Annotated in this window: 47 protein-coding genes (1 of these 47 only partly in view); 27 read left to right on the top strand and 20 right to left on the bottom strand. The window is 36.6% G+C overall.

What is annotated here, in order from left to right:
* Positions 1 to 211 precede the first annotated feature (211 nt).
* The 8 genes from INT04_RS06625 to fhuB all read left to right on the top strand — a co-directional run bounded on the left by INT04_RS06625 (position 212) and on the right by fhuB (position 12,524).
* Positions 212 to 1,810, top strand: coding sequence for an ABC-F family ATPase (locus tag INT04_RS06625; protein WP_193015365.1), 1,599 nt, complete (start codon positions 212 to 214; stop codon positions 1,808 to 1,810).
* A gap of 249 nt (positions 1,811 to 2,059) precedes the next feature.
* Positions 2,060 to 4,300, top strand: a complete 2,241-nt coding sequence (locus tag INT04_RS06620; RefSeq protein WP_193015364.1) for a TonB-dependent siderophore receptor — start codon at positions 2,060 to 2,062, stop codon at positions 4,298 to 4,300.
* Positions 4,301 to 4,309: 9 nt separating this feature from the next.
* Positions 4,310 to 5,479, top strand: a complete 1,170-nt coding sequence (locus tag INT04_RS06615; RefSeq protein WP_193015363.1) for an ABC transporter substrate-binding protein — start codon at positions 4,310 to 4,312, stop codon at positions 5,477 to 5,479.
* 2 nt (positions 5,480 to 5,481) lie between these two features.
* On the top strand, positions 5,482 to 6,603 hold the full coding sequence (locus INT04_RS06610) for an SUMF1/EgtB/PvdO family nonheme iron enzyme (protein WP_193015362.1): 1,122 nt from the start codon (positions 5,482 to 5,484) through the stop codon (positions 6,601 to 6,603).
* A gap of 111 nt (positions 6,604 to 6,714) precedes the next feature.
* Positions 6,715 to 8,799 carry a TonB-dependent siderophore receptor gene (locus INT04_RS06605; protein WP_193015361.1) on the top strand — a complete coding sequence of 695 codons (2,085 nt, stop codon included), beginning with the start codon at positions 6,715 to 6,717 and terminating at the stop codon, positions 8,797 to 8,799.
* A gap of 74 nt (positions 8,800 to 8,873) precedes the next feature.
* Complete coding sequence (locus INT04_RS06600) at positions 8,874 to 9,656, top strand: ABC transporter ATP-binding protein (RefSeq protein ID WP_193015360.1); 783 nt, start codon at positions 8,874 to 8,876, stop codon at positions 9,654 to 9,656.
* Positions 9,647 to 10,567 carry an iron-siderophore ABC transporter substrate-binding protein gene (locus tag INT04_RS06595; protein ID WP_193015359.1) on the top strand — a complete coding sequence of 307 codons (921 nt, stop codon included), beginning with the start codon at positions 9,647 to 9,649 and terminating at the stop codon, positions 10,565 to 10,567. Before INT04_RS06600 ends, INT04_RS06595 begins: the two co-directional genes overlap by 10 nt.
* Complete coding sequence (gene fhuB / locus INT04_RS06590; protein ID WP_193015358.1) at positions 10,557 to 12,524, top strand: Fe(3+)-hydroxamate ABC transporter permease FhuB; 1,968 nt, start codon at positions 10,557 to 10,559, stop codon at positions 12,522 to 12,524. Before INT04_RS06595 ends, fhuB begins: the two co-directional genes overlap by 11 nt.
* Before the next feature lie 66 nt (positions 12,525 to 12,590).
* Here fhuB and INT04_RS06585 read toward each other — a convergent pair whose 3' ends face one another.
* Positions 12,591 to 13,808, bottom strand: a complete 1,218-nt coding sequence (locus INT04_RS06585; RefSeq protein ID WP_193015357.1) for an MFS transporter — start codon at positions 13,806 to 13,808, stop codon at positions 12,591 to 12,593.
* A 139-nt stretch (positions 13,809 to 13,947) separates the two neighbouring features.
* Here INT04_RS06585 and INT04_RS06580 point away from each other — a divergent pair, with 139 nt between their 5' ends.
* Positions 13,948 to 14,538: a TetR/AcrR family transcriptional regulator gene (locus INT04_RS06580; RefSeq protein WP_193015356.1), complete on the top strand. Its 591-nt coding sequence runs from the start codon at positions 13,948 to 13,950 to the stop codon at positions 14,536 to 14,538.
* Positions 14,539 to 14,542: 4 nt separating this feature from the next.
* On the opposite strand, the gene INT04_RS06575 is transcribed toward INT04_RS06580, so the two are convergent.
* Positions 14,543 to 15,475 carry a LysR family transcriptional regulator gene (locus INT04_RS06575; RefSeq protein WP_319021305.1) on the bottom strand — a complete coding sequence of 311 codons (933 nt, stop codon included), beginning with the start codon at positions 15,473 to 15,475 and terminating at the stop codon, positions 14,543 to 14,545.
* Positions 15,476 to 15,574: 99 nt separating this feature from the next.
* On the opposite strand from INT04_RS06575, the gene INT04_RS06570 reads away from it, so the two are divergent.
* The gene (locus INT04_RS06570) at positions 15,575 to 16,771 is read left to right on the top strand and encodes an MFS transporter (RefSeq protein ID WP_193015355.1); all 1,197 of its coding nucleotides are present in this window, start codon (positions 15,575 to 15,577) and stop codon (positions 16,769 to 16,771) included.
* 129 nt (positions 16,772 to 16,900) lie between these two features.
* Here the strand turns inward: INT04_RS06570 and INT04_RS06565 are convergent, their stop codons facing one another.
* The gene (locus INT04_RS06565; protein WP_193015354.1) at positions 16,901 to 17,497 is read right to left on the bottom strand and encodes a TetR/AcrR family transcriptional regulator; all 597 of its coding nucleotides are present in this window, start codon (positions 17,495 to 17,497) and stop codon (positions 16,901 to 16,903) included.
* A gap of 153 nt (positions 17,498 to 17,650) precedes the next feature.
* On the opposite strand from INT04_RS06565, the gene INT04_RS06560 reads away from it, so the two are divergent.
* Positions 17,651 to 19,153, top strand: coding sequence for an MFS transporter (locus INT04_RS06560; protein ID WP_193015353.1), 1,503 nt, complete (start codon positions 17,651 to 17,653; stop codon positions 19,151 to 19,153).
* A 3-nt stretch (positions 19,154 to 19,156) separates the two neighbouring features.
* Here INT04_RS06560 and INT04_RS06555 read toward each other — a convergent pair whose 3' ends face one another.
* Complete coding sequence (locus INT04_RS06555) at positions 19,157 to 20,044, bottom strand: LysR family transcriptional regulator (RefSeq protein WP_193015352.1); 888 nt, start codon at positions 20,042 to 20,044, stop codon at positions 19,157 to 19,159.
* A gap of 76 nt (positions 20,045 to 20,120) precedes the next feature.
* On the bottom strand, positions 20,121 to 21,083 hold the full coding sequence (gene accA / locus INT04_RS06550) for an acetyl-CoA carboxylase carboxyl transferase subunit alpha (RefSeq protein ID WP_193015351.1): 963 nt from the start codon (positions 21,081 to 21,083) through the stop codon (positions 20,121 to 20,123).
* Between the two features lie 301 nt (positions 21,084 to 21,384).
* Between accA and ydeE the strand changes: the two genes are divergently transcribed.
* Positions 21,385 to 22,575 (top strand): efflux MFS transporter YdeE, encoded by a 1,191-nt coding sequence (gene ydeE, locus INT04_RS06545; RefSeq protein ID WP_193015350.1) that lies wholly within the window; start codon positions 21,385 to 21,387, stop codon positions 22,573 to 22,575.
* Positions 22,576 to 22,653: 78 nt separating this feature from the next.
* Here ydeE and nifJ read toward each other — a convergent pair whose 3' ends face one another.
* The 3 genes from nifJ to INT04_RS06530 all read right to left on the bottom strand — a co-directional run bounded on the left by nifJ (position 22,654) and on the right by INT04_RS06530 (position 27,911).
* Positions 22,654 to 26,151: a pyruvate:ferredoxin (flavodoxin) oxidoreductase gene (gene nifJ / locus INT04_RS06540; protein WP_226894013.1), complete on the bottom strand. Its 3,498-nt coding sequence runs from the start codon at positions 26,149 to 26,151 to the stop codon at positions 22,654 to 22,656.
* A gap of 245 nt (positions 26,152 to 26,396) precedes the next feature.
* The gene (locus tag INT04_RS06535; protein WP_193015348.1) at positions 26,397 to 26,933 is read right to left on the bottom strand and encodes a metallophosphoesterase; all 537 of its coding nucleotides are present in this window, start codon (positions 26,931 to 26,933) and stop codon (positions 26,397 to 26,399) included.
* A gap of 132 nt (positions 26,934 to 27,065) precedes the next feature.
* Positions 27,066 to 27,911 carry a helix-turn-helix domain-containing protein gene (locus tag INT04_RS06530; protein WP_193015347.1) on the bottom strand — a complete coding sequence of 282 codons (846 nt, stop codon included), beginning with the start codon at positions 27,909 to 27,911 and terminating at the stop codon, positions 27,066 to 27,068.
* Positions 27,912 to 28,133: 222 nt separating this feature from the next.
* Between INT04_RS06530 and INT04_RS06525 the strand changes: the two genes are divergently transcribed.
* A complete protein-coding gene (locus INT04_RS06525; RefSeq protein ID WP_193015346.1) occupies positions 28,134 to 28,691 on the top strand; it encodes a GNAT family N-acetyltransferase in 558 nt (185 codons plus the stop codon).
* 66 nt (positions 28,692 to 28,757) lie between these two features.
* Here the strand turns inward: INT04_RS06525 and INT04_RS06520 are convergent, their stop codons facing one another.
* The 4 genes from INT04_RS06520 to INT04_RS06505 all read right to left on the bottom strand — a co-directional run bounded on the left by INT04_RS06520 (position 28,758) and on the right by INT04_RS06505 (position 32,460).
* Positions 28,758 to 30,041 (bottom strand): cystathionine gamma-synthase family protein, encoded by a 1,284-nt coding sequence (locus INT04_RS06520; protein WP_193015345.1) that lies wholly within the window; start codon positions 30,039 to 30,041, stop codon positions 28,758 to 28,760.
* A 282-nt stretch (positions 30,042 to 30,323) separates the two neighbouring features.
* Complete coding sequence (locus tag INT04_RS06515; protein WP_193015344.1) at positions 30,324 to 31,124, bottom strand: MetQ/NlpA family lipoprotein; 801 nt, start codon at positions 31,122 to 31,124, stop codon at positions 30,324 to 30,326.
* Between the two features lie 218 nt (positions 31,125 to 31,342).
* Positions 31,343 to 31,876, bottom strand: coding sequence for a carbapenem self-resistance protein CarG family protein (locus tag INT04_RS06510; protein ID WP_193015343.1), 534 nt, complete (start codon positions 31,874 to 31,876; stop codon positions 31,343 to 31,345).
* Positions 31,877 to 32,082: 206 nt separating this feature from the next.
* Positions 32,083 to 32,460, bottom strand: coding sequence for a lysozyme inhibitor LprI family protein (locus INT04_RS06505; protein ID WP_226894006.1), 378 nt, complete (start codon positions 32,458 to 32,460; stop codon positions 32,083 to 32,085).
* A 553-nt stretch (positions 32,461 to 33,013) separates the two neighbouring features.
* On the opposite strand from INT04_RS06505, the gene INT04_RS06500 reads away from it, so the two are divergent.
* Entirely contained in the window at positions 33,014 to 34,102 is a 1,089-nt protein-coding gene (locus INT04_RS06500) for an alpha/beta hydrolase family protein (RefSeq protein ID WP_193015341.1), read from the top strand.
* Positions 34,103 to 34,155: 53 nt separating this feature from the next.
* Here the strand turns inward: INT04_RS06500 and INT04_RS06495 are convergent, their stop codons facing one another.
* The gene (locus tag INT04_RS06495; protein ID WP_226894005.1) at positions 34,156 to 35,538 is read right to left on the bottom strand and encodes a PLP-dependent aminotransferase family protein; all 1,383 of its coding nucleotides are present in this window, start codon (positions 35,536 to 35,538) and stop codon (positions 34,156 to 34,158) included.
* A gap of 134 nt (positions 35,539 to 35,672) precedes the next feature.
* On the opposite strand from INT04_RS06495, the gene INT04_RS06490 reads away from it, so the two are divergent.
* Positions 35,673 to 36,548, top strand: coding sequence for a DMT family transporter (locus INT04_RS06490; protein ID WP_226894004.1), 876 nt, complete (start codon positions 35,673 to 35,675; stop codon positions 36,546 to 36,548).
* A 64-nt stretch (positions 36,549 to 36,612) separates the two neighbouring features.
* On the opposite strand, the gene INT04_RS06485 is transcribed toward INT04_RS06490, so the two are convergent.
* Together INT04_RS06485 and ddlA are read right to left on the bottom strand one after the other, a co-directional pair.
* A complete protein-coding gene (locus INT04_RS06485) occupies positions 36,613 to 36,999 on the bottom strand; it encodes a VOC family protein (RefSeq protein WP_193015339.1) in 387 nt (128 codons plus the stop codon).
* 25 nt (positions 37,000 to 37,024) lie between these two features.
* Complete coding sequence (ddlA, locus tag INT04_RS06480) at positions 37,025 to 38,125, bottom strand: D-alanine--D-alanine ligase (RefSeq protein ID WP_193015338.1); 1,101 nt, start codon at positions 38,123 to 38,125, stop codon at positions 37,025 to 37,027.
* 202 nt (positions 38,126 to 38,327) lie between these two features.
* On the opposite strand from ddlA, the gene INT04_RS06475 reads away from it, so the two are divergent.
* From INT04_RS06475 to INT04_RS06465, 3 genes are all read left to right on the top strand, one after another.
* A complete protein-coding gene (locus INT04_RS06475; protein WP_193015337.1) occupies positions 38,328 to 38,753 on the top strand; it encodes a MerR family transcriptional regulator in 426 nt (141 codons plus the stop codon).
* A 138-nt stretch (positions 38,754 to 38,891) separates the two neighbouring features.
* A complete protein-coding gene (locus INT04_RS06470; RefSeq protein WP_193015336.1) occupies positions 38,892 to 40,067 on the top strand; it encodes an MFS transporter in 1,176 nt (391 codons plus the stop codon).
* Positions 40,068 to 40,430: 363 nt separating this feature from the next.
* Positions 40,431 to 42,179, top strand: coding sequence for an ABC-F family ATP-binding cassette domain-containing protein (locus tag INT04_RS06465; protein ID WP_193015335.1), 1,749 nt, complete (start codon positions 40,431 to 40,433; stop codon positions 42,177 to 42,179).
* A gap of 59 nt (positions 42,180 to 42,238) precedes the next feature.
* Here INT04_RS06465 and yqfB read toward each other — a convergent pair whose 3' ends face one another.
* A complete protein-coding gene (gene yqfB / locus INT04_RS06460; protein ID WP_193015334.1) occupies positions 42,239 to 42,559 on the bottom strand; it encodes a N(4)-acetylcytidine aminohydrolase in 321 nt (106 codons plus the stop codon).
* A 374-nt stretch (positions 42,560 to 42,933) separates the two neighbouring features.
* On the opposite strand from yqfB, the gene INT04_RS06455 reads away from it, so the two are divergent.
* On the top strand, positions 42,934 to 43,956 hold the full coding sequence (locus INT04_RS06455) for a methyltransferase (protein WP_226894003.1): 1,023 nt from the start codon (positions 42,934 to 42,936) through the stop codon (positions 43,954 to 43,956).
* Positions 43,957 to 44,029: 73 nt separating this feature from the next.
* Here the strand turns inward: INT04_RS06455 and leuE are convergent, their stop codons facing one another.
* Positions 44,030 to 44,677, bottom strand: coding sequence for a leucine efflux protein LeuE (gene leuE, locus INT04_RS06450; RefSeq protein WP_193015333.1), 648 nt, complete (start codon positions 44,675 to 44,677; stop codon positions 44,030 to 44,032).
* A 548-nt stretch (positions 44,678 to 45,225) separates the two neighbouring features.
* Here leuE and INT04_RS06445 point away from each other — a divergent pair.
* Entirely contained in the window at positions 45,226 to 46,338 is a 1,113-nt protein-coding gene (locus INT04_RS06445) for an NAD(P)/FAD-dependent oxidoreductase (RefSeq protein ID WP_193015332.1), read from the top strand.
* A gap of 9 nt (positions 46,339 to 46,347) precedes the next feature.
* Positions 46,348 to 47,115 (top strand): GNAT family N-acetyltransferase, encoded by a 768-nt coding sequence (locus INT04_RS06440; RefSeq protein ID WP_193015331.1) that lies wholly within the window; start codon positions 46,348 to 46,350, stop codon positions 47,113 to 47,115.
* 53 nt (positions 47,116 to 47,168) lie between these two features.
* Here the strand turns inward: INT04_RS06440 and INT04_RS06435 are convergent, their stop codons facing one another.
* The gene (locus tag INT04_RS06435; protein ID WP_193015330.1) at positions 47,169 to 47,765 is read right to left on the bottom strand and encodes a sugar O-acetyltransferase; all 597 of its coding nucleotides are present in this window, start codon (positions 47,763 to 47,765) and stop codon (positions 47,169 to 47,171) included.
* A 79-nt stretch (positions 47,766 to 47,844) separates the two neighbouring features.
* Entirely contained in the window at positions 47,845 to 48,603 is a 759-nt protein-coding gene (locus INT04_RS06430; protein ID WP_193015329.1) for a DJ-1/PfpI family protein, read from the bottom strand.
* Positions 48,604 to 48,688: 85 nt separating this feature from the next.
* Here INT04_RS06430 and INT04_RS06425 point away from each other — a divergent pair, with 85 nt between their 5' ends.
* A complete protein-coding gene (locus tag INT04_RS06425; RefSeq protein WP_193015328.1) occupies positions 48,689 to 49,300 on the top strand; it encodes a TetR/AcrR family transcriptional regulator in 612 nt (203 codons plus the stop codon).
* A gap of 77 nt (positions 49,301 to 49,377) precedes the next feature.
* Here INT04_RS06425 and INT04_RS06420 read toward each other — a convergent pair whose 3' ends face one another.
* The gene (locus INT04_RS06420) at positions 49,378 to 50,103 is read right to left on the bottom strand and encodes a sulfite exporter TauE/SafE family protein (RefSeq protein WP_193015327.1); all 726 of its coding nucleotides are present in this window, start codon (positions 50,101 to 50,103) and stop codon (positions 49,378 to 49,380) included.
* 130 nt (positions 50,104 to 50,233) lie between these two features.
* Between INT04_RS06420 and INT04_RS06415 the strand changes: the two genes are divergently transcribed.
* The 5 genes from INT04_RS06415 to glgA all read left to right on the top strand — a co-directional run.
* Entirely contained in the window at positions 50,234 to 51,115 is an 882-nt protein-coding gene (locus INT04_RS06415) for a LysR substrate-binding domain-containing protein (RefSeq protein WP_193015326.1), read from the top strand.
* 365 nt (positions 51,116 to 51,480) lie between these two features.
* Positions 51,481 to 53,664 carry a 1,4-alpha-glucan branching protein GlgB gene (gene glgB / locus INT04_RS06410; RefSeq protein ID WP_193015325.1) on the top strand — a complete coding sequence of 728 codons (2,184 nt, stop codon included), beginning with the start codon at positions 51,481 to 51,483 and terminating at the stop codon, positions 53,662 to 53,664.
* A 1-nt stretch (position 53,665) separates the two neighbouring features.
* Positions 53,666 to 55,735 carry a glycogen debranching protein GlgX gene (gene glgX, locus INT04_RS06405; RefSeq protein WP_193015324.1) on the top strand — a complete coding sequence of 690 codons (2,070 nt, stop codon included), beginning with the start codon at positions 53,666 to 53,668 and terminating at the stop codon, positions 55,733 to 55,735.
* 21 nt (positions 55,736 to 55,756) lie between these two features.
* Positions 55,757 to 57,106: a glucose-1-phosphate adenylyltransferase gene (gene glgC, locus INT04_RS06400; RefSeq protein WP_193015323.1), complete on the top strand. Its 1,350-nt coding sequence runs from the start codon at positions 55,757 to 55,759 to the stop codon at positions 57,104 to 57,106.
* Positions 57,103 to 57,671, top strand: the beginning of a protein-coding gene (gene glgA / locus INT04_RS06395; protein WP_193015322.1) for a glycogen synthase GlgA. The gene runs 865 nt beyond the window's last position; the window shows 569 of its 1,434 coding nt (coding positions 1-569); its start codon is at positions 57,103 to 57,105; the stop codon falls past the right edge of the window. Before glgC ends, glgA begins: the two co-directional genes overlap by 4 nt.

Raw genomic sequence — 57,671 nt, 5'->3', positions numbered from 1 at the left:
AAGTTAAGATCACCCTTAAGAGATAGCGTATTTACGTTATCTCTTTTTTTGCTACTTTAGTTATAGACAATCACTTACAATATGAGCTGTTTTTCTCTTACCGCAAAAATTCCTTAACAGACATTCGTCACTTTACTGTCTTAATGGGGGTAACTTGTGGCATAATGCGGCCCCATTACCTTTTGTCATTCACTAATAATGAGTATTCGTCTTGTTAATCAGCAATAATATCACTATGCAGTTTGGCTCAAAGCCACTGTTTGAAAACATTTCTGTCAAATTTGGTGGCGGAAACCGCTATGGTTTAATCGGTGCTAACGGCAGCGGTAAATCAACCTTTATGAAAATTCTTGGTGGCGATTTAGTGCCAAGTAGCGGTAACGTATTTCTCGATCCTAATGAACGCCTTGGTAAGCTAAAGCAAGACCAATTTGCTTATGAAGAATTTACTGTGCTTGATACAGTGATTATGGGTCACACCGAACTTTGGGAAGTTAAGCAAGAGCGTGAGCGCATTTATAACTTGCCAGAAATGAGTGAAGAAGACGGTTTACGTGTTGCCGATCTTGAAGTGAAATTTGGCGAGATGGACGGTTATACCGTTGAATCACGCGCTGGCGAATTATTATTAAACGTAGGTATTCCATTAGAACAACATAATGGCCCTATGAGTGAAGTCGCACCCGGTTGGAAATTACGTGTGCTATTGGCACAAGCGCTGTTCGCTGATCCTGATATTTTGTTACTGGATGAACCTACGAATAACTTGGATATTGATACCATTCGTTGGCTTGAACAAACGCTAAATGAACGTAACAGTACTATGATTATTATTTCCCATGACCGTCACTTCCTGAATATGGTCTGTACGCACATGGCTGACCTGGATTATGGCGCATTAGCCGTTCATCCGGGTAACTACGATGAATATATGTTTGCGGCGACTCAAGCCCGTGAACGCTTATTTGCGGATAATGCGAAGAAAAAAGCACAGATTAACGAATTACAATCTTTCGTTAGCCGTTTCAGCGCGAATGCTTCAAAATCTCGTCAGGCAACTTCTCGTGCAAAACAAATTGAAAAAATTCAATTAACAGAGATTAAAGCGTCAAGCCGTCAAAACCCATTTATTCGTTTTGATCAAGAGAAAAAATTATTCCGAAATGCACTTGAAGTAGAAAATATCGCTAAAGGCTATGAGGGCAATACTCCTCTATTTAAAGATGTCAATCTCATGCTTGAAGTAGGCGAAAAAGTAGCCATTTTAGGTAATAACGGTGTAGGTAAATCAACACTGATTAAAACACTTGTAGGTGAGTTAACACCAGATTCAGGTCGTTTAAAATGGTCTGAAAACGCAAATATTGGCTATTATGCACAAGATCACGCGGGTGATTTTGAAGTAGATATGACGGTATTTGATTGGATGAGCTTATGGATGAAACCCGGTGATGACGAGCAATCAGTACGCAGTATTTTAGGTCGTTTACTGTTTTCTCAAGATGATCTGAAAAAATCAGTCCAAGTATTATCAGGCGGTGAAAAAGGCAGAATGTTATTTGGTAAGCTAATGATGCAAAAACCAAATATTTTGATTATGGATGAGCCAACTAACCACTTAGATATGGAATCGATTGAATCACTGAATATGGCATTAGAACTTTATCAAGGTACCTTGGTTTTTGTTTCTCATGACCGTGAATTCGTTAGCTCATTAGCAAACCGTATTATTGAAATTACACCTGAAAAAGTGACTAATATCCAAGGAACTTATGATGAGTTCCTTGCGAAAAAAGGTGTTACGCTTTAATTTCACAGCAGAATTAAAGTAATAAGCAAACACAGGCTTGATAACTCTTTATCAGGCCTTTTTTATTGTATTGATTAATAAAATAATTATTGTCATATTTTATTTAAAAAGAGCACAATATCTGCTAAATAAGAGATCCTTTCATCACTCTCCCCCTGTTTTATTTTACTCATGACTTCATTCAAATTTTACGGCAATACAAATAAAAATGATTATCATTTTTATTGACTGAGAGTCGGTCATTGGTGTATGTTACCGACCACGAGTCAATCATGGTTTGTTTTTATTTTTGGGATCATTATGTTGCTATTACCTCAGACAAAACATTATCCAAATAAGCAATTAAAAAATTATTGGATATGTGGCTATTCTCTTGTTTTACCTAGCTTAATTTCTCTAAGTATTGCTTCCCCTGCTTTTGCAGCAGAAAATATTGAGAAGATTGTTGTGACGTCAGATCCACATTCTCAAACTGATGCTCAGCCTTATGGATATATCGCAAAAAAACAGACAACAGCCACCAAAAGTGATGCCACTTTATTAGAAGCACCACAAATGGTTTCAGTTGTTAATCGTGCTCAATTAGATAATTTACCAGCAGAATCTATTAGTCAGGCATTACGTTATAGCTCAGGTGTGGTGAGCGAAAAATTTGGTGCATTTGGCAGTGGTATTGATTATTCCAAAATGCGTGGTTTTGATGCTGACTACTATTTAGATGGCCTAAGGATGTTAGGAAATAGCGGTATTTGGGCGCCCCAAGTTGATAGTTGGAGTTTAGAGAATTTAGAAGTCGTGCATGGCCCTGCATCTGCTTTATATGGTCAAGGGGGCGCAGGCGGTGTGATTAACATGACATCACGACGTCCTTCTGCACAAGCTCAGCATCAAGTACAGTTACAAGCGGGTAATAATAAAAATCATGGGATCAAATTTGATACTACATCAGCTATCAATGAGGATGAAACATGGTTATACCGCGTTTCTGGATTAGCGCTTGAACAAGAATCGCAAATTCCCTCTTCTCGTCAAACGCGTTTTCTGATTTCGCCAGCAGTAACATGGAAACCTAATGACGCATTAAGTTGGACCGTGTTAGGGCAATATCAAAAAGAACCTCGTCTGGGTTATTACAATACGTTACCTGCTCAGGCTTTAGGCTTATTGCCAAATCCTAATGGTAAGGTTGATCCGAATCGAAATTATAATAATCAAAGCCATGATAATTCGCATCGTAAACAGCAATCATTAACGTCATTGTTTGAATATGAACTGACTCCTCAGTGGCAATTTAAACAAAACACCCGTTTTATGAAGGTTGATACTGAAATTAGCCGTGACTATACCCGCGGATTTTTACCTGGTGATCGTTTGTTAACCGCAGTTTACCAAGAAGCACCGAGCAAATCAGAAACATGGGTAACAGATACACAGTTGATTGGAAAGCTAGAGACGTGGGACATTGGGCATACCGTCATGGCAGGTTTTGATTACCAGCATGGCTATATGACAAAAGATTGGTGGGGGTCTCAAACGGTTAATTTTGATCCTTGGGCGTCTCATCACAAGCCTGATTTTGAGCCTTACCCTGTTTCGCGTACTTCCACAAAACAACAATTTGATCGCTATGGATATTATTTACAAGATCATCTACGTTGGCAGCAATGGAATTTACTACTGAGTGGCCGTTATGATTCCACCGATTTAGATACACATAATCAAATTTCAGGTGTGACAAACTCAAGTCATAATACTGCGTGGAGCCATCGTGTTGGTCTGAGTTATCAATTTCACAATGGTTTTTCACCGTGGATAAGTACATCAGATAGTTTTGATCCAGTGTTAGGTACTGATGCAGATGGAAAAGCCTTTATTCCCATGAAATCAAAACAATATGAAGCGGGTATCAAGTATCAAAATCCTGAATCAACTCAACTGGTCAGTGTAGCGGTTTATCAATTAACGCAAGAAAATGTCACAACTCATAATCCGAGAAATCCCGATTATTATCAGCAATCAGGTGAAATTCGTTCTCGTGGGCTTGAAGTTGAAAGCAAATTAGCGTTAACGCGACAAGTAAATATGATGCTCAATTATGCCTATCTTCATAATATTGTGACCTCGACTAGTGATCCAACAACGTTAAATAAACACCCTGTTCAAATACCTACTCATACAGGTTCTGCATGGATAGATTATCGTTTTCACCAGCCCTATTTGGATGGCGCATTATTAGGTGCGGGTGTGCGCTATTTAGGTTCAACACATGGCGATAACACCAATACCTTTAAAGTGCCCGCAGTATGGTTAGGCGATATGAGTTTCCGCTACCAATTATCGTCAATCAACCGTGAATTACAGGGATTAGAGTTAGGATTAACTGTCAGTAATATCACAAATAAATCCTATGTTGCGAGTTGTACCAGTTCAACGTATTGCAGTGTGGGAACTGATCGTGTTGTGCTTGGTGTACTGAACTACTATTTTTAGGAAATGAGCATGGATAACTATCGACGTTCATTACTAAAAGGTGCCAGTGCATTCTCGTTACTATTAGCAAGCCCCTTTCCTGTTTATGCAAAAACTGTTTATGTAAAACCAAAACAGAGAGAAATCGTTGATATTCTGGGAAGAGAAATTGCATTACCTCAGGAATTAACGCGTATCTATATTGCAGATAGTGGCTTATTTTTGCTTTATGCTTCTTTAGATCAAGGTGCTCTTTATGAGCGCCTTATTGCCATGCCTTCTGCATTTCGTACTGCTGACTTAAGTTTATATCACCAATACACTCGTGCCTTTCCTCAATTATTAGCATTGCCTGAATTTACCGCTATGTCGAGTGGTCACTTTAATAGTGAAAAGCTTATCGCATTAAAACCAGATGTCATTATTGTTGCCGTTGGAACTTATCGTGCAATCAGCGTTAATGGTGTGCTGGACTTATTAACAAAAGCCACTATTCCTGTTGTGGTGTTTGATTTAAGTATTGATCCGCTTAATAACACACCTATCAGTACATCCATAATGGGAAATTTGCTAGGTAATATTCCACAAAGCCAAGCAATGAACCAATTTCGAGAAAAACAACTCACTTACGTTTCTCAGCAATTAGGTCAAAAATTGTTTAAACGCCCTAATGTGTTATTTGAACGCGCTGCGGGTTTTACACCTGAATGTTGCCTCTCTTATGGCAATGGCAGCATGGGACAAATGCTAGAGAATGCGGGGGGGAAAAACATAGGGTCTGAATATATAAAAAGTACTTATGGCCTTTTAAATCAGGAAACCGTTATTTACTCTGAGCCAGATAAAATTTTTTTAACCGGTGCTGATTGGAGTGGTTATAACCCTTCGGGTGAATGGATTAACTTAGGGCCAGGTGCAAATTTAACTGAAGCTAAACAGCAACTTGCTATTTTAATGCAACGCCTTGCTTACAAAACATTAGATGCTGTTAAAAATAAACAAGTGTATGCCATTTGGCACTCTTTTTATGACAGTCCTTTCGGTTTTATCGCTATTTTACAAATGGCAAAATGGTTACACCCAGACCGTTTTTCTCACCTCGATGTAGACGCTATTTTTCATCAATACCATACTCAATTTTTACCAGTGAAATGGGAAACGGGCTATTGGGTTACTTTGCTTGATCAAGATAAGGAATAATCATGTTTGATATTTATTCGCCGGATCCATTACGGAGAAAAGTTGAGGCACAATCAGCAGGAAAAAGAACTATTTTATATTCCGCAAAAGGTCAGCCTAACTATATGTATGTTGTTCCTCGTTTTCGATTAAATGAGGTATCCGATGATCTTGGTGATATGCTTCACCCTGCTTTTATTGTGAAAAATAGTATAAAAGACGCTTTTTTCTATGCTTGCTATCCTGCCTCATTACATCAAAGTGAATTATTGAGTTTACCTAATCAGAAACCAGCCACGTTATTAGATTTATCGAGTTTTCAGCAATATGCACAGCACACCGGAAACGGATTTCACTTAAGCACGAATGCGGAATGGGCGGCGCTTATGTTGTGGTGCCGTCATCACAATATGATTGAAGATGGTAATACGGACTATGGGCGCAGTTTTCTTCATCCTGAGCAATGTGTTGATCGTGTTGATGGTAAAGAAGCGGGTGATACTGATTTTACTACAGGCGATCCGACGACAATAACGGGACCACAATGGGAAAATTGGTATCATGATAATAGTGAATTTGGTATTAGCGATTTATGTGGCAACCTTTGGGAATGGCAAAGTGGCATGCAATTAAATGCCGGCGAAATCCAGATTATTAAAGATAACGATGCAGTATTTTGCGGTGACCCCTCCATCACAGAACAATGGCACGCTATCGCGTTGGCAACAGGTAAATTATTACCGATTAATCATGCTAAGAGTGCAAAGTACGATGCTCCTACAGCAAATAATGATGGCAATGCGGGGACACCTATTTTATCAACCTCAATAAAACATTATAACGGTACACCAACAGATAATGGTTATCCTGCAGGGTTAATGGATGGTGATTTTAATGCAATAACGGTTGACGAAAATAGTCAGGTACCAATGTTATTTAAAGCATTAGGATTATATCCAGCAATAAATCAACACGATAATAATCAAGTGTATTTACGAAACTATGGTGAGCGCGCTTTAATGCGAGGTGGCGCATGGTATTCACAACACGTGGCAGGAATGCGGACATTGTGTTTAAGTCATCATCAGCATCATCGTAGCACGTCTGTCGGTGGTCGCCTTGCTTGGATAGACTTAACCAGTTAATTCATCCAAATAATTATTATTTACAGACGTTTTTGCATAAATTAATTTACCTTAGTATCGATTATATGAATAATAGTGATAATAGTAATGATTATTATTCGGTGAAATATTGTGATTAATCTTTATGCATTTAAATTGAAACCTGTGGCATTACTCTGTTCTGCCACCCTTCCTTTTGTTTTGACTACATCGGTGTTTGCCGAAGAAACGGCAAAAACAGAACAAGTTGAGAAACTTGTTGTCAGTGCTCAAGCCCTGAAAGTAAATACCAGTTTGCAAGAAACACCTAAATCTGTTTCTGTCATTTCCCAAAAAGATCTCGAAACGCATGCGCCTCAAAAACTCGATGAAGCCTTACGGTATACCTCAGGTGTTGTCTCGCAACCTTTTGGTGCTGATAACGATACTGACTGGCTTCGTGTGCGTGGTTTTGAAGCGGCAACATATTTAGATAACAGTCGTCTATTTCGTGATGGTTATTATACGTGGCTACTTGAGCCTTATGGTTTTGAACAAATTGAAGTGGTTAAAGGGGCTTCTGCCGTATTATTTGGTGAATCAACACCCGGTGGTGCCGTTAACGTTGTACAAAAGAAACCTAGCTTTACGCCTCAAAATGAAGTATTTCTTGAAGTTGGAAATAATGACCAACGTGGATTAGGTTTTGATGTTTCAAGTGCCACTGACGATAAACGTGTGCGTTATCGGCTTGTTGGATTAATGAAAAAATCAGATGGCGAATTATCTCACACAGATAATGAGCGTATTTATCTTGCGCCAAGTGTTGCGGTGAATGTGACTGACGATACTTCGCTGACCTTTATGGCAACCTACTTGCATGATGATGGTACGCCAACTAATCCGTTCTTCCCTGCTGCAGGTACATTAATTTCATCTCCTTTTGGCAAAATTAAGCCTTCTACCAATTTAGGTGAGCCAGGTTACGATAAATATAAACGTACCCAAATTTCAGCGGGTTATTTATTAGAAAGTAACATCAATGATGTTTGGCGTTTTTCTCAACGTTTAAACTATGGTTATAACGATCTGTTATTGCGCAGTGTCTATGCATTTCCTAATTCAGATATTGCAGCAACAGAACTGAAGCGGGGGGTTGTTTTCCGTGATGGTAAAAGCCAAAGTATCTCGTTTGATAATAACGTTGTCGGTGAATGGGATACGGATAATTTCGAACACACAGTATTAGCGGGTGCCGAGTTGCAATATCACCAAACAAAAGGGGATGAGCAAGATAATTACAGTTTCAGCACCATTAATCCGTGGAACCCTGTTTATGGTAATTATACGCCTCTTAATCCCGCTGATAATATCAATCGTACCATTGATAAAACTCAATATAGCCTTTATTCACAATATCAAACTAAATTTGATAGTCGCTGGATTGCCGTAGCGGGTGTACGTCAAGATTGGGTAAAAACAGAGAATAAAGCGCAATCAAAAAATGAGGATAAATCACGTACAGATAGCGAATTTAGCCTGAATGCCGGATTAATGTATTTAGCAGATAATGGTCTATCTCCTTATGTAAGTTATTCCGAGTCCTTTGAGGTGATGAGCACTATCGATCCTGCAACTAAAGATTTGTATAAGCCATTAAAAGGTGACCAAATTGAAGCAGGTGTGAAATATACGCCTGATTTTATAGATGGCTACGTTAATATTGCTTGGTTTGATATCACACAGAAAAATGCACTTGTTGCAAACCCTACAACATTTGTATCTACTCAAACGGGCAAAGTCACTTCAAGAGGGGTTGAAGTCAGCAGTGAAATGCAACTGACCGAACGTTTAGCGCTAAAAGCCAACTACACCTATACCGATATGCAGACGGATGACACGGGCAATAAAGGTAAACAACAAGCAGGTTTAATTCCTAAACATACTGCCTCTGCATGGGGTAGCTACACTATTCCAATTACAGGCACGCAAGCATTAACCTTAGGAACGGGTGTTCGTTATTTAGGTCAATCAAAAGATAATCCTAAAAGCAGTGATTTAACTGTACCCAGTGCAACATTATGGGATATGGCGACAACCTATAATCTCAATAAACAGTGGCAATTACAGTTAAATATCAACAATATTCTTGATAAAGAGTATCTATCAGGTTGTGATTATTATTGCTATTACGGGCAATCTCGTTCTGTGTTATTGAACGCTAAATATCGCTGGTAACCTTCTTTCTTATTCTGCCTCTTGTTGTTCATCATGCAATAAAAGGCAGAATATTATTTTATAAATGAGTGACCATGTTTGAACTCTCAAATATTCAAATGGATCGCGGTGGACGTACTATTTTATCAATTCCTTCACTGCGTATTTCAGATTCTGGATTAACTATTATGCTTGGCCATAATGGATCAGGTAAATCGACCTTAGTGAGTTTGTTATCTGGTCAGCAAGCGCCTGATCGTGGAACTCTGACATTAAATAACCGCACTGTCTCACACTATAAACCTCGTGAACTGGCTAAACAGATTGCTTTTCTTCCTCAAAAACTACCTGCTTCTGCAGGATTAACAGTAAGAGAATTAGTGCGTTTAGGCCGTTTCCCTTGGCGTGGAACACTAGGCCGCTGGAATAAAAAAGATGATGAAATAATCACAACAGCAATGGAAAAAGCGGGAGTTCTGCCTTTTGCAGACACACTCGCTGATGATTTATCTGGTGGTGAACGTCAACGTGCTTGGGTTGCAATGTTACTGGCTCAACAATCCCCCATTTTAATTTTAGATGAACCGACTTCCGCTTTAGATATACATCATCAATATCAACTAATGGCGCTCTTAAGTGAGCTAAACCAAACTCAACATGTTGGTATTATTGTTATTTTGCATGATCTCAACCTTGCCTTGCGTTATGCCACTCATATTATCGCGCTTAAAAAAGGGAAAATTGCATTTGAAGGTGAAGCTTCACTACTTTTTGATGATGAGCGACTTTCTGCACTTTATGAAACACCCATTAAACTGATTGAGCACCCTGATAATAAAGGTTCACAACAACATAAGGTGGCAGTGGTATGCGTGTAATATTACAAAAAATAGCTAAGTTACTGCCCTTTTGTTTGGCTATTTTATTCATCAGCCCCGTCGTTAAGGCGATAGAAAATAACAATCAAATACCAGCTAAAACGCCACAACGCGTTATTGTTTTAGATTGGGATTTACTGGAACAAATCTTAACACTTGAAGTTATTCCGATCGGTGCTACTGAAATTACAGGTTATAACCAATGGGTAGCTTACCCTGTTGCGCCTAATTCTATTGAAGAAATTGGTATGCGGGCAGAGCCTAATTTAGAAAAAATAGCATCTCTAAAGCCTGATCTTATTCTGGCATCTCGTTCACAACAAGACTTATTGCCCGTATTAAAAACCATTGCGCCAGTGGTGTACCTACCTAATTTTTCTCGTCAAGATAATGCAGCGCAGGTTGCTTTAGCCCATTTTAATACCCTAGCCTCTCTTTTTGGAAAACAAGCAATTGCACAACAAAAATTGACTGAAATGGAGGCTACATTTATACAATTAAAGGCTAAATTACAGCAGGCATTTATAACGTTACCTGAAGTGGAAGTGATCCGTTTTTCTACCTTAACGTCCGTCTTTTTATATACTGAAAACTCAACAACTGACTATGTGGTAAATAAATTAGGATTAAAATCAGCAATATCATTACCTCCACAACCTTGGGGAATTGATCAGAGAAGAATGAAGGTGTTACAGCAGATTACACAAGGTTATGTTCTTTATATGTTGCCTTTTCCTGATGAAGCTAAACTGAAAAAATCGGTGTTATGGCAAGCTATGCCATTTGTGCAGAATGGACATTTTCATTCAATGAAACCTGTTTGGAATTATGGTGGAGTAACATCATTAACGTTAATGGCTGAGGCGATTACAGAAAGTTTATTAGATATGGCGCCGAATAATGAAAATTAAGCAATTCACTTTCTATTTTTTGGTAATCATCTTATTAAGCATGACCAACTTACAAATTGATAATTCTCTTTCATTATCTCGTCAATGGTATTTATTGGGACATTTAGACACTAATACCCTATTTGCTGATGTTTTTTTTATTCATGCACAATTGCCACGTTTAGCCATGACGCTACTTATTGGTGGACTATTTGGTGTTGTTGGCAGTTTAATGCAGCAATTAACGCAAAATAACCTGACATCCCCCTTAACGTTAGGGACGTCATCCGGTGCTTGGTTAGCTTTGGTTATTGTGAATATCTGGTTTACTGACTGGGTTGCTGATCACAGCGCATTAGCGGCGACAATGGGCGCTTTATTGGCCTTTTCTCTTGTTATTATTATCGCCGGAATTCGCAATATGACCGGCTTACCTCTTGTTGTTTCCGGTATGGTGGTCAATATTTTATTAGGTGCTATTGCAACGGCATTAGTGACATTACATTCTCAATTCGCCCAAAATATTTTTATGTGGGGTGCGGGTGATTTAGCCCAAGATGGCTGGGATAAATTTCTTTGGTTGTTACCTCGCACTGCCCCTGTTTTCCTTATTTTTATGTTTGCACCTCGTATTCTTACACTACTGCGTTTAGGACATGAAGGCGCGACTGCTCGAGGATTGTCTGTTTTACCTGCATTTGCTTTTTTTATTCTATTAAGTACTTGGTTAGTTTCTGTTTCTATTACCGTTGTTGGCGTTATTAGTTTTATCGGATTACTTGCGCCTAATATTGTTAGAACATTAGGCGCAAGAACTGCTCGGCAAGAGTTGATTGCCAGCGGTTTAATGGGCATATGCTTATTGCTGATCACCGATAGCTTAGCGATATGGATAGGTCAGTGGCTTGATACAGTTATACCCAGTGGTGTTACTGCGGCAGCCATTGGAGCACCTGCATTAATTTGGTTTAGCCGCAAGAAAATGCGTGCTCAAGATCAACTTTCTATTTCTATTCATTCTCGGACTAAAGTTGTATCAAAGTATACAGTGATAGGAATATCTGCATTATTACTACTTGGGTTAATGCTTACTCTGTTTATCCATATTAATGAACGCCAATGGTTATGGGAGACACCTTCTGTTTATCAATGGGCATTGCGCTACCCTCGTTTATTAACCGCACTATTTGCTGGGATTGCATTGGCGATTGCTGGTGTTATTTTACAACGTTTAATTTATAACCCATTAGCCAGTCCCGATATTTTAGGGGTTTCATCAGGGGCCACCTTTGCATTGGTTTTTTCTAGCTTAATTTTGGGGAGCACCCTACAAACCTCACAATGGGGAATAGCGTTGTTAGGCAGTAGTTTTGTTATGGTTATCTTATTAGTTTTAGGTAAACGACACCAATATGCACCCGCAAGCTTAATATTAACCGGTATCGCATTAACCGCGAGTTTAGAAGCCTTTATTCAGTTTTTCTTAGCTAAGGGTTCATTAAGTAGCTACAAGGTATTACTGTGGTTATCGGGTTCGACTTATCGTGTTAGCAGTGAACAGGCCCTTTATTTTGCTTTTGCTATCACACTGATTGTCGGGTGTGCCTTTTTATTAACACGATGGCTAGCGTTAATATCAATTGGTCGAAGTTTTGCTTCAGCTCGTGGATTACATACTGAGCATGCAAGTATTATTTTATTGATTATTGTTTCGCTTTTATGTGCTTTAGTGACTTCAACGATTGGCCCGATTGCCTTTATTGGTTTGGTAGCGCCCCATATGGCCGTATTAATCGGTGCTCAAAAGATCAAATCACAATTAATTCTTTCAGGATTAATTGGGGGAACCTTAATGGTTTGGGCGGATTGGCTTGGTCAAATATGGATTTATCCCGCACAAATTGCGGCTGGAACGTTAGTTGCCATGTTAGGCGGTAGCTATTTCCTTTGCTTAATGCTGTTAAATCGTAGTCGATGAACTTAAAAAAGCCTAAGAATATCTGCGTTCATTTTGCTGATATTCTTAGGCTTTAATTATTATTCGTTACGCATAACTTTTGCTGTTCTTACTGCTTTTATCATTAATATGTTGAAAACCTAAAAATGCCGTTAACAACACTAATGCACTTGCCCCTATTGCTATCCATACACCCAGTTGTACACCAAAATAATCCACAACTTGCCCTGTTAATGTTGCGCCAATTGCAGTGCCAACATTAAGCCCTGCAAGTAACCATGTCATTCCTTCAGTAAGTTGATTTGCAGGCACTATTTTCTCAATAAGTGACATCGTCACTATTATCATAGGAGCAAAGAAAATACCTGAAATTAACACGACTAAACTTAAACTATAAATAGAGTCCACAAAAATAAGCGGTAACATGGTAATAAAAGTTGCGATACCACCTAAGAAAAGTAAACGATGTAATGGTGTTGATAATTTTAACGTACCGTAAAATAAGCCCGCAAAACAAGAACCGACTGCATAAGCTGATAATACAAGGCTAGCCCCTGCAGGCATTCCTTGAATATGAGCAAAAGCGACGCTGAAAATATCAATAGTGCCAACAATGACGCCCATAAAAATCATGATAAAAGTTAAGACTTTTACAAGAGAAAAACGGATCACAGACTGCGTTTTATGGCATGTTAATTCAGATGATAATGGCGTTATTTCAGGCTCTGTATCACGCTGCAAAACAAAGAAAAATACACCAATAATTAGAAAAATAGCCGAGATTAATAAGCCTGCTTGGGGGAAAAAAGCAACACTTAATGTGACGGAAATTGGAGGCCCTAAAATAAAGGTCACTTCATCAAATACACTTTCTAATGAATACGCTGTTTGTAAACGACTATCTTCTTTATAAATAGCGGTCCATCGTGCTCTAACCATGGCTGAAATACAGGGCATAAAACCAATCAGTACCGCAAAAATAAAGAATAAACTGATATGCCATTGCAGCCATGTCGTCAGTAACATCCCTCCTATTCCAATAACGCTGATTAATGTGAATAACGGTAATATTCGATATTGCCCATAGGTATCAACCAAACGTGATATTTGGGGTGATAACAACGCATAAGTAAAAACAAAACTAGCAGAAATTATTCCCGCTAAGGCATAGCTATCAGTGAGTTGTGAAATCATCATAATGATCCCAATCCCCATCATGGGTAATGGCAATCGTGCCACCATGCCCGCTAGGGTAAAAGAGGTTGTGCCTTTATAACTAAATAGCGTTTGATAGGTGCTTATCATTGTTTTCCTTATATTTGACCTTGCCATTTTTGCAAGTGTTCAAGATAATACATACATAGCGTATGTATAAATCATATATACATACGAACTGAATGTAAATAAACAAACAGTATGTATATATATTCCAAAAGGAGAGAAAATGGCGAGACGAACACGTGCTGAAATGGAAGAAACGCGGTTATTGTTGTTAGCAACAGCAAAAAAAGTATTTTGTAAACAAGGCTATGCAGAGGCATCAATGGATGATTTAACCGCCCAGGCAGGATTAACACGAGGCGCGCTATATCACCATTTTGGCGATAAAAAAGGATTACTATCTGCAGTTGTTGCGCAAATAGACGCAGAAATGGACGCTCGTTTGCAGGTGATTTCTGATACGGTTGATGATCTTTGGGTAGCTTTCTCAACCCGCTGCCATACTTATTTAGAGATGGCATTAGAGCCTGACATTCAACGTATTATTATGCGTGATGCTCGTGCAATATTAAGCGATAAAGTGACCGAACTTCCGACACATTGTGTGGCATCAATGAGTAATATGATTGATAAACTCATGGATAATAAAATATTGATAGCAACAGATCCGAAAATGCTGGCGCTGTTTATTTATGGCAGTTTAGAGGCAACAGCATTATGGGTTGCAAACAGCCAAGATGGAGAAACTCAATTAGAACATGCTAAGTCAACATTAGATGTATTATTAAATAGCCTGCGTATTTCAGCAAAATAAAAAACTACGTGATTTGCCAAGTGGCTTTTCCTTTCCATTGCTTTTCAATGAAGTCAAGAAAGTAGCGAATTTTGGGAGACAGATGTCGCTTAGAGGGATAAATGGCGCAAATAGGGGCAAGTTCAAGCGTATTTTCTAATAAAATAGGGACTAACTTTCCTGATTTAATAGATTCTCCCACTAAAAATTCACCTAATTGACAGACTCCATAACTGGATAATGCCATATCTAGGATGGCTTCTGTATTATCTAAATGTAATTTCCCTTTAACCGGAATGGTACATTCTTTTTGATGTACCTGATATTTCCAAGGTACGGTTGTGCCTTGATGAGAAAAAATAATTAATTGATGTTGAGACAATTCATTGGGTGATTGAGGAATGCCGTATTGTTCAAAATAATCAAGTGAAGCACAGGTAATTAAACGATGAGGCGCTAACACTTTACGCATTAATCGACTGTCATCATTTCCGCCTATGCGAATAGCTAAATCAATACCATTTTTAACTAAATCTGTGTATTCATCTGAAAATGTTATTTCAGCCTTTAATTCTGGCCACTGCGTTAAATAAGTTTGCAGTAAAGGAAGAATATAACGCCGACCAAAAGCGATAGGTAAATCAATACGTAAGCGCCCTCTCGGATTTTCATTAAGCTTATCAAGAGCTGTTTTTGCTTCTTCAATCTCATTTAAAATAAACTGTGCATGTTGATAAAATAATTCACCCTCAGCCGTTAAGCTAATATTGCGTGTTGTACGATGAAATAAGCGTAAATTTAATCGTTCTTCTAAACGTACAATACTTTTCCCTACTGCTGAACGAGACATTTCTAAATTTTCTGCTGCATAAGTAAAACTAAGCAAATCAGCGACACGAGTAAAAACAATGAGATCAGAGACATTATCAAAAGGTAGCGCTATTTTTTTATTTGTCACTTTTATTCCCCAATGTTGTGACTTTGACGGTGTTTATCTCCAATATAGCGACAGATAAACTAAAACGCGATAAAAAGAGTAATTAAATATGGAGTATTAATGGAAAATATCGCGTCAGCACCACAAAAAAATAATAGCAAAGGCCATCATTGGTGGGCCGTTATTGCATTAAGCCTAGCGACGTTCTCTGTGGTTACCACAGAAATGCTGCCCGTTGGTTTATTAAACCCAATTAGAGATAGCTTTGGCATATCAACAGGAATATCGGGTTTTATGATTGTTATTCCGGCTTTTATTGCCGCTTTTTTTTCACCCATTGTTGTTATTAGTGCAGGTAAACGGGATCGAAAAACAATGTTGCTGTTTTTGGCATTACTTTTAGTTATTGCCAATATTATCTCCGCTTACTCAACAACGATTGTTCAATTATTAATTGCCAGAGCGATTGTTGGTTTTTGTATCGGTGGAATTTGGGCTTTTGCTGGTGGATTAGCCTTAAGACTAGTGCCAGAGAAATCTATCGCGTTAGCAACTTCTCTAATTTTTGGTGGTGTTGCCGCTGCATCGGTATTAGGTATTCCTATGGGCGTTTTTATTGGTGAATATCTAGGTTGGCGTGGTGCATTTATCGTTATGGGGTTATTTTCATTTTGTGTTTTAGCCCTAATGTTTATTTGTTTACCTACATTACCGGGTTCGTCTTCTTCACTATCAAACGCTTTTTTTGCGCAGTTTAAAAATACAAAATTAATCTTAGGATTATTAGTTACGCTCTTTCTTGTCTGTGCCCATTTTATGGTGTTTACATATGTTCGCCCATTACTCCAAACCACTGCACTGTTATCTAATTCAACCTTAGCGTTGCTATTATTTGCTTATGGGATCAGTGGCATTATAGGTAATTTTATTTTTGGTATTCAATCAGCAAAAAGACTCAATATGACTATTTCTGTTATTACAGTGGGTATATTAAGTGTCTTTTTAGGTTTTTTATTTTGGGTCTCATCTCCAGTGATGGCGATAGTGATAATGTTAATGTGGGGATTAATGTATGGTGGTGTTTCTGTCGCATTAATGACCTGGATTATGGCTGCAGTCCCTAAAGGAATTGAATTAGGAAGTTCCGCTTATATTGCAGTATTTAATCTGGCTATTGCTTTGGGTGCTTATTTAGGTGGTTTGGTGGTTGATCATTATAGCTTAAATGACACACTGGCTATTGCCGCATTATTGATTATCTTTGCTTTATTTTGTGTCTTTTTATCACAATACACAAATAAGGCTGTTAAAGCATAGGGACACGTTTAATATTACTAAAAAGGGTAATCGTTTATTATGATTACCCTTTTCTGTAAAGCCATTATTCTAAAGAGACGTCGCCACAAATTGGTCTTAAACGCTTAACTTAACCGATTAAATTTATATTTATTTAAGTAATTGAGTAAATTGTTGATACAACATCTCACCTAATGTTTTTTCGGTATATTCTTTGCTGTATCCTAAATTATCAACAGCGGCATGCATGCCGTGGTAAATCAATGTGCTGGTTAATTCAAGTTGTGTCACCTGCCACGTTTTATTTTCAGTACCTGCAATTAATAGTGATTGTATTTGTTGTAATGCCCTATTCTCATGAATATTATTGCTTTGGTGAAAAACTTGATGAAAAAGCATATCGTGCAATTTTTGTTTCTCAACATAGGCAATAACACTGATCTCACACCACTGTTTTAATTTCTCACGATAATCTTGCTGTGAGCAAGCACTCATTGCGTTTTCTATTTTACTCAAATACCAATCCATATAACGTGTTCTTAGCGCATCAAGAACATCCGTTTTGGCAGAGAAGTAATGATAATAGGTTCCTTTTGCCACACCTGCTTTTTTGACAATATCGCTAACCGTTGTTGCATCAAAACCTTTATCTAGAAACAACGTTTCTGCCGCATTCATTAACTCTTCTAACCGAACCTCTGCGGGCTTTGTTCTTGGTTTATCTGTAATTTGTTCTTCTGATGACATTGCTTATCTCCCTCAAAGTCGCTTGTCAAGAGTACTCTATATTAAAGCGAGCCACAATGATGATAAATGAAACTCATTATCAATAATCATTGACCGACGGTCGGTCGAGTATTATTATGCCTCTATGACTTCATCATTAAGGCAATAAAACTTATGACTTATTTAAAACGATTGTCACTTATCTGTGCTATTTGTTTAGGCACATTTATGGCAACTCTCGATATTAGTATTGTGAATGTGGCGCTACCAACGATTCAAAATGATATTCATGCTGATATGGCAACGTTACAATGGATTGTTGATGCTTATGCACTCTGTTTATCTGCTTGTATTTTGTCATCTGGTCCATTAAGTGACCGTTTTGGTCGAAAAAAAGTATGGTTATGGGGTGTGATTATTTTCACCTTAGGGTCTGTAATCTGTGCTATTGCACAACAACATGAAATATTGATCCTTGGTCGTGTTATTCAAGGTGTTGCAGCTGCTGCACTTATTCCTGGCGCATTATCGCTAATCACTCATGCTTTTCCTATTGATATTGAACGAGTCCGCATTATTGGAATTTGGTCTTCAGTCAGTGCCTTATCATTAATTATTGGCCCTATTTTAGGGGGGATTTTAGTCCATACGAGTGGTTGGGCAAGTATATTTCTTATTAATATTCCTATTGGCATAATCACGGTATTACTTGGCTGGTATGGATTAAGTGAAAGTGCTGATCCTGACAATGTGGCGTTAGATCCTTTTGGTCAATTAACCAGTATGCTGGGATTGGGGTTACTCACCTATGGATTAATTGAGGCGGGCTCTGTAGGTTGGTCTCATTATCGAACGCTATCGACATTAATTACGGGCATTATCTTCCTTGCGTTATTTTTGGTGATAGAGAAACGTGTTGAACGACCGTTATTACCACTGACACTATTTAAAGATCGTGCTTTTTTTCAATATAACCTTTCTTCTTTCACGTTAGGGTTTGCTACTTATAGTAATGTATTTTTCATTGCCTTTTTTCTACAAAAAGCACAAGGCTGGAGTGCATTAGAAACCGGTTGGAGAATGGCACCTGAGTTTATTGCAATGGCCCTATTTTCAATGTCTTTTGGACGTTTATCTGCTTATTTTTCAGTAAGAAAACTGATGATTTGTGGTTTCTTATTTATCGCTATTTCTTCTTGTTTATTAGCAACATTGGCAACAAATAGCCACTATGGAATAACGGGAAGTTACTTGTTTGTGTTAGGGGCAGGAATGGGATTGGCGACACCTGCAATTGGTGCATTAGTGATGAAAAGTGTATCACCCTCTCGCTCGGGCATGGCATCTGCCACCATGAATGCATTAAGACAAACGGGAATGACAATGGGAATTGCCTTATTAGGCACATTAATGGTGCAACAAGCCATTCACTATATGGTTATTCAAAGTCAGATATTAGGAATATCTGTAAACTATGTCGATATTGTAAGTTTAGTGACTGAAAATATGAGTAATAATTTGGAAGCAGAATTTGTTACCTTATTGCCAGAAGCGTTTAATTCGGGTTTTGCTTATGCAATTGCAATTGCGGGGATCTCATGTTTTGTGACTTTATTTATTGTGCTCTTTCCTTTTAAAGTAAAACACAATGCACTTTCACAACAAATAATGGATTGATTGTTATAAACGTTGAGATAGAAACTCAAGAAAATGCTCAATATTACGAGAAAGCGTACTACGGCTTGCATATATTGCGATTAAATTAATGGTTGCGGGTTGTTGAGGAAACTCAATTGCCCGCAATTTTCCTGCCTTAATTGCATCAAGACAACCGTGTTCAGCCAAAATCGCAAATCCTAATCCTTTCAATACCGCTGATTTTGCCAATATCGCACTATTGACACGATAGTGACTGTGAATTGTTATTTTTATTGGTTTTTTGTGTTCATCAATAAATATCCATGGTTGCCCTTCCAATGCACTTAAGCTAGAGATACAAGGCATTTGACTCAATTGCTCAATATGGGTCGGTATACCTGTTTTTTCTAATAATTCATTAGAAGCTACAACAATACTTCGCCACGATTTAATCAAGCGTGAATGGTAGCTACTGTCTGTCAAATGTCCACGATGAAATGTGAGTAGCAGATCAATATCATCATCAATGATATTTCTTGGCATTAATTGGGTATCACACTGAATGAGCAAATTAGGATGAAGTGCAGAAAAATCGGCTAAAATATCAGCAAGTAACTCACTACCATATTCACTTGGAATGGTTAAACGAAATGTTCCTGTTAATGGGCCATTACTGGTGATATTACTGACTATATTATCTAATTCATTTAAAGTTTTTTTGCCTTGTTGATAGAGTATTTTACCTTGCTCAGTAAGACGCATTTTTCGTGTCGTTCTATCAATTAGCTTACAACTCAGTTGCTGTTCAAGTTGTTTAATTGCGCGGCTAATATTAGAGGTTGGCATGGATAATAGACGAGCGGCAGCGGCAAATTGCCCTTGCTCTGCAACAGCAGAAAAAACACGTAATAAATTAAGATCAATTTGCATAAAATAATCACTGCCTAGGGGTTCTATGACTCAATATAGGCAGTGTAGCATTCATTTACTTTTCGCTTGTGATTAATTAACAGTAACCGTAAGACATGAGCTTTTGATAACGTATATCTAAAAGTACTTCGGTGGAATAACTTTTTAATAAGGTTAAATCTGTTAATAATTGCTGTTTAAGAAACTCTGCAGCTTGTTGATAATCACGATGTGCGCCACCTAAAGGCTCAGGAATAATGCTATCAATAATTCCTAATGATTGTAATTTAGGCGCTGTCATTCCCATGGTTTCTGCCGCTATTGGTGCTTTATCTGCACTTTTCCATAAAATAGACGCACATCCTTCGGGAGAAATAGCAGCATAAGTGCTGTATTGCAACATATTAACTTTATCACCGACACCAATTGCCAATGCACCACCAGAAAACCCTTCCCCAGTAATTGTACAAATAATAGGGGTTTTTAATCGTGACATTTCAAGAATATTACGGGCGATAGCTTCAGCTTGTCCTCGTTCTTCTGCGCCAATGCCGGGGTAAGCGCCTGCCGAATCAATAAAAATAATTACGGGCAAATGAAAACGCTCAGCCATTTTCATTAAACGTAAAGATTTACGATAGCCTTCCGGAGATGGCATACCAAAATTACGGCGTATTTTCTCTTTTGTATCACGCCCTTTTTGTTGCCCAATCACCATAACCGGCATTTTATCTAAACGAGCTAAACCTGCAACAATGGCTTTATCATCGGCGTAAGCCCTATCACCCGCTAATTCCTGAAAATCAGTAAATATCGCCTTAATATAATCAAGTGTATAAGGTCGCATTGGATGACGAGCAAGTTGCACAATATCCCAAGCACCTAAATCAGTAAAAATAGATTTTGTCAGCGAAAGACTTTTTTGCCTTAAACGTGCAATTTCTTCATCTAAATTAATGCCCGTTGGTTCATCTTGGGATTGTTTAAAGGTGAGTAATGCATCTATTTTTTCGTCTAACTCAACAATGGGTTTTTCAAATTCAAGATGAATAACAGACATAATAGCCTCAGATTTAGTGCAATAAATAAAAAAGTCATCTGTGCAGTTTAGAAAAAATAGGCATGTGATAATAGAGAGAGATCTGATAAACACTATTATCAAAAATGGGATAATAAGAATATAGAGTAAAATGAGTTATAAAAAACCACGCTCAAAAAGAGCTTTTTATTAATTTTCGAGCTATACAGTGATAACTAAGTCATGTATTAATACACAGTGCGATATCACTTTTTTCTCACCCGTGAAGAATCGTAATATTTAAAAAAAACCATAAAATACAAATAATTAAAATAAAGATAATATGCTCTCGAAAAAAACACGCTCAACAACTGCACTGCTATTTTCATCACTTCTTCTGACGATAGGAAGAGGTGCAACATTACCTTTTATGGCAATCTATTTATCACGGGAGTATCAATTACCTGTTGATGATATTGGTATTGCTATGTCCATAGCATTAACAACGGGTATTTTTTTCAGTCTTGGTTTTGGAATGCTCGCAGATAAATTTGAAAAAAAACGCTATATGCTGTTGTCTATAGTCATGTTTATTTTGGGATTTACAGCAATACCGTTAGTTCACAGCACTGTTTTAGTGGTGATCTTTTTCTCTGTGATTAATTGTTCTTATTTGGTGTTTTCAACCGTATTAAAAGCCTATTTTTCTGAAACACTATCAATTTCAGCAAAACCAAAAATATTTTCATTAAATTATACTTTTATTAATATGGGGTGGACGGTTGGCCCACCTATTGGCACATTATTATTAATGTATGGAACACAATTGCCCTTCTGGCTTGCGGCGATCTCTGCCAGTATTCCGCTTTTTATGATCCAATTATTTGTTCAGCGCTCAAAAGCTATCAATACGGGTGAAGAAAATAGCGTAAAGTGGGATCCCAAAATAATGCTAAAAGACCGAGCATTAAGTTGGTTTGTACTCTCAACTTTTTTTGGTACCTTAACGTTTGGTTCTTTTGCTTCCTGTATTTCACAATATATTTTAGTCGTTTATGATGCAAAATTAGCCGAGTCTGTTATTGGCGTAGTATTACCCGTAAATGCGGCTATTGTCGTCTCTTTACAATATATTGTGGGAAAACATGTTACTGCTGAAAGATTGCGTAAATTAATGACTTTGGGTACGCTGTTTTTTATGACAGGCTTATTGGGCTTTATGTTCGCAGGTGATAACTTGATTTTTTGGGCATTAGCAATTGCAGTCTTTACATTCGGTGAATTAATTTATGCGCCGGGTGAGTATATGATGATTGATAACATTGCGCCGTTAGGAATGAAAGCGAGTTATTTTTCAGCACAATCACTGGGTTGGTTAGGTGCAGCGCTTAATCCATTAGCCAGTGGTTATATTTTAACGTCGCTCCCACCTGTTTCATTATTTGCTATTTTAATGGTTGTATCAGCACTAGCTTGGTTTTGTATGATCCAAGGAATGAATGCAAGTAGAAAAAGAGGCGTTATGCTGTCATAAAAATGATTGCATACCCAAAAAGAAAAGACACCTTAATGGGTGTCTTTTTTTATGGTAAGTAGATAAGAATATGATGATTTATTCCACTTCTGCCTTTGTGGTTTTTTCTGCTAATAGATTAAGTAAGGCATATTTTTTCTCAATATTGCGCTGAGCTTGATTTGCCAATGTCATCGCTTTGTCTGGATAAATTTTAAATAAACGACTAAAGCGTTGTTCTTTATTTAATACCGCAGAAATTGATTGGTTAGGCGCTCTAGAATCTAATATTAGGGGATTTTTCCCCTCTTGTTCACGGCGAGGATCAAACCGATATAAAGGCCAGAAGCCAGATGCCGTTAATTGCTTCATTTGTTCATAACTCAAGGCCAAATCATAACCATGTTCTTCGCAAGGACTATAAGCAATAATCAGCGAAGGTCCTTGATAAGATTGTGCCTCTTGAATGGCTTTAATGGTTTGATTCATCTGAGCACCAATGGCAATTTGTGCCACATAGATATTGCCATACATCATCATTGTGACGCCTAAATCTTTGCGCGCTTTACTTTTACCCTCTTCACCAAATTTAGTGATGGCACCCATTGGAGTTGCTTTAGATTGTTGCCCCCCCGTATTGGAATAACATTGGGTATCTAATACCAATACATTAACGTTTTCACCACTGCTTAATACGTGATCTAGCCCGCCAAAACCAATATCATAAGCCCAACCATCACCTCCCACCATCCATACTGATTTCTGCATTAAATAGTGAGCATCATTAAGTAATTCTTTGGCGAGTGGATCACTACTATGGCCTAATAATGTTGATAGTGTATTAATCGCACTACGTTTATCTTGATTTGAATTATTAGTATTCGTCAATATTTGATAAAGCGAGGCCGGTATTTCTGTTGCAAATCGATTTAATAAACGTTCAACACGTTTTTTATGTTGATCTAAAGTGAGACGAAAACCTAAGCCAAATTCGGCATTATCTTCAAATAAAGAGTTAGCCCAAGCAGGGCCTCTACCTTCTCTATTTGTAGTATAAGGTGTCGTTGGAAGATTCCCGCCATAAATAGATGAGCAACCTGTCGCATTTGCAATTAATAGTTCATCGCCATAAAGCTGGGTCAATAATTTGATATAAGCAGTTTCCCCGCATCCAGAACATGCGCCTGAATATTCAAATAATGGTGTGATTAATTGTGAAGTTCTGATATCAATTTTTTCTAATTCGGAGGGATGTAAATCAGGTAATTGATTAAAGAAAGCAAAATTTTGTTTTTCTTGTTCTAATACACTCAATTTTTCAACCATATTAATGGCTCTAATACTTGGATCTTGTCTATCTTTTGCTGGGCAAACTTCATAACATAGGTTGCAGCCGGTGCAATCCTCTGGTGCAACTTGCAGTACATACTCTAACCCTCTCATTTCACGTGATTTTACAGGTAATTTTTCGAGTGTTATGGGGGCATTTTCTAATTGTTCGGATTTGGCCACTTTAGCGCGAATAGCCGCATGAGGGCATGCTGCAACGCAATAGTTACATTGTGTACATAATGACGGTTTCCAAACCGGAATGAATTCCGCGATATTTCGTTTTTCCCATTGCGTAGTCCCAGTTGGCCAAGTGCCATCCGGAGGGAAAGCCGAAACTGGTAAACTATCACCTAATCCCGCCATCATCATTGCAGTGACGGTTTTGACAAAATCAGGGGCATTATCAGCCACAATAGGCGATTTATAAGGGCTTTCAGCTAAAACTGTTCCTATAGGAACGCGCGCTAATGCGGATAAGGTTTGTGATATTGCCATTAAATTCGCGTTGACTAATGCATCACCTTTGCTTTGATAACTTTTAATAATAGTCTTATGCAGATAATCGTTTATTTCTTCTGCTGGGAAAAGAGCGGTTAAATGGAAAAATGCCGTTTGCATAATGGTATTAATACGTGCACCTAATTGACATTCGCGTGCAATTTTATATGCATTAATCACATATACACGTGCTTCTTTTTCAATCAGTAATGCTTGTACTTCTTGGGGTAATTTAGCCCAAACCGTTTGTGCTGAATAGGGTGTATTTAAAAGTAAAATACCGCCCAGTTTTAATTTTTCAACAACTTGATATTTATCGATAAATTGCCATTGATGACAACCAATAAAATCAGCTTGTTTAATAAGGTATGTTGAATTTATCGGCTCTTGGCTGACTCTTAAATGCGAAACGGTTAATCCCCCTGCTTTTTTAGAGTCATAAACAAAATAACCTTGTGCATATAACGGCGTATTATTACCGATAATATTGATATTATTTTTAGTTGCTGAGACAGATCCGTCGCTGCCTAATCCATAAAATAATGCGCTAAGTTGATGTCGAACGGGTAATTGGGCATCAACGGGCAGTAGTGATAAATGTGTTACATCATCATAAATACCAACAGTGAAGCGACGTTTGGGGCTAGGCTGCTGTAATTCTCTCAATACCGCCATCACACAATCAGGATCAAATTCTTTTGAGGACAACCCATAACGACCAGAAATAGTCAGCGGTAATGTTTCACGCTCCCCTTGATGATAGGCTTCGGCTAATGCAGTAATAACATCAAGATAAAGCGGCTCTGCTTGTGCGCCAGGCTCTTTTGTTCTATCAAGTACAGCAATAGATTCAACCGAGTTTGGAATTGCATCAAGAAAATGGCGTGCTGAGAATGGCCGATAAAGATGCACACAAAGTAAGCCGAGTTTTTCACCTTGTGCATTGAGTATATCAATCACTTCTTTACAAGGGCCTGCGGCTGATCCCATCAAAACAATAATACGTGTTGCTCGAGAGTGCCCATAGTATTCAAATGGTTGATAAGTCCGCCCAGTGACTTTTCCAAATAAACTCATAGCCTCTTCAACATGCTGATAACCACTGTTATACCAAGAATTTGATGCTTCTCTTGCTTGAAAATAAGTGTCTGGGTTAGCTGATGTGCCTCTGATTACGGGCGATTCTGGTGATAACGCACGCTGGCGATGTGCTTCAATGGATTGATATGGAATAAGCTGTTTTAGCTCATCATCAGAAATAGAAATAATTTTGTTCATTTCATGTGATGTTCTAAACCCATCAAAAAAATGAACAAAAGGGATTCGACTATTGAGCGTTGCCATTTGTGCAATCACAGCAAAATCTTGTGCTTCTTGTACACTATTGGCACAAAGTAGCGCACACCCCGTTTGCCGTATTGCCATGACATCTGAGTGATCGCCAAAAATAGACAGCGCGTGCGTTGCCACAGTACGTGCTGCAACGTGTAATACAAAAGGTGTTAACTCGCCAGCTATTTTATAAAGCGAGGGGATCATCAGTAATAATCCCTGAGATGATGTAAAGGTGGTTGCTAGCGCCCCTGTTTGTAATGCGCCATGAACGGTGGCTATCGCCCCACCTTCTGATTGCATTTCCATTAATCGAGGAACATCTCCCCAAAGATTGGGTTGATGGTTGACTGCCCATCGGTCAGCATATTCAGCCATTGTTGAGCTGGGTGTAATAGGATAAATAGCAATGACTTCATTTAAGCGATAAGCCATAGACGCAACGGCTTGGTTAGCATCTGTTGTGATATTTTGACGCGGATCATTACTCACAATAATTACCTTTGTTGTTGATCTTTTTTCTTATGCTTTTGAAATTAGCAGAAATTAATCACAAAGAATTATCGTATTTGTGTTTCGCTCATTGTTTATTCGCCAATTAAATGACTTTGGTCAACACTGGCGAATAAATAAAATTGTTATTTAACAATGCATTAAATAACAACAATATCTTAATCAGATTATTTGGATGTTATTTTTAGTATGGTTTCAATGCTTATGGGGAAAAAGTCATTCACATCAACGCCGACATTAATTGCATTTTTTCCTAAAACATCTAAACGTTTACGTTGTGAAGGATCTTTTTGTGAATTATGAACATGCCCATATAAATGAATAGAATCACGGAAAAAACCGGCCCATTCCAATATAGGATAATGAAACATCACAATTTTTCGTTTTTTATAATCCAACTCAAAATAATCTTTTACCCATTCAAATGCAGATATATCAAATTCCGGATCGTCCAGAAATTTGTCGTGATTTCCACGGATAAGGTACTTTTTACCTTTTAATCGACGCAAAATTTGATTGGCATCTTGTCCTGTTCCTCGATACAGAAAATCACCTAAAATATAGATTTCGTCATTATCAGAGACGTAAGCGTTCCAATTATGAATTAAAGTATCATTCATATGGCTAACACTGTTAAATGGGCGATCACAAAGATTGAGGATATTTGAATGGCAAAAATGTGTATCAGAAGTAAAATAAATCATAGTAAATTCTTAATAAGTAATAAAAGTCTCAACCTTAAGAAAATATTTTCCCTCGGTCTGTATAGTGATATTTTTTCAAAATAACTTCCTCCTTTGGTTAATAATTCAGCAATAAGTACAATATCATCTGTCTTATTGTCGTTGATGTTGTTTACGGTAACCTGATAAAGAATACCCCGTTTCTCTTTTAAAATATCGGCATAAATAAGAAGGATCATCAAAGTGAAGTTTTACTGATAACTCATTTACCGAAAGCGAAGTGTGCATTAATAATGCTTTTATTTCAAGAGTAACCTGACGATTAATCAAGGTCTTAGGGGCATCATTAAAGAATTGCTTTGTAATTTGCGATAAATAAAACGGTGTAATATTAAGCTGACTTGCATAAAAAGCCACCTCCCTATGCTCTAAACAATGTTTTCCTATCAACTCCCAAAACTGCCAGCAAAGTGTTTCTTTACGACTGAATTCTTTTTTAGCGATAGAAAAATGTGCAGGTATTGATTCAGTAATAGCAAAAAAGAGATTCTGTAAGTGGTTTTTTAACATTAATTTTCTGTGTTCAGAATAATGGCTATCAATATGTTTTAGCTGTTGAATCCATCTATTTAAGGCTTCATAGTGTTCTTTTTGTGGGGGGCAAACAGGATTTTCATGGAGAAAAGCAAATAAAGTATTAGAAAGAGAATACGCAATTTCTGATGCAAAAGGCTTATCTAAAAAGCAATAAAATAGACGAAAATCTGCTGATTTTTGACTCAATATCGTTATCATATCATCGCCCAAAATAAGGATATCATTCATTTTAATTGCTTGTTTTTTAAAACCAATATTGATTATGGCATTCCCTTCTAAGCAAATCATAACCACAATATAGGAAAGTGATAAAGGATAACCTATTTCATTCGCCATCGTACTTTCACCCATAATGGCATGTTGAGATGAAGCATTAAGTTGTGACAGTACTTGACTTAGCATAAATCAATTAACCTCTTTTAATTTTTATGAAGCCCGTTTGCTGTTTTTATATTTGACGATATTGAACTTAATAACAAGCATTTCCTCTTATTTGGTTTTCAAAAGTACCGACTTTACCTCTTTTATGACATTCGGTTTTTTATTTTTTTTCTTTAGAATACACACATCTTAAAGACGTAAGATAAATTGTAAAATATTTAAAAATAAAGAGAAGTCATTGAAATGAAAACATTAAAAACAGAAAGACTGATATTACGCCCATGGAAGCTTTCTGATGCATCAAGTTTGTATCAGTATGCAAAAGATGAACGAGTTGGCCCAATTGCAGGTTGGCCAATACACAAGAGTGTTGAAGAAAGTACCGAAATTATTCGTACTATATTTATGCGTGACGAAGTTTATGCCGTTACATTAATCAATGATGATCAGGCTATTGGCTTGATTGGATTATCTTTCGCAAATGAGAGTAATTTCCCGATTGGAGATAATGATGCTGAAGTCTCTTATTGGATTGGTGTTCCATTCTGGGGTAAAGGTTTAATACCAGAGGCTGTAAAAGAGATCTGTCGGCATAGCTTTGAAACACTAGAATTAGATAATTTATGGTGTGGTTATTTCGCTGATAATGAAAAATCACAAAAAGCACAAGAAAAATGTGGATTTAAATTCCATCACGTTATTGAAGAACAATACGCAGAGTTTTTAGATGCAGTGAAAGTTGAAAATATTTGTCGTTTAACAAAAGCGGAATGGATTGAAATTCAAAAACAAACACAATAAAAATAAAAACACCAGATGCTTGGGTGCTATCTGGTGTTTTTCAATATTGATTAAAATAGCGATTAATTAAGCGTTCGCTAACGCTTGAGATAAATCAGCAATTAAATCTTGTGGATTTTCTATACCAATAGATAAACGGATCGTGGTGTCTTGAATACCAATATTATGTCGTAATGCGATAGGTACACCAGAATGCGTTGTCGAACCAGGATGACACGCTAATGATTCTGTTCCACCCAGACTTACTGCAAGCTTGAAAATTTTCATTGTGTTAAGAAAACGGAAAGCTTCACTTTCTCCGCCAACAATATCAAAAGAGAATGTTGAACCTGCGCCAGTACATTGTTTGGCAAAGACTTGGCCTTCAGATGACGCTTTATCCGCAAAAGGTAAGTAATAGATTGATTTTACTTTTTCATGGTCACGCAGAAATTGTGCAACTAATAACGCATTCTGATTGGCTTTTTCCATTCTAATTTGCAATGTTTCTAATGAACGCCCTAACATCCAGCAAGAATGAGGATCAAGTTGTGTTCCTATTGCTCCTCTTAATAACCGAATTTGATTAATAAGCTCACGAGAGCCCATTGCCGCACCAGCCACTAGATCTGAATGACCACCCACATATTTAGTTAAAGAGTAGACCGAAATATCAGCCCCATGTTCTATTGGGTGTTGATAAACAGGGCCTAATAATGTGTTATCACAAACAATAATTGGGCGATATCCTTGAGCTAACTCTAATTGGTCAGCCACTATTTTTAATGCGGCAATATCGACTAATGAATTGGTGGGATTTGCGGGTGTTTCTGCAAAAATAACAGCTACACGCCCTTTCTCACTTGCTTTTTTTGCCTGAGATTGAATCAGTTCAAGGTTTAATCCATCAGTAAATGGTGTGGCTTGAATTCCAAATTTAGCGAGTGTTTTTGCAATTAACGTTTCAGTTCCACCATAAAGAGGCTGTGAGTGTAAAATAACATCGCCAGGTTGAGTTAACGCCATCAATGTCGTTGTAATTGCGGACATACCTGATGAAAATAAAACACAGGATTGCGTGTTTTCATAAACGGCTAATCTGTCTTCAACAATTTCACTATTAGGTTGATTAAAACGAGAATAAACCAGACCCGCTTTTTCACCTTCAGGTAATGGTTTTCTACCACTGACTGTATCAAAGAAAGCTTTACCTTCTTCAGCACTTTTAAAAATAAAGGTAGAGGTTAAAAATACAGGAGGTTTTACTGATCCTTCGGAAAGTAATGGATCATATCCGTAACTCATCATAAGTGTTTCTGGTGAGAGTTTATGTTCGCCGATATATTGTTTTTTCAGTTGAGAGTCAGCCATTTTTTTATTTCTTCTGTTTAATGGAGGATTCAGTATCATACTGAAAAAAATTCATGTTGTTAGAATGTTTTATATAAAATAAAAACTAGCAGTTATATAAACATAATGTGTTTATGAATAAGAATAATGTTTAATAAAGGATTGTATTCATTGAGCAATATTTAACCTAGGATATTGTTCTCAATAAACGCAGATTATTCTGGTCAAAAATAAGAAAATGGACAGCGAGAAAACGTAAAGATAAAAGGATTAAATGTCTCTTTTATCTTTACGTGAAGAAATTTACCACGCTTTGACTGCATCACCTTTGTAGGTTTCTTTAAATTTCAACTCAATTTGTCTTGAGTGAAGAACAGAAATAAGTTTTTTTATATTTTCATCATTTTTGTTATCTTCACGTGTCACGATAACATTAGCATAAGGGGAATTTTTATTTTCTAGGATCAATCCGTCACGTGTTGCAATTAGTCCAATTTGAGAAGAAAAGTTGTTGTTAATAATGGCTATTGTCACAGTGGGATCATTTAATGCATCGATCAGCTTGGGCGTATCCATTTCAATAAAAGTGATTTCTTTTGGATTAGAGCGAATATCATCTAATGTGGGGGTAAAACCGACATTATCATTGAGTGTGATAAGTTGGTTTTCTGCTAGTAGTAAAAGTGCTCGCCCTTTCATACTGGCTTCATTTGAAATTGCGACGACAGAACCTGATTGTAGCTCATTTATATCGCTGATTTTTTTTGAGTATGCTGCTAAAGGGAAGATAAAGGTTTTACTCGCAATATGAAAATTATAATTATGCTCTTTCATTTGAGCTTGAAGATAAGGAATTGATTGAAATACATTCGCATCAACGTCTTTATTATTTAATGCTTTATTAGGAAGTACATAATCATTAAACGCAATAACTTCGACATCAAGTCCTTCAGTTAACTTCGCTAAGCGAATAACTTCATCCCAAATCACCTGATCAGGCCCTGTATTAATTGCCACTTTTACTTTATGCGTATCTTCTTGTGAGCAAGAGACGGTAAATAGTGATATTGAGGCTAGAAGTAAACCTGTAATAATTTCCTTCATATCTCCCTCTTAAACCGACCTAGATAAAAACAGCACCATTAATATCATTTTGATTAAGAAATATCCTAACAATAGATTAATAACAAGGAACCAGAAATGATACAAGTACTCAATGCATATAAAGGAAGAAATATTCTTTATATCTTCACAATTTATTGTTTTATAAAATAAAAAAACGATACATCATAATATGATGTATTTGTTAATAACTTGTCGATTTATTCATTAATAATTTTATTTATACAAGCATCCGAATACGCATCTTCAACGCTTAGGTAAGATAATTCAGTGACACAATAAGTGTTAAACTGCCATTTAAATTGAATTTCATCCCCCTTTTTCTTTTCTGAAATATCATAACTAGAAAAACGAATAGGAGTGGGTTTTTGTAAGTTATTTCCTACTTTCTCAGCACTTAATAACACAACACGATCTTTTTTCTCAATAAATTTGAAATCAGAAATGGTGATATCTGTACCTTTAATCTTATTGTTGTAAAGACTCCAGGTGTTAGCGTATATGGATGGGACAATATAAACCTTTTGATCACTCCCTTTGATATAAACAGTAACCATATCAACGGATGATAAGTCATTTAATGGACGCCGAGATTTAACCACAACATCAGGAACACCATCACCATCAAAATCGATAAGATTTACTCCATATTCGAGTCTAATATTTGCTGATGTTGACGAAAATGGTAATGATACAAAAAGTAATCCTAGCCCAAGTTTTAATATCTTATTCATTGTATTCACTTCTTTTTTTGCCTATTACTTGCGCATCAGACTACTTTGTAGCAATGATTAGTCAAGGCATTTTATGTTTCAAAATAATACAAAAGTTACAATTATCTCATTCATAAAATATTCTCATACCAATAACTATACTTATTCGACTATTATAAAAAGAATGATGTTTCATGTTGATTTTCTTTTAAGGTTTAATTTTTTATTTAATATAAAGCAATGTAGTTTTTAAGATCACTAATTCTTTCTTTTGTTTTATCTTTTAGACAACTGCTATATACCATTGGCGCCAAACTTCCACCTTGGTAATAGTCTGCCTCATACTGGCAAGAGAGATCTCTGAAATTAACCCAAACTAACTGTGCTTGTTTTAATTGTTCTTTTCTATTGCCATCTAATTTTGTGTAATACTGCTCGTAGATATGGCTAAGTTCTTCATCTTTCTCTTGAAAATCTTGATATACACATTGATTAATTTCGGTTTGCGTTGCCGCATTTCGGCAATCAAAGTTGTCTGCTTGTAAATGTATAGACCAAAATAATATACCACCAGAGATTGCACTTAATAGGATAAGTTTTTTCATCACACCGTCCATTTTTTGATTGAAAATATCGCTAAAGATATTGATCCCATTCCTTTAATATTTCATTTAGAAGATAAAAATAAAGTAAATTCTTTATCATTTTAGCAATATTTCTTATATGACAATTACATGAAGACAGCACAAAAGCACTCTATTTAAGACACTCCAATTTAGAGAGTTATGGTTAATTTAGCGTAATTATACTGATATTTTGTTTAGAGAAAATAGCTATTTAATATAAATTTTAAAAAATGATAACTCAATATCTTTTTTCTTTAACAAAAAGTGTCATTTAAAAAAATATTAAATGAAATTATAACTTATTTTCTATTATTATATTTTTGTTGTATTTAGTCTTTATTATCAAATTATCTAATCAGTTTAGGTTTAACACGTTACTCCTCTTACCAGTTTGTATTTAAGCATCTTTTAATTATACATACATAAATAATTAGACTAATCAGTCTAATTAATGCATATTATATAATTAGTACCAAAAATATTTTATTCAAAGTGCTCATGAGGTTATTACAAAGAGTGGATCTTTCAAGCTATGAAAAAATGTTTCAAATCAATTTGGTTTTATTTAGGGGTTATCGTACTTATTTTCATCATTATGATGAGCGGTGGTCAATATTCTGATTTTGAATTAGATAATCATGGATCAGTGATAATACCCGTTAATTTTGTTTCTAAGACTGACACTCTATCTGGAACTTTAATCTTACCCATCGATAACAAAATAAAAGCAATTGCTATTTTTGTTCATGGTGATGGCGCTCAAGATCGTTTTTCTAATAGTGGTTATTTGCCATTAATTAACAGCTTAATTGATGCTGGTGTTGGTGTTTACACATGGGATAAAGCAGGTGTAGGTGAAAGCCAGGGAAATTGGTTACTTCAATCTATGCAAGATAGAGCGGATGAGGCACAAATTGCGCTACAACTGATACAAAATAAATTTGCTAATACTCATATTAAAGTCGGTTTTTTCGGGTTTTCGCAAGCTGGATGGGTTATTCCTATTGCGGCTTCATACTCTAAACCTGACTTTTCCGTTATTATTGGTGGTGCAGTTAACTGGCGTGATCAAGGTGCTTATTATTATCAAACTCGTTTAAAAGCCAGCCATATCGATGATGTCGAAATTAATCAAAAAGTTGTAGAACAACTGCAACAAAATGATCGTGTATTTGGTATTAATGGTAGCCACGATATTACAGCTCAAGGAGATATGTCTGATGATCGCTTTCATTTTGTTATTCAAAACTATTTGAGTGATTCATCTCCAAATTTACCTAATATGAAAGGTCGAGTTCTTGCGATGTTTGGTGAGTTAGATCTTAATGTTGATGCGCCTAAAAATGCCTGTTTATATAAAAAATTATTAGGTGTTAATGCAGATAAAACGGTTGCCTTATTTCCTAATGCCTCACATGGATTATTAAAAGCACCACTCTTTAATTACCAATTGGAAAATCAATGGCCATGGTGGAAACAACTGCTTTTTATTTACCAAGGTCGAGAGAGTTATGCTCCTAATACTTTACGTATATTAACATCATGGATAACTGAAGACGCCTCCATATCCACCGAGTACATTAATTTTAACTGCGAAGATATCAATATTTTATCAAAATAAAAGTCGCGAACACCTAAACAGAAATAGTGGTTTAGGTGTTCGAATGTCGATAATTATAAATCAATATGATATTCAATGACGTTTCTTATTTTTATTAAGGCATCACGTAGTAAATCAATTTCAATCGATGCTAATGCAATACGAATAGCGTGGGGAATATAAGGTGTTGTTGCATACGGTTCAGCGGTTGCAACAGATATTTGCAATTGATGTAATGACGTCACAATTTTATCTGCCCTAACCTCTTCAGGCAGAGGTATCCATAAAAAATAAGACATGGGATGACGAATTGAGGTTATTCCTTCAAATACCTCGCTGACTATTTTTTGTCTCTTTTTTGCATCTTTACGTAATAAACACTCTAATTTCTCAACGACACCTTCTTTTATCCATTGGCAGACAATCGATGTCATTAATGCTGGCGTATTCCAAGTAGTCACTCTAATAGCTCGTTCTAGAGCAGAAATAGTATCTGTGGGTGCAACAATAAAACCAACTCTTAGCCCTGAAGCAACATTTTTAGAAAAGCCAGAAATATAGAAAGTAATATCTGGAGCTAACGTGATAATAGGTGGCGGTGTATTTTGAGCTAAGAAGGCATAAGTAGCATCTTCAATGATAAAAAAAGAATACTTTCTTGCCAAAGCAATTAACTGCTGTCGTTGTTTTAATGTTAATACCCATCCCATTGGATTATGCAGTGTGGGAATACAATAAAATGCACGTATTGCCCTTTTTTTACATAATTCTTCCAGTTTGTCTAAGTCTGTTCCTAATGGTGTAATAGGAATAGGCAATATTTCCAAATGATGAGCAAGAGCAGCTAATTTAAAACCAGGATAACTTAGCGCATCACTAGCAACAACGTCTCCTGGTTTTAATAAACCAAGAAGTGTAATAGCAATGCCTTGTTGTGCTCCATTGGTAATAATAATATTTTCAGGATTAACGCTTATCTGTTTATTTTTTAGGTATTGGCCGATAATCACTTTATCATACAATTTACCACCATGAGGCTGATAGCGTAGCAAAGATTCAATTTCACCTGAGGTTGATAATCTTTTTAACTCTGATCGTAATAATTCAGCCTGAATAGGCAATGATGGGTAATTAAAGTTAAGATCTAACATATCCGAGGCGGCAGGGTTTTCTATTCCATAATTACTTGGTAATGAGAATTCACGAACAAAGGTTCCTCTTCCTGTTTCACCGATAATTAAACCCATATTTTCTAGCTCAGCATAAACACGACTTGCTGTTGCTAATGACATTTTATGCTCTGTGGCTAAACGTCGGTGTGTTGGCAACCGCATGCCAGGCAATAGTTTTCCTATCCGTATTTCATGCGCCAATTTATCCACTAAAGATTTATAACGAGGCTGAACCATAGAAATTGTATCCATGACAATTATTTGATTGTCATGATTGTGTTCCATAAGATGAAGTTCAGCAAGTTACATCGTCGATACACATTTTTTATACCAATAAAATTTCATATTTTTGTTGCTATAGTAAAAATGTAATTAGTTGTTTTAAATAAAAATTAACCATACTAAATATGGAATATCGTATGCAACAAGTGCAACAAAAAGAGCGAAATAATGGCTGGATAAATGGGTTTATTGGTATGTTAATTTTTAGTGGTTCGTTACCTGCCACAAAAGCCGCTGTATTAGGCTTTGAGCCTTTATTTTTAACCGCAGCAAGAGCAAGTATTGCGGGCCTATTATCACTATTAATGTTGCTGTTATATAAAGAGAAATTACCCACATTTAAACAATGGATATCGTTAACCATTGTATCATTAGGTGTTGTCGTGGGCTTTCCTCTATTAACGGCCATTGCATTGCAAGAAATAACATCAGCACACTCTCTAGTGTTTCTTGCCCTATTGCCATTATCTACTGCCATTTTTGCAGTAATACGGGGTGGTGAAAAACCGCGTCCTATTTTTTGGTTATTCTCTATTCTAGGTAGCTTATTCGTTATGGGATATGCGCTTTCTCAAGGAGGCGCATCGTCGATCAGCGCAGATCTATTAATGATAGCATCCGTAATTGTTTGCGGTTTAGGTTATGCAGAAGGTGCAACATTAACTAAAGCCTTAGGAGGATGGCAGGTAATTTGTTGGGCATTAATCGTGTCATTGCCGCCGATGCTTATTCTTAGTTTTATTCTTATGCCTGAACAATTAACGATAATTAGCACATCAGCGTGGGTTGGTTTAGGTTATGTTTCAATTTTTAGTATGTTGATTGGTTTTATATTTTGGTACAAAGGATTATCACAAGGGGGGATTGCTGCTGTGGGACAACTTCAGTTATTGCAGCCATTCTTTGGACTAGCACTCGCCGCAGTATTACTTCATGAATCTGTTAATTTACTGATGTTGCTTGTCACGATTGGTGTTATTTTTTGTGTTGCTGGCTCAAGAAAATATGCCTAATTAAAATCAAACATTTAAAGCTAAAGAACACGCTAAATAACCATATAACCATATTTAGCGTGTTTTACTCTTCAATTAAATTGGCAACTTCGAGCAAATTATTATCAGGATCACGCAAATAAACAGACATAATAGCACCAGTTGCTCCCGTTCTAGGAACAGGCCCTTCTTCTATTTTTATACCCTGTTGATTTAAATGCTCAATAATCTCTGATAACGGCGTTTGTGTTAGAAAACACAAATCAGCTGAACCTGCGGTTGGTTTTGCCGCTTTGGGAAGAAACTCTTTTCCCACTTGATGAAGATTTATTTTTTGAAAACCAAAAGTGAGAGCTTTGCGCCCTTCTTTAAACGTAATCACGTTAAAGCCTAATACACGGTGATAAAAATCACAGGTTATCTGAATATCAGCAACAGTTAATACCAGATGGTCAAGGTGTGTAATTTTCATCAGGCCCTCACTTTTTATATATTAATTAAAGCTCACACTTTGTTTTTAAAATGGCCGTCTTTTTATGGTGATCGAGTGCCAACTCAATTAATTTAGTAATTAATGATTGATAGCCTAAACCTGCACTTTGCCATAATTTTGGATACATGCTGATATTGGTAAAACCAGGTAGTGTATTTATTTCATTAATCACAACACGGTTATCTTGTGTTAAAAATACATCAACACGAGCCATACCTAAGCAATTAAGAACACGATACGCTTTTAATGCCACTTGGCGAATATGTAAGCTAGTGTCTTCATTCATTTCTGCAGGAACAACGACTTTAGCACCATCATCATCAATATATTTTGTGTTATAGGCATAGAACGCATCATTTAATACGATTTCACCACAAGGACTCACTTCGGGAGCCTCATTTCCTAAAACTGCGCATTCTATTTCACGACCTACAATCGCACTTTCAACAATTACTTTAAGGTCGTATTCAAAGGCCATTGCTAATGCCGCATTAAACTCTTCTTCATTATTAACTTTGCTAATTCCTACAGAAGAACCTAGGTTTGCAGGTTTAATAAATAAAGGAAGCCCTAATTGACGAACCATTTCATTATAAGGAATATCATTAATTTGGTGCGCCATAATGGTAATAAACGGAGCAACAGCTAATCCTGCGCCATCAAGAAGGCGTTTAGTAATATCTTTATCCATACAAGCCGCTGAACTCATGATATTTGGGCCAACATAAGGCATATCAATCATGTGTAATAAGCCTTGCAATGTACCATCTTCACCATATGCACCATGGACAATTGGGAATACAACATCAATTTGAGGCAGTGCTTGACCATCTTCAAGAGAAATAAATTGATTTTTTATACTACCCGGAATAATAGCAACTGCTCTTAAAGGTTTGCTTAATGAGATGGTTTTAGGATTATCGCTATTGAGTAGGTAGTCAGATTCTGAGTATTCATGCCACTGACCTTGTTCATTAATACCGATTAAGCAAAGGTCGAATTTCGTTCGATCTAATTCATTAATAATATTTTTTGCTGATTGTAATGAAACTTGATGTTCTGTGGATTTACCACCAAAAATAATAGCGACTCTTAATTTACTCATTTTCTAACCTTTTATAGGACAGCTATAGCGAATAGGTAGCAATATATCATGATAAAAACCCCCAATGTAGGGTGATAGTTCTTATCTGTGAAAAATTACGATAAAATGATGAAATTCTATGATTTAGAGTGCTAAAACATCACTCTTTAACGATATAACGCCTCAATAACGATAACAATTCTATTAGGTAAAGGTAGAGAGCATGACTGATGTAAAGCAACCGATTGAAATGGATATTACCGAGGTTGTAAAAGCAACGGGTATCGCCTCTTCAGCGATTCGTTATTATGAAAAAAAAGGACTTATTAATTCGATCGGGCGTAAAGGGCTTAAGCGTGTCTATCACCGAGATATTCTAACTCGCCTAGCTTTAATTACTTTAGCGCAAGAAGCGCAGTTTTCTCTAGATGAAATAGCACAACTTAGCGCCAACCAAAGAATACCGACAATAGATAGAAATATTGTTTATCTAAAAATTGAAGAGATTGATAATAAAATCAATGAACTTAAACGTCTTAAAAAAGGATTAGAACATATTCAAGTATGTCCCGAAGAGAATCACTTTCAATGCAGTCATTTCCAAAAGATCTTAGCCTTAAGCCTGAAAAAAAGAACGAGTAAAAAATAACAACCATCTCACTTTCTTCGTAATTCATCAGAATATCAATTAGCTAGATAATTTTTATTTCTCTATTGACTTAAAGTTAACTTCAAGTTGTAAGATGCGTATCTCTTTAATCTAGTTATCGCATCAGTGGAGATCTCTATGCCTAAATCAGTATGGTGGTTGGCATTTTCTTTAGCTCTTTTCACAACAGGAAATGCATTAGTGCTTTCTGTTGCTGTTCTTGTTGGTGAACAATTGGCCAAAGATCCAATTTATTCAACGGTTCCTTTATTAAGCCAATATATTGGAATAATTTCAGCCACTATTCCAATGGCTCACTTTATGCTGAAATACTCACGTAAAGCAGGTTTTATTATTGGTAATATAGGTGGACTAATTGGAGCATTATTATCTATTGCAGGTATCTATTATCATAATTTAGTGCTGTTTTCTTTTGGTACTTATTTTACAGGAATTGCCATTGGTACAGCACAACAATATCGTTTTGCTGCACTTGAAGAAACACCTACCAATATGCATGCAAAAGCTATTGGTTTAGTCATGAGTGGCGGTATCGTCGCTGCTATTATCGGACCCACTTTAGCCGTTGCAACACGACAATTTTTTACAGATTATCCGTTTATTGGGCCATTTATGGCACTAAGTGTTATTTATATATTAGCTTTTGGATTACTGTTAAAAATCCCACTGAAAAAGAGTGTAAAAACAAAAACCTCATTTGAGGAAAAACCAAGAAGTTATCATCAATTATATAGCCAGCCATTATTGTTTTTAGTGACTATTGTTAGCGCATTGGGCTATGGGATTGTCGTGTACATGGTTGGTGCCATTCCGCTTTCTATGAAACAAAATGGTTTTGAATTTGCCACAATTGCTTTTGTGTTCCAATGTCATATTTTAGGTATGTTTGCACCCTCTTTTATTACGGGGCAACTTATACATCGGTTTGGAATTAAAATCTTCTTTTTCACTGCGATACTATTATTAATCATTGCATTAAGTATTAATTTACAAGGTAACAGTTTTTATCATTATCTTATTAGTTTTATTTTAATCGGTATCTCATGGAATTTTAATTTAATTAGCTCCACAAATTTATTGTCTAAAACTTATTTATCTCATGAACGCGCAAAAGTACAAGGTACAAATGATTTCTTAATTTTCCTTCTAGGAGGATTAGGCAGTATCACTGGGGGAATTGCTTTTTATTTAATCGGTTGGCAAAACACCAATATTGTTGGTATTGCCATTGCAATAGGTATTTTATTCGTTGCTCTTAAAATGCGAAAATATTTATCCATTACTGCTCAATAATACCCCAATAAGAAAATAAGTATTTTTACTCATCTCTACTTTATCATCTTAAGCCCGCTTAAATAGCGGGTTTTCACACGAAAAGCCACGGTTTACTTATCGCTGAGATTGCAAGAGAGAAAGCTATACTGATAGAATCACGCTACCGATTAATATTTTGACTTAAAAAAAGGAGGCTAATTATGCTGTTGTGTGATCTTATTGAATACTCACACTTCTTTGGTAATCGCCACTGCTCAGGCTTTCACAGTACTTTACTGCGTTAACCTGCCTGAGCGACGTTAACAATTACCTCTCCTCAGCTTACAGGGTTATCGCTTGATATTACCCAAGGTGTTTTTACGCCTAAAGAACGAGTAAGCTATGAGCACATTATTATCTACACAAAATCTGTCTTTCCATAATAACCACGGTTTATTATTAAACGATATTTCTTTAGCACTCATTAAAGGCGAGAAAATTGGTTTAATTGGTTATAACGGTTGCGGTAAAAGTACATTATTAAAACTTTTATCACATCAACTAGCACCAAGTGAAGGTGTTATTTCCATTGCTAACCAAACAGTGATGGCTTATATAGAACAGCATCTACCCGCTGAGTTATCGTCAATGACATTAATGAATGCGGTTCTTCATAAACTTCCTGCAGGTTCAAGATTATCTGAAGGTTGGCGAGCTGAATTATTGCTAAGTGAAATGGGGTTTAAGCTACACGAAAAAGACTTGCTTGTTTCGCAATTAAGTGGAGGTCAACATACTCGCTTATTATTAGCAAGAGCGTTAATTATTGAACCAGATTTATTGTTATTAGATGAACCGAGTAATCACCTCGATTTACCAACTATTTTATGGTTAGAAACGTTTCTTAAACAATGGCGTGGTAGTTTTATTCTCGTGTCACATGATAATACGTTATTAGACAATGTGACAAATTGTACGTGGATCATTCGTGATAAAGCGTTATCTATCTTTCGCTTACCCTGCTCTCAAGCTAGAGTTGCACAAGAAGAGCAAGATATGAGTGCACAACATCGTCGTGATGCACAACAAAAAGAGATTGATAGAATAGCCCAAAGTGCGAAGCAACTCGCAGCATGGGGTCATGTTTATGACAATGAAAGTTTATCTCGTAAAGCAAAACAGATGGAAAAACATATTGTTCGCTTAAAAGATGAACAAACCGAGATTACCGCTGGAAATCAATGGAGATTGCAATTTTCTGGCACAACATTGCGTGCTGATAGACTTTGTGAACTCAATCAACTGTCTGTTATTCCAGCAGAAAATGCCCCTGTTTTATATACAGTCGAGACTCAGCGTATTAAAAGTGGTGATCGGGTGGCAATAATTGGCGCTAATGGAACAGGAAAGTCATCATTATTAAAAATGATTTGGTCACTTAGCTCGGTTGAAACAAATAAACAAAGTGAAATAAGGTTACATCCTCGCGTTGAACTGGGATATTACGATCAAAAAATTGCTCAATTAATTGATAGTAATTCACTTTCTGATGCATTAAAACCCTTTGCCCTATTAACGGATGAACAACGAAAAATGGCACTGATTAGTGCTGGCTTTGTTTATATACGTCATGGGCAAAAAGTAAGCACGTTAAGTGGTGGTGAACGTGCTCGTTTGCTATTTGTGGGTCTTAGTTTGGCTAAATATTCATTGTTAATGCTGGATGAACCCACTAACCATATAGATATGGACGGCAAAAAAGCATTGTCTGAACAAATTAGTCAATTCCCTGGTGGTGTTTTATTAGTTAGCCATGATAGAGAATTGATCGAAAGTAGCTGTAATCGTTTTTGGTATATTCATAATGGTGTTTTAACAGAACATTATGATATTGAAACTATTTATCAGCTTATTTCAAAAGAAGAAATACCAAACTCGCAGATAATGGATGAAAAATCTGATTTACAGAATATTTCATCAGCCCCATTAGTTTCACATCATGACGATGATGAAAAACTGTTTAAGCTAATCGAATTAGAAGAGAAGTTAAAGGCTGATTTAGCACGTAAAACTAACCATCAAAAACCTGCTTTGCAGGCTCAATGGAAATTAGAAATTAACAATCTAAAACAATCACTTAAGTTGATTTAAAACAGATAAGATTTTGTTTAAGTAAAAAGGATCACAGTGTGATCCTTTTTTATTTATTCTTATTTTACCAACTGATATTCAATAAGATATAAAGATTGCGTTGTTGGATAAATATCTTTAATTAATGCCTTTAATACGGGAAGTGTCATACCTTCTTGTTGTGCATGATACTCATTAATCTCGTCATACTTTAAGGGCGATACAGCGATAATTTTTAATTTTCCATAGTAAGTGCGGTGCTCATTGGCAAATAATTCAACCACACTGCCCGGTTTATAATGACTTTCATTTTCATCTCGAATGGTAATGACTTTTTTTTCTTCGAGAATTGAAGGTATTAAGCGCTCAAAAAAAGTGATTTCTGTAGGATTAGATGACATTATATTGCTCTTGAATATATTGATAACTTGCTGATTATATTATCATGTATTCTCTCTTTTTTATTTATTTTTATCATATTGAAAGTACATAAATTCACTAAACTAAAAAGTATTTTAAAGAGTATAGCGTGAAATTAACGCGGTAATAGGTTTAATGTCTTGCTGATTTTTTTATAAAAACATTATGTAATAATCTCATTAACTATTAAATTATAAATCAATGTAAATATAGTTTATATAAACTATTACATTATTTATTGCCATAAATTAATAATGTTTATTTTGAAAAATAATTTAGATGATAATATCACCATTTAAAATAATAAATAAAATAACAAAATAAATATTTAAATAATAATAAAATAGGATTTAATATGGAAAATAATACTGTTAATTTCAAGAATAAAGCTGCTGCTATTGATTTAATGAAAAAAACAATGCTTTTTACTATTCCTGCCGCATTAAGAGCTGCCTCATTATTAAAAGTGGCTGACTTACTTAAAGAGGGTCCTAAAAATGTAAATGAATTAGCTAAAGAAACAAATACATTACCATTAGCATTAAATAGAATATTAAGGATCCTCGCATCTGAAAATATTTTTTATGAATCAGATGGTTTAAATTATTCACTTGCGCCTGCGGGACACTTTTTACTAAGTGATCATGAATATACATTGCGTGACTCTATATTAATGTTAACCAATGAAACATTTTGGAGACCCGTTGGGGAGGTTGTTGAATCTCTTAAGGGGAATCCTGCTTTTGAGAACCTCTATGGTATGTCCTTCTATGAGTATTGGAAAGATAATGTTCGTGAAGATCATGATTTTCAAGTAGGAATGAACTCACTGTCAAAAATAGAAAATCACTTTATTGTAAAACATTACGACTTTCCTAAAAATACAGTCGTTACCGATATTGCTGGCGGTTTAGGAGGCTTATTATTAGAAGTATTAAAAACCAATCCAACGCTAAAAGGACAGCTATTTGATCGCAAACATGTATTAGAAAGAACTCGATTAGTCGAACTAGGTGATGATAGTCGATGGAAATTAATTGAAGGCGATCTTTTTGGTGATTTCCCTGAATCAGATATTTATTTAATTAAATACATTATTCATGATTGGGATGATCAAAGTGCAGTGACTTTCTTTAAAAACTTTAGAAAAGCAATGAAACCAGATTCTAAAGTTCTTATTATAGAACCTGTTATCTTTAAGAAAAATATACCCGACACAGCGAAATATATGGATGTGATTTGTATGAGTGGATTCCCTGAATCAGGTGAAAGAACAGTCGATGAATTTGAAAGATTATTAGATCAAGCAGATTTGAAGATAAATAAATTTATTAAAACAGATACTTATCACGTTATATTAGAAGTTGTCATAAAATAATAAAAATATTATTTTGGCAAGAAAAAAGCCACTACACAGTGATGTGAAGTGGCTTTTATATTTAAAATTAAATCTAAGCTGTTAAAGCAAGTTTGGCACCAAAAAGTAAGAATACTGCACCAATACAACTATTTGATAATGAGGCTAAACGCTTGTTGTGTTTTACTTTATTCGTAATAGCCACACCACCAAAAATAAGAATAGATAAATACAGCATACTGCATGTCTCTAAAATTGCGCCTAATACGAAAAATGGAATACCTGCATTTTCATATTTAGGATCGATAAACTGAATAAAGAAAGAGACATAAAAAATGATCATCTTTGGGTTAAGCATACTTAAAAACAGTGCTTTAACATAAAGGCCTTCCTTTGCTTTTTCGGTCACTTCTAATGCTTGTTCCGCTGTTTCTTTTTTCTTTTGAAACGTAGCGTATAATGTTTTCAACCCTAAATAGGTTAAATAAAGAGCACCTGCATATTTAATAACAATAAAGAAAACGGGTGAAGTCTTGACTAATGAAGCAACCCCCAAAAATGCCAAAAAGATTAATAATGCATCACCCGTAAAAACACCAAGAGCGGCTTTATACCCCCCTTTTACCCCATGCTTCGCACTGGAAGTAAGGACGAAAATCGAGTTTGGACCTGGAATTAAGGTAATAAAAATAACGCCTAAAAGGTATGTCCAAATATTTGAAATACCGATACTTTCTAACATACGACGCCTTTTTTAAAAAAATAACATGCTGAATATATGAGCTATCATATCCATAATAATATTTTTATAAAACAATAATCTTCATATGGCATAAAAATAAGTTAATTATTCTACTTTTATTAATTAAAAGCAGTTTGTAAATCTTTTTTATTTATTGTTTTTAGATTAAAAGTCTGGTTTGAGTGTGCGTTATAGTACGATGCTGAAATTAAAAAATTAACGGTAAAAAAAACCATATTTACCTCTCAAACCAAACTTATAAACTGGAATTTAAGTGATCTTTAGATGTAATGTCCCATTGTTTGTTTTGTGTTATGGTTTATTATTCTATTTGTGATCTCACTCTAAATATTATTTTGAAAGCCAGAATAAAAACATTCAATATCTCCATGAAAAATAACAAATTTTGTTAAATGTTATTTTTATTGATTAGCACGAAAAGTGAGAGGATAAAGAAGATTATTTTTATTAAAACTATTATTCTATGTTGTTTTTTACTTTTAGTATAAAAAACAGCCTTACCGTATATTGCTGTTAAAGAGGATAAAATGGACATAAATACCTCATCGTTATTTCGACAACCGCAAAAGAAAATTATTATTATTGGTGCGGGTATTGTAGGAGTAATGCAAGCTTGGTATCTTGCGAAAATGAGTAATATGCAGATTATCTTATTAGATAAAGCTGATGCTGGGCTCGGTGCTACCAAGGCTTCTTTTGCTTGGTTAAATGTCTCTTATGGACGGCCTGATGCTTATCAACAATTACGTTCTGAAGCGATTCATTCTTGGCGAATACTGGACAAACAGACACAAGGAAAATTGAATATTGATTGGTCTGGCGCAATAAGTTGGATGTCTTCTGATGAAGAAACTGCACAATTTATTCAATTACACCATCAAGCAGGTTTTAATGTTCAAACATTAAATAAAGCACAACTTATTCATAAAGTTCCTCAATTATCACAACCACCAGAATTAGCTGCATTTGCGAGCGATGAAGGTGCAGTAGATCCCCTTCACGCTATTAACGTGTTATTACAACAAGCTCAAGAGATGGGCGTGAAATATTATGCTAATACCGAAGTTACACGTTTGTTACAAGATAAACATCGCATTATTGGCGTAGAAACAACAAAAGAAAAAATACAGGCTGATCATGTTATTTTAACGGCAGGTGTGGGTTCTTTGGCACTGCTGGCAGAGAAAGATATTGATTTACCTTTATCTGCATCACCGAGTATTTTACTTAAGTTAACATCTGATGCAAAAAACGCATTTTTGCCTTGTATTATCTCAACGCCAGAAATGGAGTTACGTCCCTTTGCTCAAAATGAGATTATTGCGGCTGAAGATTACATAGATAATAGTGATGAACATCACCCTGAGCACATTGCATCCCATGCACAAGCGACTTTTTATGATAATTTTACGCAAACAGGTAAACTAACGATTAAAAAGGTTATTGTGGGTGAAAGGCCCATGCCTAAAGATGAAATGCCAATTATTGGAGAAGTATCTCCTTATCAGGGACTATATCTTGTTACTATGCACGCCGCCGTGACATTGTCACCTTTATTATGTGAATTAGTTGCACAAGAACTCATTGACGAAAAAGCGAATCCTCGATTAACTCCTTATCGCTTATCACGATTTAGCTAGAGAACCATTATGGATGCACAACTGTATAAAGAATTTAAAATAGTAGAAAAAGCCTTTTGGTCAGAAATTTGCGAAAATAATATTCGTATTGGTGATCATACACACTGCTTTATGACACCAATGGATGCGCCTATTTTTAACTTCATTTATTTACGTCAAGGCGCAACAGAAGGCTCGTTCCAGCAAGCAAGTACCCTTTTCTCCTCACAGAAAAAAGGCCATATTTTAGTTTTACCTGAATCTTTATTACCTGAATTTGAAGAGATCATAAAAAATGCAGGTTATACCGGTGATGGTATGACAACAGCAATGTATCTGACATTATCAGAAGCCGTGTATCCCCCTTATAGAAATAACCCTTGCGATATTATTTTAACTAATCATAACCTCGAGCAATGGGCTCACCCATTAAAAACGGCGTTCCCTGTAGGGGATGACAGTGATGATACGATTGTTAATGAATATATTCGTTATCACCAAAAAGCATTAGATAATGGTGCAACTATTTTTCATTACGCTTTATTAGTTGAAAATCAACCCGTCTCTTCATTAACGTTAACGTTGCATGAAAATTTAGCGCGTTTTGATGATATTGGGACAGATGTCGCTTATCAGGGTAATGGCTATGCGACTCATTTGATTAAACATGTTTTAGAGTTTTGCCGCGAGCAAGGCGTAGAGCGTTGTTTCTTAGATGCCTCTGCGGACGGTTTAGCGCTGTACCGAAAATTTGGGTTTAAATCACTCTATAATTATCTCAGTTTCATTAAAGAATAATCATATAGCTGGGCTCAATTTATTTTAATTTATTGAGCCCAGCTTAAACCTATTTAAGCACTAAGCCTTTTTTCAGCCTCTATTTTATCTTTTTCACTAACTTGTCTTATCACGCGACAAGGATTACCCACTGCAACAGAATTAGCTGGAATAGACTTCGTTACGACACTGCCCGCACCAATTACGCAATTATCGCCGATTGTTACGCCAGGCAAAACTAAACAACCTGCGCCAAGCCAAACATAATTACCAATTGTAATGGGTAATGCATATTCAAGTTCACTGCTCCGTATTTCAGGATCAATAGGATGTGTTGCTGCTAAAATACTCACATTAGGCGCACACATCACATGGTGACCTATTTTGACAGAAGCACAATCTAAAATAGTTAAATTAAAATTAGCGTAAAATGCCTCACCAATTTCTATTAATTCGCCGTAATCACAATGAAATGGGGGTTCAATTGTGAAGTTATCACCTGTTTTTCCTAAAAGCTGTTTTAAATAGCCTTTTCTTTTTTCAATTTCAGAGGGACGCGTCATATTGAAATCATAAATAATTTCGCGCGCTTTTACTCTAAGTGGCTCTAAACTATCATCTTTACTGGCATGGTAAAGATGGCCTGATACCATTTTTTCGTATTCTGTCATTGTAATTCTCCGAATTTGAAATAAAACAGTTTAGATAAACTTTAATTTATTTCCCCATTCTAACGTTAATTACTCTAGATTAACGGCTCTTTTTATAGCCATTAAGTGCAGCTTGATGAAATTGAGCATTTAAATTCGCGGTCAAACTTTGTGAAATGGCTGTCATTTCAGGACCCGCTAGCCTTGGCGAGCCTGTCCCAAAAGGTGGACGAGGATCATATTCAATTGCTAATTCAACTAATTGTGCAAAAGGTGTTCCTAACAATTGCGCTAATACTAATAACGAGGCATCAAAAGAGCCAGTTGCTGGCCCTGAAGTATAAATATTGCCATCAATCACTACATCGCTTCCACCTACGGCTATGGCTCCCATATCAGGTAACATAGGAACAACATTCGAATTACTGGTTGCCCTTTTGCCTTTTAATAAACCTGCCGCACCTAAAACTAATGATCCATAGCAAGTACCAATTACATAACGGGTTTTATTGCCCATTCTAGCAAAGAATGCCAGAGTCTCTTCATCTTCCACTATTTCTGGTGGCACCATTCCTACAACTAATACATCAAGATCGTCAGGGCACTCATCAAAAGTCATAGTCGGCATTGTTGGCCAACCAATATAACCTTCAACTAATTCTTTCTTTTTCCAAATAAAATAGATTTCTGCACTTGCAATGGTGAATACTGATTGAGCGCCATTAATATCCATGGGCATAAAACCAGGGCAGACAAAAATACCGATTTTTAAGGGTTTAGGTTGCTGTTTTCGGCCCTCTTCAACAAGCTTAATGATGGAAGGCATATTTTTTCCATACAGCATTTCATTGTGATTCATTTTATTTTCCTATTTTGTACTGGTTAGTAAAATAATGACATTTGTTTTATACTGAGTAAACAAATTTCTTACTAATTGGTACAAAATGCAAAAGAAAGGCCGCCCTCGTCGTTATGATAGCGATACTGCACTTGAAAAAGTAATGGCATTATTTTGGCGAAAAGGATTTACAGCAACATCAATGGATGATTTAGTCATCGAAACTCAAATGAATAAGCCAAGCCTTTATGCCGCCTTTGGTAACAAAGCGGCATTATATGAAAAAGCAATTGAGCGTTTTAATCAAATTGCTTCAACTCGCTATCGTCATGAATTAGAAAAGCAATCTCCCCAAGATACAATTATAAAAAGGGTGAAGCGCTATTTGGTTTCAGCTATTCATTTTTATACGGATAAGGAAGGGTTAACAGGATGTATGGTGCTTTCAACAGCAGTGACTGAAATTGCAGACCCTACAATAAAAACCTTGCTTAATCAGGTTATTGAGGCACAAACACAACAAGTTATTGATGCCTTGCAAGAAGCATTAAGCGCAGGTGAATTAAAAAAGGAAGTCGATATTCGTGTTGTTGCATTAGGTATAGTGGCACTTTTGCATTCTCTTTCATTAAGAGCCAGATCGGGCGCCACCGTGGATGAATTACTGCCATTAGCCGATATTTCACGAATGTTATTAATGCCTTATTTACCTGATTGAGAGGATAAGTAATGGCAATTAATTTAACCGTCTTACTCCATGAATAAAGGTGATTAACACAGCAATTAAGCTTTTAATTAGGCAATAACGCCATTAATCAGCAGTGAACCGCCTGCAAAAAGTAACATTGTATCTAACAGCCATTGAAATAATTTGGGCGTTAGCTTTAATACCAACTTTTTGCCTAAGTAATTTCCAACCGTTAAACCGCAACCAACAAGCGCACCACTGACTAAAATGAAGCTATTGATAGCGCCTAATTGGCTAAATGTTAGCGCTTTAGTCAGATAGATAACAAATGAGGCGGCCGCTTCTGTGGCAAGCAATGGCCCTAATGTCAAACCATATGCAGAAAATATAGGAATAGTAAGTGGTCCTGTTGAAAAAACAACGCCTGTTAAATAGCCGATAACAGCACCCGCAATAACAACTTGGTAAGTTTTCATTTTAATTTGATACTGACGTAATAAATGAATCACTGGGATCATTAAAATAAAGAATAAACCCATGCCAACATTGAGCCATGTTTCAGGCATTATCCATAGTGTATTGGCCCCTAAAACAACGGCAGGAATACCTGGTAACAGGTAATAAAATAGTGGCTTAAAATGTATACTATGACGCCATAAATAAATGCGAGATAAATTTCCCATCACAGAAGCAAGTGCCATAATGGGTACAGCTTCTTTTGCACCAAAAACATATGTAAGAGCAGGAATAAGTAAAATAGAAGATCCCGTTCCGACCACTCCGCTTATCACCCCTGAAAATACGGCTAATAAAATGACTGCGATAAAGCTCATTATCATCCTTTAAGTTCAATATGTTAAAGACGCTGTATCATACCTGCCTTCTTTATTTTTACCTGTGATAAAATGTCACAGTATTGTGAGTTTTAATCAGAAAGCCCGCCTAATCTATGACGAGAAAATTATGATAAGAAACCTTCCTCCCTTGCCTTCATTACGTGCTTTCTTAGTCGCTTGTCATAGCCAAAGTTACACCGAAGCTGCGCAAACACTGTGTGTCACCCATGGTGCAATTAGTCGTCATATTCAAGTAATTGAAAAATGGTTTGGTGTCACACTGTTTAATAAGCAAGGTTTACGTCGTGTACCCACTCCTTACGCATTAACATTGGCGCAAGAATTAAGTGGCGTATTTGATAAACTCAATGATATTGGATTTCGTTATGGTAATGGGGGAAAAAACGATATTTTAAATATCAGTGTTCCAACAACGCTATGTTTAAAATGGCTTATTCCAAGAATGGAGGATTTTTATCTTCACTATCCGAATGCCAATATTCAAATTGCTTCTGCAAATAGCGAGCGATTTCATTTAATCAGCCATGATGATTTAATTATTCGCCCTCAACCACAGCAACAAGAGTATTCCTCTATTGCTTTCTTAGAGGATATTCATTGTCTAATTGCCTCTGAAAAGTTATTAAATCGTTACAGCGTCACTAAATTTGAGGATGTTTTTGATTGCCCCGTTATTGATACCCTTACCCGTCCCGGTCATTGGCAACAATGGTTAATTGCGGCTCAGCTCAACACTCAACGCTCATTTTTACGTCACTATCGCTTTGATCACTTTCATATTTCTCTTCAAGCCATTATTGAAGGATTAGGTGTCGGTATTGGTCCAATTTCAATTTTATCGAATGAAATTAATAACGGCACTTTAAAAATCCTCTTTCCTGATATTCAAATTGCGCCTCTTCATTATTACGCCTTAACACCTCTGGGTGTACAAAAAACCAAAACACATCTCGATTTTGAACAGTGGCTTATTCAACAAAAAAGTTAATTTTACTAATGAAAAAAGTGATTATTTTTCATAATAATGGCGATTTTACTCCTATTGCTTATACTTTTTAAAACTAAATCTTATACGTTTTATTAAAATTATCTAATGTTACTCTTCTTTTTACGAGTAAGTAAAAACGCTATTCGTGCTGTTTTTATATTTCGTGATCTTCATCTGCCTGCACCCACAAATAGCTTTTGATTCAATATCATAAAAACAGAAAATAGGTATATTAACCTATATTAATTATTTATCTTTTAAATAATCTGTTATAAACACTTATTGTTTAACTTAAATTAACGTTCTATGCTGATATCTATATATAAAATTTACTAATTTATTTGCTGGCAACGAAGGACGATAAGATGTCTGTAGCTGTGACGAAAAAAGCAATAGAAAAACTAATTAATGGATATGAATCAGATCCTTTTGCACTGCTTGGAATGCATGAAACATCAGCAGGATTAGAAGTCCGTGCATTTTTACCTGATGCAGTCGCAGTCAGTGTCATTGATAGAAAAAATGGCCGAAATGTGGCGACATTAGAGCGTAAACATCCAAGTGGTTTTTTCTGTGGTGTTATCCCTCGACGTAAACGTCGTTTTAGTTACTGTTTAGATGTGACTTGGGAAAATGCACAAGGCGTTGTTGACGATCCTTATCAATTCGGCATTTTACTGCAAGAAATGGACATTTGGCTTTTAGCTCAAGGTCATCATTCCCGTCCTTATCAATGTTTAGGTGCACACCCTGCAAAACTGGGGGATATAGAGGGAATTACCTTTGCTGTATGGGCACCAAATGCGCAAAGTGTCAGTGTTGTGGGTGATTTTTCTTTCTGGGATGAACGGCGCTTCCCGATGCGATTACGTCGTGAAAGTGGAATTTGGGAGCTTTTTATTCCACAGGCACATCTTGGTGATTGTTATAAATATTCTATTCTGGATGCTAATGGCGATCGTCGATTAAAAGCAGACCCTTATGCTTTTGAAACACAAATACGACCTGAAACTGCATCCATCATCAATACATTACCTCCCATTAAACCAATGCCATTATCGCGACAGCAAGCGAATCAGCGAAATGCGCCTATTGCTATTTATGAAGTGCATTTAGGTTCATGGCGTCGTCATACCGATGATAACAGTTGGCTAAGTTATCGAGAATTAGCGGAACAGTTAATTCCCTATGTTAAAGAGATGGGTTTTACGCATATAGAACTACTACCTATTAATGAACACCCTTTCGATGGCTCATGGGGATATCAACCTTTGGGGTTATATTCTCCGACTCGTCGCTTTGGCTCACCGATGGACTTTCGCGACTTTATTGAAGCCGCCCATCAGGCTGAAATCAAGGTTATTTTAGATTGGGTTCCTGGCCATTTTCCTGAAGATGATTATGGTTTACGCAATTTTGATGGGACTTCTCTCTACGAATATGCCGATAGGCGTGAAGGCTTTCACCCCGATTGGAATACCTTGATTTATAACTATGGTCGTAATGAAGTACTCAATTATCTTTCTGGTAATTTATTGTATTGGCATGAGCATTTTGCACTTGATGGTTTCCGCGTTGATGCTGTTGCTTCAATGCTTTATCGTGACTATAGCCGAAAAGAAGGCGAATGGATCCCCAATAAACACGGGGGCCGTGAGAATTTAGAAGCGATTGATTTCATTCGTCATACGAATAAATTATTAGGTACTACTTGTCCAGGTGTTATCACAATAGCCGAAGAGTCTACTGATTTTCCAGGTGTAACGTTGCCTCCTGATGATGGTGGATTAGGTTTTAATTACAAATGGAATATGGGCTGGATGCACGACACATTAGCGTATATGCAACGTGATCCTATCTATCGTAAATTCCACCATAATCAAATGACCTTTGGCATGCTCTATGCCTATAACGAAAATTTTGTTCTTCCTCTTTCACATGATGAGTTTGTTCATGGCAAAGGGTCATTAATTGGCCGAATGGTAGGAGATGATTGGCAAAAATTTGCTAATTTACGTGCCTATTTAGGCTTTATGTGGGCTTACCCCGGTAAAAAGCTGCTGTTTATGGGATGTGAGTTTGCACAATGGCGTGAATGGAACCACGACAATAGCTTAGATTGGCATCTTCTTGAAACGCCCAATAGCCCACATCAAGGTGTTCAACACTTTGTACGTGACCTAAATCTTTCTTATCAAGCTCATCCACCGCTTTATGAATGTGATTTCGAACGTGAAGGCTTTGAATGGTTAACCGTTGATGATCATGACAATTCTGTCTTTGCTTTTTGCCGTAAAGATGCACAAGGCAATGAAATTATTGTTATCAGCAATTTTACCCCAGTGGTTCACCACAATTATGTGGTCGGCGTTAATAAAGCAGGAGCATATCAGGAAGTTCTAAACAGTGATTCTGAATTTTACAACGGAAGTAATGTGGGAAATTTAGGTGAAATAGCAACAACCGCAAATGTATTTAATGGTAAGCCTCATTCATTGTCACTGACGCTGCCACCACTTGCGACGATGTATTTAAGATTGAAGGATTAATATGTCTTTAGATTATGGTCGCCCTTTTCCTATGGGCAGTCATTATGACGGTTATGGTGTTAATTTTACGTTATTTAGTGAGAATGCCACTAAAGTCGTTCTTTGCCTATTTGATAAAGCAGGCAAAGAAATCCGCTATCCGTTACCTGGAAAAACCGGCTCTATTTGGCATGGATACTTACCCGGTGCAGGGCCGGGTTTGCATTATGGTTATCGTGTAGAAGGCGAATGGAACCCAGAACAAGGATTGTTCTATCAACCACAACAACTATTGTTAGATCCTTACGCAAAACAAGTGACGGGTATTGTTGATAACACATTACCTTATACATCGCCGGTTTTTAACGCATTAGAACATGATGACAGTGCCATAACACCTAAAGCGGTTATTATCGATGACAGTAGATGCTTTTGTCTCTCTTATAAAGAAAAAGGGACTTATCAACGTTTAAATACGCCTTGGTCAGAAACGATTATTTATGAAGGGCATGTTAAAGGACTCACAAAACTTCACCCTGAAATACCTGAAAAAATTGCGGGCACGTATGCTGCATTAGGTCATCCTGCTTTTATTTCACATTTAAAAAAATTGGGAATTACAGCATTAGAATTATTGCCTGTTCAATATCATTTAACAGAGCCTCATCTTCATAAAATCGGATTAAAAAATTATTGGGGTTATAACGTATTAGCGCCTTTTGCTTTATCAACACAATATTATTCCAATACCGGTCGGAATATTATGGATGAATTCCGAGAAGCAGTAAGGTGTCTACATAAAGCCAATATTGAAGTGATTTTAGATGTGGTTTTTAACCACACTGCGGAATTAAGTGATCAATTTGAAGGTTATATTGTTTCTCAACGTGGTATTGATAATAAAAGTTATTATTGGTTAAACGATGAAAATAAAGCCCAAAATTGGACAGGATGTGGCAATACGCTTAATTTAAGTCGCCCAGAAACGGTTCAATGGGTAATGGATTGTCTACGCTATTGGGTTATCGAATTTCATATCGATGGTTTTCGTTTTGATCTAGCAACAAGCCTTGGTCGAGTTCCTTATTTTGAGACACAATCCCCATTACTAACAGCCATTCGTCAAGATCCCCTTCTTTCACGTATTAAGCTTATCGCCGAGCCTTGGGATTTAGGTTCTGATGGCTATCAAGTCGGTAACTTCCCTGTGCCATTTACAGAATGGAATGATGGTTATCGCGATGTTATGCGTCGCTTTTGGTTATGGCGTGATGTCTCTATTGCGGCATTTACAGACCATATTACAGGCTCTGCAAAGCTGTACCATAAAAATGGCAGACCCCCCTATTCAAGTATCAATATGATAACCAGCCATGATGGCTTTACACTGCGGGATTTAGTGAGTTATCAGCATAAACATAACGAGGAGAATGGAGAATCAAACTTAGATGGGCATAACACCAATTACAGTGTCAATTTTGGTGAAGAAGGTTTGATTGTTAACGAAAAAATAAGCCAACACAGATTGCTTGCGACTCGAAATATGCTGGCAACCTTACTGCTTTCAAGAGGAACACCTCATTTACTCGCCGGTGATGAAGTGGGTAATACGCAATATGGTAATAACAACGCTTATTGTCAGGATAATAAAGTCAGTTGGATTAAATGGTTTCAACAACCTTATGACTTAACTGATTACATTCGCCACCTTATTGAATTACGTCACCAAATTACACCTTTAAGTTCGCTTAAATGGTGGGAAGAAGATAGCCAAAATGTTATTTGGCTTAATCAGAATGCTCAAACTATGAGTCATGAAGATTGGCAGCAACTTCCGCCCTCACCATTACAACTTCTTTTAGCACAACAATGGATCTTAATGATTAATCCGTTAAGAAACAGTGCTGTTTTTTCTTTACCTCAAGGGTCGTGGTCTTGCTTGCTTGATACAGCTAGCTGGCCTCATTGTCACCCAACACAATCTCAACATTGTGAAGTACAACCTAACAGTATCATCCTTTGGCGAAATAGCGTTTTTTATACTCAGTCTTCTACTGAAAAATTACCCAATATTTCCTCCCAAGTTAAGTAATTTGATTGGAGTGCTATAACTATGATGACAACAGAACAAGGCCAAAAATTAATGTTGGCACAACAACTTCCTAAAGAGGCAATTGCACTCGTTTTAGCGGGAGGTCGTGGTACACGCTTAAAAGCATTGACGGCAAAACGTGCAAAACCGGCGGTTTTCTTTGGCGGAAAATTTCGAATTATCGACTTTACGCTATCAAACTGTATTAACTCTGGGATCCGTCGTATTGGTGTAATTACCCAATATCAATCACACTCTTTAGTTCAGCATATCCAACGTGGCTGGTCATTCTTTAACGAAGATATGAATGAATTTGTTGACTTACTGCCTGCTCAACAACGCCGCAATACGGAACATTGGTATATGGGTACGGCTGATGCGATATATCAGAACCTTGATATTCTTCGTAGTTATAAAGCCAAATACGTGGTGATTTTAGCCGGTGACCATATCTATAAAATGAACTATGCTCGCTTGTTACTTGATCACGTTGAAAACAAATCAAAATTCACCGTTGCTTGTATTCGTGTTCCTAAAGAAGATGCCTTCCAATTTGGGATTATGGACATTGATGAAAATCGCCGAGTCCTTCATTTCTTAGAAAAACCATCAAATCCACCGTGTATTCCTGATGATCCTGATCACTCATTAGCCAGCATGGGAATTTATGTGGTCGATAGAGATTATCTTTTTGATCTATTAGAAGAAGATAGCCGTGACCCTAATTCTCATCACGATTTTGGCCAAGATATTATTCCTAAAATCACAGAGCGCGGTGATGTATTAGCTCACCCATTTGAGCTTTCTTGTGTGAGTTCTGATCCTTCTGTACCGCCATACTGGCGTGATGTAGGAACCATTGAAGCGTATTGGGCGGCAAACTTAGATTTAGCGTCTGTGACACCTGAGCTGGATATGTATGCGAAAGATTGGCCAATCCGTACCTTTATGACTCCGCTTCCCCCTGCAAAATTTGTACAAGATAACCATGGTGAGCACGGGCAAATGATGAACTCGTTGATTGCAGATGGCTGTATTATCAATGGGTCAACGCTCTATTCTTCTATTTTATTCCCTCTGGTTCGTGTTGAATCGTTCTGCCATATTGAAGATTCGGTCATTTTACCGGATGTAACTGTTAGCCATCACTGTTACTTAAAACGCTGTATTGTTGAGCGTAGCTGTACTATTCCTGAAGGTACGGTGATTGGCATGAATGCAGAAGACGATGCCGCTCGCTTCCATCGTACAGAAGAAGGCATTGTGCTGGTCACAAGAGAAATGCTTGAGCAATTAACACGTCAAGAAAAAGAAAATCCTACTGAAACAAAGACAGAGCCAAAACCTCAAAGTGAGGAGGCCTTTTCGTGAATGTTCTCCACTGCTGTTCGGAATTATTCCCTCTGCTGAAAACAGGGGGATTAGCTGATGTTATGGGATCTTTACCTTTAGCTCAGAAAAAAATAGGTTTAGATGCGCGGGTTGTTATACCCGCGTTTCCTGCGATTAAAGACAATATTGACTCACTAAAATTAGTCACCAATATTGATACTTTTGCTGGCAATATCTCTCTACTTTATGGTCAATATCAAGGTATTGATATTTATCTGATTGATGCCCCACATCTTTATCAGCGTACAGGCAGTCCTTATCATGATGAATACCAACATGCTTATAGTGATAATGTTTTTCGTTTTGCACTATTAGGTTGGGTTGCTAGCGAATTATCTGCAGGGTTAGATCCTTTATGGCGTGCAGATATTGTTCATGCTCATGATTGGCATGCAGGACTTGCTTGTGCTTATTTAGCTGTGAAACATTACTCGGCTAAATCTGTCTTTACTGTTCATAATTTAGCTTATAAAGGCGAGTTTTCTCCTTATCATCTTCATCAACTTGAATTACCTGATTACTGTTTTTCAATTAATGGATTGGA

It is taken from the genome of Proteus sp. FME41, from assembly GCF_014897315.1.
Taxonomy (GTDB): Bacteria; Pseudomonadota; Gammaproteobacteria; order Enterobacterales; family Enterobacteriaceae; genus Proteus.
Note: the sequence above shows the minus strand (reverse complement) of the source record. Positions and strands in the feature narration are given on the sequence as shown.

Bases quoted from the DNA above. Each gene is read 5' to 3' on its own strand.
- INT04_RS06600 (WP_193015360.1), top strand. From the start codon at position 8,874: ATGTTTGAACTCTCAAATATTCAAATGGATCGCGGTGGACGTACTATT.
- INT04_RS06570 (WP_193015355.1), top strand. From the start codon at position 15,575: ATGGAAAATATCGCGTCAGCACCACAAAAAAATAATAGCAAAGGCCAT.
- INT04_RS06535 (WP_193015348.1), bottom strand. From the start codon at position 26,933: ATGATTTATTTTACTTCTGATACACATTTTTGCCATTCAAATATCCTC.
- INT04_RS06565 (WP_193015354.1), bottom strand. From the start codon at position 17,497: ATGTCATCAGAAGAACAAATTACAGATAAACCAAGAACAAAGCCCGCA.
- ydeE (WP_193015350.1), top strand. From the start codon at position 21,385: ATGCTCTCGAAAAAAACACGCTCAACAACTGCACTGCTATTTTCATCA.
- glgB (WP_193015325.1), top strand. From the start codon at position 51,481: ATGTCTGTAGCTGTGACGAAAAAAGCAATAGAAAAACTAATTAATGGA.
- INT04_RS06455 (WP_226894003.1), top strand. From the start codon at position 42,934: ATGGAAAATAATACTGTTAATTTCAAGAATAAAGCTGCTGCTATTGAT.
- glgC (WP_193015323.1), top strand. From the start codon at position 55,757: ATGATGACAACAGAACAAGGCCAAAAATTAATGTTGGCACAACAACTT.
- INT04_RS06525 (WP_193015346.1), top strand. From the start codon at position 28,134: ATGAAAACATTAAAAACAGAAAGACTGATATTACGCCCATGGAAGCTT.
- INT04_RS06610 (WP_193015362.1), top strand. From the start codon at position 5,482: ATGTTTGATATTTATTCGCCGGATCCATTACGGAGAAAAGTTGAGGCA.
- ddlA (WP_193015338.1), bottom strand. From the start codon at position 38,125: ATGAGTAAATTAAGAGTCGCTATTATTTTTGGTGGTAAATCCACAGAA.
- INT04_RS06515 (WP_193015344.1), bottom strand. From the start codon at position 31,124: ATGAAGGAAATTATTACAGGTTTACTTCTAGCCTCAATATCACTATTT.
- INT04_RS06440 (WP_193015331.1), top strand. From the start codon at position 46,348: ATGGATGCACAACTGTATAAAGAATTTAAAATAGTAGAAAAAGCCTTT.
- nifJ (WP_226894013.1), bottom strand. From the start codon at position 26,151: ATGGCTTATCGCTTAAATGAAGTCATTGCTATTTATCCTATTACACCC.
- INT04_RS06595 (WP_193015359.1), top strand. From the start codon at position 9,647: ATGCGTGTAATATTACAAAAAATAGCTAAGTTACTGCCCTTTTGTTTG.
- INT04_RS06445 (WP_193015332.1), top strand. From the start codon at position 45,226: ATGGACATAAATACCTCATCGTTATTTCGACAACCGCAAAAGAAAATT.
- INT04_RS06495 (WP_226894005.1), bottom strand. From the start codon at position 35,538: ATGGAACACAATCATGACAATCAAATAATTGTCATGGATACAATTTCT.
- INT04_RS06585 (WP_193015357.1), bottom strand. From the start codon at position 13,808: ATGATAAGCACCTATCAAACGCTATTTAGTTATAAAGGCACAACCTCT.
- INT04_RS06490 (WP_226894004.1), top strand. From the start codon at position 35,673: ATGCAACAAGTGCAACAAAAAGAGCGAAATAATGGCTGGATAAATGGG.
- INT04_RS06510 (WP_193015343.1), bottom strand. From the start codon at position 31,876: ATGAATAAGATATTAAAACTTGGGCTAGGATTACTTTTTGTATCATTA.
- INT04_RS06470 (WP_193015336.1), top strand. From the start codon at position 38,892: ATGCCTAAATCAGTATGGTGGTTGGCATTTTCTTTAGCTCTTTTCACA.
- INT04_RS06500 (WP_193015341.1), top strand. From the start codon at position 33,014: ATGAAAAAATGTTTCAAATCAATTTGGTTTTATTTAGGGGTTATCGTA.
- INT04_RS06615 (WP_193015363.1), top strand. From the start codon at position 4,310: ATGGATAACTATCGACGTTCATTACTAAAAGGTGCCAGTGCATTCTCG.
- INT04_RS06530 (WP_193015347.1), bottom strand. From the start codon at position 27,911: ATGCTAAGTCAAGTACTGTCACAACTTAATGCTTCATCTCAACATGCC.
- INT04_RS06560 (WP_193015353.1), top strand. From the start codon at position 17,651: ATGACTTATTTAAAACGATTGTCACTTATCTGTGCTATTTGTTTAGGC.
- INT04_RS06505 (WP_226894006.1), bottom strand. From the start codon at position 32,460: ATGAAAAAACTTATCCTATTAAGTGCAATCTCTGGTGGTATATTATTT.
- INT04_RS06485 (WP_193015339.1), bottom strand. From the start codon at position 36,999: ATGAAAATTACACACCTTGACCATCTGGTATTAACTGTTGCTGATATT.
- INT04_RS06475 (WP_193015337.1), top strand. From the start codon at position 38,328: ATGACTGATGTAAAGCAACCGATTGAAATGGATATTACCGAGGTTGTA.
- accA (WP_193015351.1), bottom strand. From the start codon at position 21,083: ATGTCTGTTATTCATCTTGAATTTGAAAAACCCATTGTTGAGTTAGAC.
- fhuB (WP_193015358.1), top strand. From the start codon at position 10,557: ATGAAAATTAAGCAATTCACTTTCTATTTTTTGGTAATCATCTTATTA.
- yqfB (WP_193015334.1), bottom strand. From the start codon at position 42,559: ATGTCATCTAATCCTACAGAAATCACTTTTTTTGAGCGCTTAATACCT.
- INT04_RS06425 (WP_193015328.1), top strand. From the start codon at position 48,689: ATGCAAAAGAAAGGCCGCCCTCGTCGTTATGATAGCGATACTGCACTT.
- INT04_RS06430 (WP_193015329.1), bottom strand. From the start codon at position 48,603: ATGAATCACAATGAAATGCTGTATGGAAAAAATATGCCTTCCATCATT.
- glgX (WP_193015324.1), top strand. From the start codon at position 53,666: ATGTCTTTAGATTATGGTCGCCCTTTTCCTATGGGCAGTCATTATGAC.
- INT04_RS06520 (WP_193015345.1), bottom strand. From the start codon at position 30,041: ATGGCTGACTCTCAACTGAAAAAACAATATATCGGCGAACATAAACTC.
- INT04_RS06620 (WP_193015364.1), top strand. From the start codon at position 2,060: ATGTTACCGACCACGAGTCAATCATGGTTTGTTTTTATTTTTGGGATC.
- INT04_RS06420 (WP_193015327.1), bottom strand. From the start codon at position 50,103: ATGAGCTTTATCGCAGTCATTTTATTAGCCGTATTTTCAGGGGTGATA.
- INT04_RS06465 (WP_193015335.1), top strand. From the start codon at position 40,431: ATGAGCACATTATTATCTACACAAAATCTGTCTTTCCATAATAACCAC.
- INT04_RS06415 (WP_193015326.1), top strand. From the start codon at position 50,234: ATGATAAGAAACCTTCCTCCCTTGCCTTCATTACGTGCTTTCTTAGTC.
- INT04_RS06435 (WP_193015330.1), bottom strand. From the start codon at position 47,765: ATGACAGAATACGAAAAAATGGTATCAGGCCATCTTTACCATGCCAGT.
- leuE (WP_193015333.1), bottom strand. From the start codon at position 44,677: ATGTTAGAAAGTATCGGTATTTCAAATATTTGGACATACCTTTTAGGC.
- INT04_RS06555 (WP_193015352.1), bottom strand. From the start codon at position 20,044: ATGCAAATTGATCTTAATTTATTACGTGTTTTTTCTGCTGTTGCAGAG.
- INT04_RS06580 (WP_193015356.1), top strand. From the start codon at position 13,948: ATGGCGAGACGAACACGTGCTGAAATGGAAGAAACGCGGTTATTGTTG.